The organism is Veillonella sp. S13053-19, assembly GCF_002959835.1.
Lineage (GTDB): Bacteria > Bacillota > Negativicutes > Veillonellales > Veillonellaceae > Veillonella > Veillonella rogosae.
Window position 1 is genome coordinate 2,501 of sequence record NZ_PPDA01000007.1, and the last position, 57,671, is coordinate 60,171.

The 57,671-nt window shown below is 40.5% G+C and carries 49 protein-coding genes, 2 rRNA genes and 1 other annotated feature (2 of these 52 running past the window's edge); of the genes, 45 read left to right on the forward strand and 6 right to left on the reverse strand.

Annotated elements, in window-relative coordinates; all coding sequences use genetic code 11:
* The 3 genes from VEHSUH06_RS01895 to VEHSUH06_RS01905 all read left to right on the forward strand — a co-directional run.
* Positions 1-1,745 (forward strand): 23S ribosomal RNA (locus VEHSUH06_RS01895) (it extends 1,191 nt beyond the left edge of the window).
* 76 nt (positions 1,746-1,821) lie between these two features.
* A 5S ribosomal RNA gene (rrf, locus tag VEHSUH06_RS01900) occupies positions 1,822-1,938 on the forward strand.
* Between the two features lie 825 nt (positions 1,939-2,763).
* Complete coding sequence (locus tag VEHSUH06_RS01905; RefSeq protein WP_105097555.1) at positions 2,764-3,654, forward strand: pirin family protein; 891 nt, start codon at positions 2,764-2,766, stop codon at positions 3,652-3,654.
* A 74-nt stretch (positions 3,655-3,728) separates the two neighbouring features.
* Here VEHSUH06_RS01905 and VEHSUH06_RS01910 read toward each other — a convergent pair whose 3' ends face one another.
* Positions 3,729-4,004, reverse strand: coding sequence for a helix-turn-helix domain-containing protein (locus tag VEHSUH06_RS01910; protein WP_060924150.1), 276 nt, complete (start codon positions 4,002-4,004; stop codon positions 3,729-3,731).
* The gene (locus VEHSUH06_RS01915; RefSeq protein WP_105097556.1) at positions 3,982-4,200 is read right to left on the reverse strand and encodes a type II toxin-antitoxin system RelE/ParE family toxin; all 219 of its coding nucleotides are present in this window, start codon (positions 4,198-4,200) and stop codon (positions 3,982-3,984) included. Before VEHSUH06_RS01915 ends, VEHSUH06_RS01910 begins: the two co-directional genes overlap by 23 nt.
* 152 nt (positions 4,201-4,352) lie before the next feature.
* On the opposite strand from VEHSUH06_RS01915, the gene VEHSUH06_RS01920 reads away from it, so the two are divergent.
* The 18 genes from VEHSUH06_RS01920 to VEHSUH06_RS02005 all read left to right on the forward strand — a co-directional run bounded on the left by VEHSUH06_RS01920 (position 4,353) and on the right by VEHSUH06_RS02005 (position 27,543).
* Complete coding sequence (locus VEHSUH06_RS01920; protein ID WP_054748581.1) at positions 4,353-4,718, forward strand: CGGC domain-containing protein; 366 nt, start codon at positions 4,353-4,355, stop codon at positions 4,716-4,718.
* A gap of 316 nt (positions 4,719-5,034) precedes the next feature.
* Positions 5,035-6,219: a M48 family metallopeptidase gene (locus VEHSUH06_RS01925; RefSeq protein ID WP_105097557.1), complete on the forward strand. Its 1,185-nt coding sequence runs from the start codon at positions 5,035-5,037 to the stop codon at positions 6,217-6,219.
* Positions 6,220-6,459: 240 nt separating this feature from the next.
* Positions 6,460-7,542 (forward strand): ABC transporter substrate-binding protein, encoded by a 1,083-nt coding sequence (locus VEHSUH06_RS01930; RefSeq protein ID WP_105097558.1) that lies wholly within the window; start codon positions 6,460-6,462, stop codon positions 7,540-7,542.
* A 123-nt stretch (positions 7,543-7,665) separates the two neighbouring features.
* Positions 7,666-8,616 (forward strand): ABC transporter substrate-binding protein, encoded by a 951-nt coding sequence (locus tag VEHSUH06_RS01935; RefSeq protein WP_105097559.1) that lies wholly within the window; start codon positions 7,666-7,668, stop codon positions 8,614-8,616.
* Positions 8,617-9,197: 581 nt separating this feature from the next.
* Entirely contained in the window at positions 9,198-9,809 is a 612-nt protein-coding gene (locus tag VEHSUH06_RS01940; RefSeq protein WP_105097560.1) for a MotA/TolQ/ExbB proton channel family protein, read from the forward strand.
* Positions 9,806-10,210: a biopolymer transporter ExbD gene (locus VEHSUH06_RS01945; RefSeq protein WP_009351842.1), complete on the forward strand. Its 405-nt coding sequence runs from the start codon at positions 9,806-9,808 to the stop codon at positions 10,208-10,210. The genes VEHSUH06_RS01940 and VEHSUH06_RS01945 overlap by 4 nt, the downstream gene beginning before the upstream one ends.
* A 4-nt stretch (positions 10,211-10,214) precedes the next feature.
* Positions 10,215-10,967, forward strand: coding sequence for an energy transducer TonB (locus tag VEHSUH06_RS01950; RefSeq protein WP_199179713.1), 753 nt, complete (start codon positions 10,215-10,217; stop codon positions 10,965-10,967).
* Between the two features lie 196 nt (positions 10,968-11,163).
* Entirely contained in the window at positions 11,164-13,149 is a 1,986-nt protein-coding gene (locus VEHSUH06_RS01955) for a TonB-dependent siderophore receptor (protein WP_105097561.1), read from the forward strand.
* Positions 13,150-13,190: 41 nt separating this feature from the next.
* A complete protein-coding gene (locus tag VEHSUH06_RS01960) occupies positions 13,191-14,153 on the forward strand; it encodes an ABC transporter substrate-binding protein (protein ID WP_105097562.1) in 963 nt (320 codons plus the stop codon).
* A complete protein-coding gene (locus VEHSUH06_RS01965) occupies positions 14,146-15,183 on the forward strand; it encodes an iron ABC transporter permease (RefSeq protein ID WP_105097563.1) in 1,038 nt (345 codons plus the stop codon). The genes VEHSUH06_RS01960 and VEHSUH06_RS01965 overlap by 8 nt, the downstream gene beginning before the upstream one ends.
* Complete coding sequence (locus VEHSUH06_RS01970) at positions 15,183-16,028, forward strand: ABC transporter ATP-binding protein (RefSeq protein WP_105097564.1); 846 nt, start codon at positions 15,183-15,185, stop codon at positions 16,026-16,028. The genes VEHSUH06_RS01965 and VEHSUH06_RS01970 overlap by 1 nt, the downstream gene beginning before the upstream one ends.
* Positions 16,029-16,111: 83 nt before the next feature.
* Positions 16,112-17,041: an ATP-binding protein gene (locus VEHSUH06_RS01975; protein ID WP_105097565.1), complete on the forward strand. Its 930-nt coding sequence runs from the start codon at positions 16,112-16,114 to the stop codon at positions 17,039-17,041.
* 2 nt (positions 17,042-17,043) lie between these two features.
* Entirely contained in the window at positions 17,044-19,044 is a 2,001-nt protein-coding gene (locus tag VEHSUH06_RS01980; protein WP_105097566.1) for a VWA domain-containing protein, read from the forward strand.
* A 3-nt stretch (positions 19,045-19,047) separates the two neighbouring features.
* Positions 19,048-22,671 (forward strand): cobaltochelatase subunit CobN, encoded by a 3,624-nt coding sequence (gene cobN, locus VEHSUH06_RS01985; RefSeq protein ID WP_105097567.1) that lies wholly within the window; start codon positions 19,048-19,050, stop codon positions 22,669-22,671.
* Position 22,672: 1 nt separating this feature from the next.
* Positions 22,673-23,584, forward strand: coding sequence for an ABC transporter substrate-binding protein (locus VEHSUH06_RS01990; RefSeq protein ID WP_105097568.1), 912 nt, complete (start codon positions 22,673-22,675; stop codon positions 23,582-23,584).
* A 22-nt stretch (positions 23,585-23,606) separates the two neighbouring features.
* Positions 23,607-25,475 (forward strand): TonB-dependent siderophore receptor, encoded by a 1,869-nt coding sequence (locus VEHSUH06_RS01995; protein WP_105097569.1) that lies wholly within the window; start codon positions 23,607-23,609, stop codon positions 25,473-25,475.
* A 344-nt stretch (positions 25,476-25,819) separates the two neighbouring features.
* On the forward strand, positions 25,820-27,136 hold the full coding sequence (locus VEHSUH06_RS02000; RefSeq protein WP_054748577.1) for a pyridoxal phosphate-dependent aminotransferase: 1,317 nt from the start codon (positions 25,820-25,822) through the stop codon (positions 27,134-27,136).
* A 134-nt stretch (positions 27,137-27,270) separates the two neighbouring features.
* Positions 27,271-27,543 (forward strand): type II toxin-antitoxin system Phd/YefM family antitoxin, encoded by a 273-nt coding sequence (locus tag VEHSUH06_RS02005; RefSeq protein WP_054748576.1) that lies wholly within the window; start codon positions 27,271-27,273, stop codon positions 27,541-27,543.
* Positions 27,544-27,603: 60 nt separating this feature from the next.
* Here VEHSUH06_RS02005 and VEHSUH06_RS02010 read toward each other — a convergent pair whose 3' ends face one another.
* Entirely contained in the window at positions 27,604-28,065 is a 462-nt protein-coding gene (locus VEHSUH06_RS02010) for a helix-turn-helix transcriptional regulator (protein WP_054748574.1), read from the reverse strand.
* Between the two features lie 389 nt (positions 28,066-28,454).
* Between VEHSUH06_RS02010 and VEHSUH06_RS02015 the strand changes: the two genes are divergently transcribed.
* From VEHSUH06_RS02015 to VEHSUH06_RS02080, 14 genes are all read left to right on the forward strand, one after another.
* Positions 28,455-29,762 carry an FAD-dependent oxidoreductase gene (locus tag VEHSUH06_RS02015; protein ID WP_105081225.1) on the forward strand — a complete coding sequence of 436 codons (1,308 nt, stop codon included), beginning with the start codon at positions 28,455-28,457 and terminating at the stop codon, positions 29,760-29,762.
* Positions 29,759-30,037: a ferredoxin family protein gene (locus VEHSUH06_RS02020; RefSeq protein WP_105081226.1), complete on the forward strand. Its 279-nt coding sequence runs from the start codon at positions 29,759-29,761 to the stop codon at positions 30,035-30,037. Before VEHSUH06_RS02015 ends, VEHSUH06_RS02020 begins: the two co-directional genes overlap by 4 nt.
* A gap of 4 nt (positions 30,038-30,041) precedes the next feature.
* Complete coding sequence (locus VEHSUH06_RS02025) at positions 30,042-31,028, forward strand: electron transfer flavoprotein subunit beta/FixA family protein (protein ID WP_105097570.1); 987 nt, start codon at positions 30,042-30,044, stop codon at positions 31,026-31,028.
* Complete coding sequence (locus VEHSUH06_RS02030; protein ID WP_009352014.1) at positions 31,028-32,029, forward strand: electron transfer flavoprotein subunit alpha/FixB family protein; 1,002 nt, start codon at positions 31,028-31,030, stop codon at positions 32,027-32,029. Before VEHSUH06_RS02025 ends, VEHSUH06_RS02030 begins: the two co-directional genes overlap by 1 nt.
* Before the next feature lie 686 nt (positions 32,030-32,715).
* Positions 32,716-33,474 carry an SDR family NAD(P)-dependent oxidoreductase gene (locus VEHSUH06_RS02035; protein WP_105097571.1) on the forward strand — a complete coding sequence of 253 codons (759 nt, stop codon included), beginning with the start codon at positions 32,716-32,718 and terminating at the stop codon, positions 33,472-33,474.
* Positions 33,475-33,610: 136 nt separating this feature from the next.
* Entirely contained in the window at positions 33,611-34,213 is a 603-nt protein-coding gene (locus VEHSUH06_RS02040; protein WP_105097572.1) for a hypothetical protein, read from the forward strand.
* Positions 34,214-34,259: 46 nt separating this feature from the next.
* The gene (locus tag VEHSUH06_RS02045; RefSeq protein ID WP_105097573.1) at positions 34,260-34,844 is read left to right on the forward strand and encodes a hypothetical protein; all 585 of its coding nucleotides are present in this window, start codon (positions 34,260-34,262) and stop codon (positions 34,842-34,844) included.
* 230 nt (positions 34,845-35,074) lie between these two features.
* Positions 35,075-36,025, forward strand: coding sequence for an ABC transporter permease (locus VEHSUH06_RS02050; RefSeq protein ID WP_105097774.1), 951 nt, complete (start codon positions 35,075-35,077; stop codon positions 36,023-36,025).
* Positions 36,018-36,827: an ABC transporter permease gene (locus VEHSUH06_RS02055; RefSeq protein WP_105097574.1), complete on the forward strand. Its 810-nt coding sequence runs from the start codon at positions 36,018-36,020 to the stop codon at positions 36,825-36,827. The genes VEHSUH06_RS02050 and VEHSUH06_RS02055 overlap by 8 nt, the downstream gene beginning before the upstream one ends.
* 68 nt (positions 36,828-36,895) lie before the next feature.
* Positions 36,896-38,419: an ABC transporter substrate-binding protein gene (locus VEHSUH06_RS02060; RefSeq protein WP_105097575.1), complete on the forward strand. Its 1,524-nt coding sequence runs from the start codon at positions 36,896-36,898 to the stop codon at positions 38,417-38,419.
* Entirely contained in the window at positions 38,412-39,179 is a 768-nt protein-coding gene (locus tag VEHSUH06_RS02065; protein ID WP_105097576.1) for an ABC transporter ATP-binding protein, read from the forward strand. Before VEHSUH06_RS02060 ends, VEHSUH06_RS02065 begins: the two co-directional genes overlap by 8 nt.
* 1 nt (position 39,180) lies before the next feature.
* Positions 39,181-39,921 carry an ABC transporter ATP-binding protein gene (locus VEHSUH06_RS02070; RefSeq protein WP_105097577.1) on the forward strand — a complete coding sequence of 247 codons (741 nt, stop codon included), beginning with the start codon at positions 39,181-39,183 and terminating at the stop codon, positions 39,919-39,921.
* A gap of 210 nt (positions 39,922-40,131) precedes the next feature.
* Positions 40,132-41,331, forward strand: coding sequence for an NADH-dependent flavin oxidoreductase (locus tag VEHSUH06_RS02075; protein WP_105097578.1), 1,200 nt, complete (start codon positions 40,132-40,134; stop codon positions 41,329-41,331).
* A 944-nt stretch (positions 41,332-42,275) separates the two neighbouring features.
* A complete protein-coding gene (locus VEHSUH06_RS02080; RefSeq protein WP_105097579.1) occupies positions 42,276-45,401 on the forward strand; it encodes a helix-turn-helix domain-containing protein in 3,126 nt (1,041 codons plus the stop codon).
* Positions 45,402-45,478: 77 nt separating this feature from the next.
* On the opposite strand, the gene VEHSUH06_RS02085 is transcribed toward VEHSUH06_RS02080, so the two are convergent.
* From VEHSUH06_RS02085 to VEHSUH06_RS02095, 3 genes are all read right to left on the reverse strand, one after another.
* Positions 45,479-45,826: a hypothetical protein gene (locus VEHSUH06_RS02085; RefSeq protein WP_105097580.1), complete on the reverse strand. Its 348-nt coding sequence runs from the start codon at positions 45,824-45,826 to the stop codon at positions 45,479-45,481.
* A gap of 227 nt (positions 45,827-46,053) precedes the next feature.
* Positions 46,054-46,326 (reverse strand): type II toxin-antitoxin system YafQ family toxin, encoded by a 273-nt coding sequence (locus VEHSUH06_RS02090; RefSeq protein WP_008603303.1) that lies wholly within the window; start codon positions 46,324-46,326, stop codon positions 46,054-46,056.
* Positions 46,327-46,332: 6 nt separating this feature from the next.
* Positions 46,333-46,614, reverse strand: a complete 282-nt coding sequence (locus VEHSUH06_RS02095; protein WP_004697933.1) for a type II toxin-antitoxin system RelB/DinJ family antitoxin — start codon at positions 46,612-46,614, stop codon at positions 46,333-46,335.
* Positions 46,615-46,799: 185 nt separating this feature from the next.
* Between VEHSUH06_RS02095 and VEHSUH06_RS02100 the strand changes: the two genes are divergently transcribed.
* The 10 genes from VEHSUH06_RS02100 to VEHSUH06_RS02145 form a co-directional block, all read left to right on the forward strand.
* Positions 46,800-47,432, forward strand: coding sequence for a hypothetical protein (locus VEHSUH06_RS02100; RefSeq protein WP_105097581.1), 633 nt, complete (start codon positions 46,800-46,802; stop codon positions 47,430-47,432).
* A gap of 387 nt (positions 47,433-47,819) precedes the next feature.
* On the forward strand, positions 47,820-48,227 hold the full coding sequence (locus tag VEHSUH06_RS02105) for a hypothetical protein (RefSeq protein WP_105097582.1): 408 nt from the start codon (positions 47,820-47,822) through the stop codon (positions 48,225-48,227).
* 97 nt (positions 48,228-48,324) lie between these two features.
* Positions 48,325-48,528: a binding site (T-box leader), on the forward strand.
* Positions 48,529-48,708: 180 nt separating this feature from the next.
* The gene (locus tag VEHSUH06_RS02110; RefSeq protein WP_105097583.1) at positions 48,709-50,247 is read left to right on the forward strand and encodes a 2-isopropylmalate synthase; all 1,539 of its coding nucleotides are present in this window, start codon (positions 48,709-48,711) and stop codon (positions 50,245-50,247) included.
* Between the two features lies 1 nt (position 50,248).
* Positions 50,249-51,508: a 3-isopropylmalate dehydratase large subunit gene (gene leuC, locus VEHSUH06_RS02115; protein ID WP_105097584.1), complete on the forward strand. Its 1,260-nt coding sequence runs from the start codon at positions 50,249-50,251 to the stop codon at positions 51,506-51,508.
* Between the two features lies 1 nt (position 51,509).
* On the forward strand, positions 51,510-52,001 hold the full coding sequence (locus VEHSUH06_RS02120) for a 3-isopropylmalate dehydratase small subunit (RefSeq protein ID WP_009351898.1): 492 nt from the start codon (positions 51,510-51,512) through the stop codon (positions 51,999-52,001).
* Between the two features lie 212 nt (positions 52,002-52,213).
* A complete protein-coding gene (leuB, locus tag VEHSUH06_RS02125) occupies positions 52,214-53,284 on the forward strand; it encodes a 3-isopropylmalate dehydrogenase (protein ID WP_105097585.1) in 1,071 nt (356 codons plus the stop codon).
* Between the two features lie 142 nt (positions 53,285-53,426).
* Positions 53,427-53,756, forward strand: a complete 330-nt coding sequence (locus tag VEHSUH06_RS02130; RefSeq protein WP_105092465.1) for a multidrug efflux SMR transporter — start codon at positions 53,427-53,429, stop codon at positions 53,754-53,756.
* A gap of 100 nt (positions 53,757-53,856) precedes the next feature.
* Positions 53,857-54,396, forward strand: coding sequence for a hypothetical protein (locus VEHSUH06_RS02135; RefSeq protein WP_105081234.1), 540 nt, complete (start codon positions 53,857-53,859; stop codon positions 54,394-54,396).
* 347 nt (positions 54,397-54,743) lie between these two features.
* The gene (locus VEHSUH06_RS02140) at positions 54,744-55,931 is read left to right on the forward strand and encodes a flavodoxin domain-containing protein (RefSeq protein ID WP_105081235.1); all 1,188 of its coding nucleotides are present in this window, start codon (positions 54,744-54,746) and stop codon (positions 55,929-55,931) included.
* 699 nt (positions 55,932-56,630) lie between these two features.
* Positions 56,631-57,671: the 5' portion of an S-layer homology domain-containing protein gene (locus tag VEHSUH06_RS02145; RefSeq protein WP_105097586.1), read on the forward strand. Its footprint extends 915 nt past the window's final position; 1,041 of the gene's 1,956 nt are visible here — the first part of the coding sequence; its start codon is at positions 56,631-56,633; its stop codon lies beyond the right edge, outside the window.

Consider the following 57,671-nt stretch of genomic DNA (forward strand, 5'->3'; position numbering starts at 1 on the left):
CGTGTCATATGCAGCAATGTATATGGGTAGGGGAGCGTTCTCATCGGGCTGAAGCAGTACCGTAAGGAGTTGTGGACTGATGAGAAGTGAGAATGTCGGTATGAGTAGCGAAAAGAATGGTGAGAATCCATTCCACCGAAAGCCTAAGGGTTCCTGAGCAACGATCGTCGTCTCAGGGTAAGTCGGGACCTAAGCCGAGGCGGAAAAGCGTAGGCGATGGACAACAGGTTGAAATTCCTGTACCGGTGTGAATCGTTTGATCGATGGAGTGACACAGTAAGGTAGGTCAGCACGCGATTGGAAGTGCGTGTTTAAGCATGTAGGTTGAGCTATAGGCAAATCCGTAGCTCTAAAAGCTGAGATGTGATGACGAGTTACTAGCAATAGTAACGAAGTGATTGATCCTACACTGTCGAGAAAAGCTTCTAGGTAGAGACACATCGCCCGTACCAAAACCGACACAGGTAGGCGGGGAGAGAATCCTAAGGTGCGCGGGAAAACCCTCGTTAAGGAACTCGGCAAAATGCCTCCGTAACTTCGGGAAAAGGAGGACTCATGTAGTGTGAAGTGCAGCAACGCATGGAGCATGAATGAGTGGCACAAGAGAGGCGCAAGCGACTGTTTACCACAAACACAGGTGCCTGCTAAAGCGAAAGCTGACGTATAGGTGCTGACACCTGCCCGGTGCTGGAAGGTTAAGAGGAGGGGTTAGACTTCGGGTCGAAGCTCTGAATTGAAGCCCCAGTAAACGGCGGCCGTAACTATAACGGTCCTAAGGTAGCGAAATTCCTTGTCGGGTAAGTTCCGACCCGCACGAAAGGTGTAACGACTTGCGCACTGTCTCAACGAGGGACCCGGTGAAATTGAAGTACCTGTGAAGATGCAGGTTACCCGCGACTGGACAGAAAGACCCCATGGAGCTTTACTGCAACCTAAGATTGAACTTAGTTAATGAATGTACAGGATAGGTGGGAGACGTAGAATCTAGGACGCCAGTTTTAGAGGAGTCACTGTTGGGATACCACCCTTTCATTAATTGATTTCTAACGGGCCGAGTAACGACCGGCCGGACAGTCTTAGGCGGGCAGTTTGACTGGGGCGGTCGCCTCCTAAAGAGTAACGGAGGCGCCCAAAGGTTCCCTCAGAGCGGACGGAAATCGCTCGAAGAGTGTAAAGGCAGAAGGGAGCTTGACTGCGAGACGGACAGGTCGAGCAGGGACGAAAGTCGGGCTTAGTGATCCGGTGGTGCCGAGTGGAAGGGCCATCGCTCAACGGATAAAAGCTACCCTGGGGATAACAGGCTAATCTCTCCCAAGAGTCCATATCGACGGGGAGGTTTGGCACCTCGATGTCGGCTCATCACATCCTGGGGCTGAAGTAGGTCCCAAGGGTTCGGCTGTTCGCCGATTAAAGTGGTACGTGAGCTGGGTTCAGAACGTCGTGAGACAGTTCGGTCCCTATCCATCGCGGGCGCAAGAAACTTGAAGGGGGCTGCTCCTAGTACGAGAGGACCGGAGTGGACGAACCGCTGGTGTACCAATTATCCTGCCAAGGGTACAGTTGGGTAGCTACGTTCGGGACGGATAAACGCTGAAAGCATCTAAGCGTGAAACCAGCCTTGAGATGAGGTTTCTCATAGCATAAGCTAGTAAGATCCCATGTAGACGACATGGTTGATAGGCCAGGTGTGGAAGAGCCGTGAGGTTTGGAGCTGACTGGTACTAATAGATCGAGGGCTTTACTTAAACAAAACATTAAGCAGAAATGTGCAACAAATATATATAACTTCTATGTGGTTTTCAGAGTACAAACTCTGACAGATTCAGTGGCGATGGCTATGAGGATCCACCTGTTCCCATCTCGAACACAGTAGTTAAGCTCATAAACGCCGAAAGTACTTGGCTGGAGACGGCCTGGGAGGATAGGAAGCCGCTGATTGCTTAAAGGCACACCTGAGGGTGTGTCTTTTTTGTTGTATGGCTTCCTATCCTCCCAGGGTACCTGGTGAGCAGGGTAGTAGAATATGGAGGAGTGAAACGACGACAGATTCACTGCATCGCTTAGTTCGGAGCGTAAGATGGACATGTAGCGAAGCTACATAAGGCCATCCACAGCGACGAACACCCAGTATCCTGGAGGGAAGAATCGTACATAAGAACTCGCTGATTGACGAAATAGAGGGTCAACCCTAAAGGGTTGGCCCTCTATTTTTGTGCTCTAACGAGCACATTCTAATTCCTTCTAGAGCCGTCTCCAGCCAAGGTTGTACAAGTATTATCTATGGATAGTAATCTATGGGACGGCGTGGGAAGGGTAGGGTGTGAGGCCACAGAGGAGCGTAGCGACGCATGGGGCCCACACATCACCTTCGACGAAGCCCTAAAATGTATGCTGTACATTAAACTATTGTATTATATGTTGCCATGGGCGAGTGTGATAGGAAGCTGCGGCTGTTGGTAGGAGGCAAACTATATCCATATGGTAACGCGGCACAACGTGCCAATGTTACCGAACCGTAAACTAGTTGAGTAACTTTAAATTTATGTAAATTAACTATAGGTAATCAATTTCTCAGTACATATCACCAATGATATTATCAAATCGTAAATTAATTGAGTGGCTCGAAACTTATGTAAATTACTATTCTAATATCCCACTTCTTGACATATTGAAAAAATTAGATATAATGGAGTTAAGATATATGAGCAACTATTCATATATAATACAACTATTATGAATCCTGTTCGATTAAGAGGTGATAGAATGAATCCTGTAAGAACAATTGAAAGAATTATTAAAGCCCCTGATATTCATTGGGTAGGCACTGGATTTAGAGTACGTCAGTACTTCCCTAATGGCGATGAGTCACCTATGCTTGATCGTATGTCTCCATTTTTGTTACTCGACTATAACGAGCCATATTATTTTGAGGGCAGTCCTTTTGATACAGGTGACACTCCACATCCCCATAAAGGCTTTGAAACGGTAACATTTTCTTTTTCCGGCTCCATTGAACATAAAGATACAGCTGGTAATAGTGGTGTTATTCATTCTGGTGATGTGCAATGGATGACTGCAGCTAGTGGTGTTTTGCACAAAGAATTTCATGAAAGAGAATATGCAAAGCGGGGACGTTTGTTCCATGCTTTACAATTATGGATAAATCTACCTGAACGTCATAAAAACGATGTACCTGCATATCAATATATACCTGCTACCACAATGGGGCGGTATCAATCTCTTGATGAAACAATCGATGCTATCGTTTACACCGGTGCTTTCAGACATATAACAGGTCCTGCTAAATCCCATACACCGATGAATATTTACAAATTAAAACTTCAACCTAATTCATGGATCTCTATTTCTGAGAATATGACTTGGAATACAGGCTTCCTTGTGCTTAATGGTACTGGCAGTGCCAATGGTGAAAGCATAGAATCTGGTGACTTTGTACTTTTCAACAATGATGGAGAGCGCTTTGAGGTGGAGTCTGGTGATGAAGGTCTTGAAATCTTCGTTCTCGCTGGAGAACCACTCAATGAACCAGTGGTAAAACAAGGGCCATATGTTATGAGAAATAAAACAGAGCTTCTCCTCGCTTATGGGGAATACATAAACGGTAAATTTGGCCGTGAAGAAGATATTATGTAATACGTAAATCTTACTCTACAAAAGAAGATATAACCCCCCTATAAGCCACGTTAACTAGCTTATAGGGGGTCTTCTTATACTAAACTAATCTTCACTTGTTTATCTAAAGCAAATGCAATTTTACACATAGTACTTAGACTTGTATTGGCACCTTTCTCAATACGTGCAATTGTAGACTGCGGGACACCAGATTTCTTAGCTAAATCACGTTGTGTTAATCCTGCAGCCTCTCGTGCTTTTAAAACAGCCACTGCATTTTCTAATTTAGCTTTTTCTTCTAAATAAGCTTCTAAAAATTCTGGATTATTTCTGTCTTTTTCAAATATATTATCTAAGGTTTTTATTGGCATAATATTCCTCCTCAAATTCTGATTTTATTTGTTTAGCTCTTATTATTTCTTTTATTGGTGTTTTTTGAGTCTTTTTTGTAAATCCATGTGTAATAATATATTGATTGTTTTTTACATGAAAATATAAAGCTCTTTGAATATTTGAAGATACTTTTGATCGTATTTCGTATATTTCAGTATCTAATTTCTTTATCAATCCTAATCCTTCTTTCTTTTATGATAGCATATATGCGTTCAAACCTCAATTTACCTATCTATAATTATCATTAATGAACGTGCTTCAGGATACATCTTTTCTTTATAGCTATGTTATACTAAGGTTTATACTATATTTTCATAGGAGGTCTTATGACTAAGAAAATTGCAGTTCTCGTCAATGAGGATACAATGCAGCGCTGTTCTTGTGGCGGTTGCTTAAAAGCATTTATGAATAAAGCGGATTCCTTTGAGCGTTATGCAGATGAGGATATTGAGTTAGTAGGGTTCACGCACAGTGGTGGCGATCTAGCTAAGAAAATCGAGTCTTTCAAGAAAAAAGGGGTTACTACGGTTCATCTTTCTACCTGTACTCGTGGTAAAAATGAAAATTATGAAAGCATCGCAGAGCAGTGTGCTGAGGCAGGCTTTGATGTTGTAGGCTATACGCATGGTGCTGCTGTTTCTAAAGATGGTAAAGAAGCCGTTGTGCTTTCAGCAAAACCAGTAGAAGAATAGAACTATTAATCTGTTAGTATAGATAGTATCAATAGAACAATTATTATATATGGTAAAGGCATAGCATAATTATTAGATATAGTAAAAGTAATAGAATAATTATTATACAGTAAAAGTCTCGTGTGCGGGCTTTATACTAATAAATATATGATTAGTTGTTCCACTATTCATTTTGTATTTACGCTGAACATATAAGATAGGGTTAGTGTGCAAATACTGTGATTGAGAGTATGAAGATGCTGTTACAATACGTAACATACTATTGATAGTAGTATCTATATATTGAGAGAATTGAGTAATATGAGAGGTTAATATAATGAACAAGAAACTTACAGTGGCTACGTTATCTGTCGCTATGGCAGTAACTATGGCACCGGCAATCATGCAAACAGCGCCTGTACAAGCTGCATCTGCTGCAGTACAATCACTAGCTGGTGGTGCTATTGCTATGGCTTACGTATCTACTGCTTTAAATAAAATGGATAATTCTGAGCAAGGCCAAAAAGAAAGCTTGGCTCGTACAAAAGAAAAAACAGGTTACTTGAACGATAGTGCAGCTCAAGAACGTGTAAATCGCATTATGAAAACGTTAGAGGCTACGCCGAGCGTAAAACGTTCTTACGTTGTATATGCTAACCCTGATGAGGAGTTCAATGCCTTTGCAACGCTTGGCCGTGTTATGTCTATCAACAAAGGTGCCTTAGATACGCTAGATGATGATCAATTGGCGTATGTAATGGCCCATGAAATTGCACATGGTGAGCACAAAGATATTATCAATGGCGCTAAAAAACAAATTGGCTTATCTACTGCGGTAGGTATCGCTGCAGGCGGTAGCGAAGGGGCTGCCATTTTATCCAACGTAGCAGGTAACTATTTGTCTAACCAAGTATTTACAATGAGCCAAGAAAAAGCAGCCGATGAGTTGGGCTTCCAAATTTTAAGCGAATCTCCTTATAATGTGGGCGGTGCAGCCGGTTCTATGCTTGTACTTCGCAATAAAGTAGGGGAACACTATCGTGAAGGGCTTTCACAAGTAGTGGCACCTAATAACCATCCTAAGTTAACAGACCGTGTGAATAATAATATTGCTCGCATGTACACATATTCTGGAAACCACGTAAACGTGTCTAAAGGCGCTGTGTATGTAAATGGTGATAATATCTATACACCAGCTGCTAGTGGCCGCTATACAGGGGAAGAACGCGCTTTCTACATGGCCGGCAAATTAGCTCGCATGTACCACAACAATCAAGTGACACCAGGTTCTGCATCTTATAACGGTGGCACAGTAACTGTTGCGGGTCAAAACATCGTCACTACTCCAAATGCAGATGTAGCATTACAAGTGGCGACAAACCTTAATAATGCCTTCGTGAAACCTGCAGGCGCTGCTGTTAATGGTAAAAAGCCAGCTAAGGTTAAACAAGAAAAACCTAAAAAGGTAAAAGAAAATAAAAAAGCAAAAGACAATAAAAAAGCAGATAAAGCTAAAAAATAATAGTGTTTAAAGCTAAATTAATAATATTTAATGCTAAAAATAAGCAGGCATACAGCGTGACTGTGGGCTGTGTAGAAGGATAATCTAAATAAGACAGATTATCGTTCATATATTATAAATACAAGAGGACGGAGCTAAAGCTTGGTCCTCTTTCTTGTATAGACCGCATACAGTAGATACTGTATACTAAAGCTATAAATATTCGGTTAATCGTAAGTTGCAGATGAGAGAGGGACGCTTATGAATCAAAAGAGAAGCATTTTTGGAGCCTTAAAATGGATTATGTTCAATTATATATTTTTAGGCATTCTTATACTCATTGGCCTATTTATCGCTTTGGCTCCAGATTTGTTAGGTGATGTCATACCGCGACATGGCACTGTAGGTAAATTATTGACGTCTCTGAATGAACGGAAGATTGAGGATAGTCAACATACAGTCATGACTGTACCGGATTATGTACGTCGCGTCGTTACTATAGGTGAAAGTACGGTAGATATTATGGGCGCTATTGGTGGAGAGCCTTATATCGTGGCTACAGATGGATCTCCTTATTCCAGTTCTACTCATATTAATGGCCGTGTAGAGTTAACCGTGGATTCCATTAAGTCTTACGAGCCAGACGTGGTCGTAGCGCCAGATTCTACACCTCCAAGCCTTGTGTCGTCCTTGCGCGCTGCAGGCATACCTGTCTTTGTGTATACGAAAAAAGATAGCTTTAATGATATTATTTTAGCCACTAAAACAATAGGAAAGATTTTCAAGGATGAAGATTCCGAACGTGAGTTTATTGTATCTAGACGTAATGTTAAGAAACTTGTAGAGCCTCACGAAAAGGATAAGAAACCCGTTATTGCTTTATATAATAGCTCTCACGGCGTATATCGGTCGGGTATCGTTCGGGATATGATTGAACAGGTGCATGGTATTGATGGAGCAGGAAACCTTGTGATAACAGAAAGTGGTAAGGATATTAATATGTTATCTGATGTTTGGTGGTACCGAGATCATAAAACGACGGTAGATATGAACCAATCTATGGGGACAAAAGCCGATTTGATTCGCATTAATCCAGATGTTATTTTTGTGCCTACCCGTTTTATCGATAAACTACCAGATTACAAGCAAGATATTGATGCCATTATGAACGATCCAGACTTACAAAATGTAACGGCTGTTAAAAAAGGCTATGTCTATCCAGTTCAGGAACTATTTGTGATGAGCTATTCTTGGAAAGCTTTCATGGCTATGGAACAAATGGCAAAATGGCTCTATGGTCCTAGTACCTATGAGGGCATCGTTAAATATAAGAGTGAGCCGTGATGAACATTAGGCTATCTATATAGTTATATGATTTATGGTGAAAGTAGTTTGTTGAGTTAATGCATAGCAGAGTCTATATGTAATCGTGTTGCATATAGATCTGACAGTCTATGAGGAGAGAGTATGCAACTAAAGCGTTTATTAATAGTATTGGCCATCTTTTGTGGCGTTTTGGTCGTAGCCATTATGGGCATGTACAAGTCTTGGAATGCTTTCACAAGTGGCGGCATTTTTGGTATGTTGAGCTCAAAGGGCATTTATAAAATGGTGGACGGTACCAGTGAGACAGTCATACTCGATCACAAGGCGGAACGCATCGTAGCCGTTGGTCCCAATGCGGCGGACCTTGCGGCTGAACTAGCAGGTGACTCGGTGGTGGCTAGTACTGCGGCACCGTATCAATCATCTAATGGCGTAAAGCAACGAGTGGCCCTTGATGTGAAAGCTATCGCTGCATTAAAACCAGATATCGTGATTGTAGAGGACGATGATGGTACTACAGATCTCGTTAGGCCACTGCGTGAGGCAGGCGTAAAGGTAGCACTTCTTAGAGCGCCTAAGACGGTAAAAGAGGTAGAGGATCAAACGCGCAGTGTAGGGCAGTTGTTAGGTCGTGCTGATAAAGCTGAATCCCTCATTACGACGATGATGAACTACATCCGGGATACAGAGTCCTTGCGATTTGCTCGCCGTGATGACCCAAAAAAGACCGTTGCCGTTTATAATGAAAATGGCTTATATGGGGCGCCAGATACATTGATACAAGATATGCTCAAATATGTAAACGTAGACAATGCGGCGACTAAGGCAGGCGTAAAATGGTCCTACATGGGTAAAAAGGATGATCTTATCAAGGTCAATCCCGATGTGATTATTGTACCCGCAGATGTGAAAGCACCGGGCTTTAACCGTGATGCGGTACTTAATAGCTACTATAATGATCCGGCTCTTAAAAACGTTAAGGCCATTAAGAACAAAAAGGTCGTTATCATATCTAATGAATCTATGATGGCTAAGACATATCACATTGGCCGTGGCATATATAACATGGCGCAATTCGTATATGAACGATAGTAGGCTATAACGAATACATAATAAATATAATCATGAATAGAATCATAAATAAAAAGAAACGATAATAGAAAGGATAATATATAATATAAAAGAGAAAATAATAGATTATTATAAGAAAAACCTTATAAAATACACAAAATGAATTAATATTGGATAAAACATAAATAATATTCATTGATGTATAAATTTTATTCATGAAGTAATATAGTATTATAAAAATACAAAATATTAATATTGGGGACAAAGAGGATACTCTGTTACTTAATATGATTAAAATAACATAAAAGCAACCTATAAAAACTATTTTTACAGGTTGCTTTTTGTATTTTTTATTATCTTATCCGTATATTATTAATGTGAGAATATTTTTGTTTGTATTAAATGGACAAATGTATATATAAAATGGATGGAGTGTGTACTAATAATGGAATACTATAGAATTCCAGCAACCATAGGGGGTATAGGGTTATTGTACTAATATTTTCTTTATGAAATAATGACAATGTTAGTGGTTAATCGAATAATATAGATAATCACTTTTTGTTAGTTGATATGTAATTTTATACATCTTGGAGGCTATGATGGAGTATACAATTCACCTATTTCATGCAGGTGGTATCGTTATGTATCCACTTGTACTATTCATGCTAGCAGCATGTACTATTTTATTTGAACGTATTCGTATGTATAGAAATATCGATCGTGAGTTACAACAGCTATCTGACAACATTGATACAGGCCGAAATAGCAATAGTTGGGCGGCCCTTGAACAGGCTGTAAAAAATAGTGATGATGCATTGAGTAAGTTCGTATCTCCAATTGTTGATTCTGTATATAGTGTAGAAGGTTTAGAAAATCGTTTACATGATGTAGTAGGCTATATGGACGAACGTTTGAAACGCGGTCTTAATTGGCTTAGTATGATGGTAACTATGGCGCCATTGCTTGGTCTATTGGGCACCGTAGTTGGTATGATTCGTTCCTTCGCAGCTGTTGGTGGCGATATTGGTGCTCCTACTGTTATTACAGGCGGTGTATCCGAAGCGTTGATTGCTACAGCAACAGGGCTTTCAGTAGCCATCGTAGCATTAGCATTTCATAGCTGGTGCACCAGTAAAGTAAATTATGATATTGCAAAATTGGAACAAAAATTAGGTTCTATCATGGATTTATATATTAGGAGTCAACGATGAAACGTAGTTCAGTAGGCATTCAAAAAGAACCGGATATCATGATTATTCCTATGATTGATATCGTATTCTTCTTGCTTGTATTCTTCATGATGAGTACGTTGTACATGAATACAGAAGAGCAAATTCCGCTCAACTTACCGAAGGCGTCCTCGTCTTCTGCTAAGACGATTGAACCAATTACGATTTCATTAACGGCTACACATAAGATGTATTTGAATGATCGTGAAATTGTACCAGCTCAATTGGGGGCAGAAATTCAAGGTATTGTTGCAAAGGAACCACAACAAGCATTTATTGTACGTGCTTCTGAAGATATTGCATACAAGGAAGTAGTTAGCATTTTAGATAATCTTAAAATCAGTGGTGCTCGGTTTGTTAGCGTAGCTACAGAACGGAAGTGATCCTATGGTGAATAAACGATATGGAATCCCTTTTGTAGCTGCATTGGTTATCAATATTGCGTACTGGGGTTTTGTAGGGAATTGGTTCGGCCATTTAAAACCGCCAGAAACACCGCAGAAGGACTTGGTTATCACTCTTGATATGGCTCAAGTAGAGCCTCCTGAAGAGAAAAAAGAACAAGAAAAGCCAAAAGTCCGACCTGATGATAAGCCTGTAGCAGGTGGCGGCAAAGCAGGCAGCGTATTGCCTGACCTATCAGGGAAACCGACCGCGGGGTTACATAACCTTAATCCATTCTTAGGAGGTAATGAACCTGCACCTGTAAACCTAAATGGTAATAATAATGATCCTGTGGGCAATCCAGGTGGTGGCAATGAACCAGGCCTTAACAATGGACCAACTGGTAATAATGGAAATTCTGATGATGGTCCGGGATCTAATGCTGGTCCACCAGGTCCAGGTGTAGAAAATAGCCCTGGCGGTTCCTATGATAGCTCTGGCTATATTGGTCGTGTCAATGCGAATAAAGTAATGCCTCAACAAGCGGTACGCCGGGGACTTAGTGGTACGGTTTCCTTTGAAGTTACTTTTGATGCCGATGGCAACTATGCTGGTGCAGAAAAGATTGGTAGTAGTGGCTCTAGCATTCTCGATAATGCTGCTGCTAGCCTCGTAGCAAGCTCTGGTGGTATTGAAAATACAACAGGCGCACCAGTTACGATCGTGGTTAATGTAGATTATGGTTATCAAGAATGATGAGTATGGGGGTGTACTATTTAATTATGAATTGAGCTATACGCATAAATTTTAACATCTAGTTTTTATACATTACCCTATAAATGCAGTAGTGGTAGGGGGTATGGGTTTTGTGTGGCCTTCATAAATGTGTAATAATACAAATATGTAGTTTATGTAAATTCTGTGAAAGTATATGTGTTATGAGGTGTTTGTTATGAAACAACAGATTAAGCGACGTACTTCTATACTTATTGGTTTGGCATTGATGGGGTTGTCTGTGAATGGATATGCAGCAGATGTAACTACTGCTACAGATGTGCCTACTACAGCATTGTCTACTGAAACGAGTGGAGCTTCTGAAATCCATACTATTAATGTAACAGCAAATCGTATGGCTCTTTTAGATTTAGATACGCCGGCAGCGATGGATGTTATTACGGACAAAGATATCATGAATAGCGGTGCTAAAAATGCCTTTGATGCGGTGAACATGGTGCCTGGTATTACATCTTTCTCCTATGGTGCATCTGGTCTTGAATATGGGGCTATGGATAGCCGTGTGAATATCCGTGGCCTTGAACGGGGATCCTTGATTCTTATGAATGGGGTACCGATGAACCTCAATGGCAAGGGCGGTCTTAGTTCTATTCCGACTAGCTCTATTGAACGCATTGAAGTATTAAAAGGTGCAGCCTCTGCTTTATATGGCGCTGATGCTATGAGTGGTGTTATCAATGTAATTACTAAGACTCCAAGTAAAGAAGGGGGCTCTGCTACAGTAGGTTTTGGTAATATGGGGCGCCAAACTTATAAAATTAACTATGGCACGCCTCGCTTCTTAATTGGTGTGGAACGTAACTTCTTTGGTGCTCAAGATCCAGAAACCCCTATCCGCTCCGATATCGGTGCTTATGCTAGAGGCTATGAATATTATACAGCTCGTAACAAAGGGAATTCCTTAGGTGTATTTGTGAGCGGTAAATTAAATGATAAGTTGACTTTGAACTTTAGCCGTTTTGAAGGTAATTCTTCTTTTGGACAGTTGAGTACAGAAACGAATCCTATTAAGCAAAAGCTTCACTCTACAACATATGCTTATAAAGATACTAAAAATAATGCGTCTTTAGTTTATAAAGATGGCAATACTACAGGTACAATCTTCTACAATGATAGAGATTTGTATGGTAAAAGTCGCATACATAGCAAAAAGACATATACGTTGAGTGATAACAACTATATTGCTCGACAATATGGTTTCGATGTGCAACATGAATGGGACTTCCGCGGTGGCAAGGACTATTTCATTGCAGGTGTACTTGGTAAACGAGAAACATATCGCACTACATCTGGTCCATACTATGGAAATCCACATCGCAATAGTTATGCCATTTATGGTACATACTCCTATCAAATCAATCCTAAATGGACTAGTATTTTAGGCTTGCGTTATTCGGATATTAAAGACCCTGTGAAAAATCAACGCGTATTAATTCCTCAGTTCCAATTACAACATCGTATTAACAAGGAATCATCCATGTACATAAATGCTGGTAAAGCCTTTAGAATGCCGAACTTAAGCGATACTTTCAAGAAAATTAATAAAGGCTATGCCTCTGTTAGTGGACGTAATTTGAAACCTGAAGAAGGTTGGAATTACGAATTAGGCTATAAACACATTACTAACAAAGATAGCTGGAAAGTAGCGCTCTTCTATATGGACTTTAAAAACTTCTTCTCTTGGAAGCCAGATAGCAATGGTAAAAACACGATTCGCGTAAACGGTGGTCGCTATAGAAATGTCGGTATCGAAGCCCAATATGGTCGTAAATTAACAGATCACTTAAAAATGACTGTGGGTGCATCGTATTCTAATCCAAAACAAAGAGAAATCGATAAGACTTACTGGAAACAAGCAAATCCAAAATTACAATTTACTGGAGGCATCCATTATACAAGTCCAAAATGGATAGCTGGTTCTAGCCTCAACTTTGTAACAAAACGGATGAAGAACCGCGATGGTGGTACAAATCCAAATCTCGTAGCTTGGAATGCGTACGTAGGCTATCAATTCAATCAAGATTCTTCGTTACGACTTGATGCACGAAACTTGTTGAATCGTAACAATGTTATCTCCAACGGTGACTGGGAATATTGGGATGAGCCGTTCAACTATCAACTTAGCTATACTCAAAAATTCTAGTACTTATATATGTTAATTAGAACTATACAAGGAGTATCATCATGAATAAGACTATCGGCTTTCTCATAACTTTGATGATACTCCTTTGCGTTTGTCTAGCTGGCTGTGGTCTAATTAAGTCTCCTAATGAGGGGACTCAGACGCCTTATACGCGGTATGTGGAAAGCCATGATGGCGTTCAGGTAGGGGTGCCAGAGAATCCGAAGCGAATTTTAGCATTATCCTCTGCGTTTGATACGATTTTACTTGGTCTTATAGAGCCAGAGCGCTTGGTGGGCATCAATAAACTGTCTACCTATGAGGAGTATTCTTTAGAGGCAAAGCGCGCAAAGCTGGTAAAACCAGTGTTGAGTTCGTATCCTTTGGAGAAAATCATAGCCTTGAAACCGGATCTCGTTATAGCGCCAGATTATATATCGGCTGATGTTATCTATGGCTTACGGCACATGGGGATAGCTACTGTCGTAGTATCGTCAGGCTCTACCGTAGAGGATGTTATTAAGAATGTGACCGACGTAGCTCATATTATTGGAGAAGACGAGAAGGGGAGCTTTTACAAGCAAAAAATTCGTCGAGAGCTAGATGAATTGAAGCGATTAGGCGAATCTATTCCGCCTGAGCAGCGCAAGACGGTTCTCTTTGTATCATCTATGGACGGATATACGGGAACAGGAAGCCTTTTTGATGATATGTGTCACTATATGAGTATCTATAATGCACCTGATCGGATTGGCTTACCGCCGCGGATTCCCTTTGGGGAGGAACGGGTGCTAGCCATGAATCCAGACTATATTTTTATTCCTTCCTATAAGGGAATGGACAAGAATTTGGCGGATCGATATTTATTAAATCCAGCCTTTCAAAATTTGCCGGCTATACGTGAGAACCGTGTTAAGCCATTACCGGCAGCTTATTTATATACTATGAATCAGCATATTGGAGAAGCGATGCTCGCCATCATGCATACTGTATATCCTCAGTTAGAAAGGAATTCTCATGACTAAAGAGAAGCAACGAATCATGGCAATTATTCTGATTGGGGTATTGCTATGTATTGTGAGTCTACTGGCACTCCACGTAGGAACTATCATGATTCCTATCGGTGGCGGTGTACAAAGTATTTTAAATGGTATGGGCTTGCCTGTGAATTTTACGGAGCCTATTACAGCTGAACAAGAGGCAGTATTATGGTTTATCCGCATGCCGCGCCTCATTATAGGCCTACTCGTAGGCGGTGCCTTGGCGCTAGCTGGGGCTGTTATGCAAGGTGTTTTCTCCAATCCACTGGCGGACCCAGGTATTATGGGCGTTTCCGCAGGGGCCTCCCTAGGAGCCGTTATCGCCATCGCTCTTGGTGTAACGTCTCTCGGTATGTTTTACATGCCTGCCTTTGCCTTCGTAGGTGCCTTTGTGTCCGTAGGGATTACCATCCTATTAACATGGCGTAACAACAAGCTCGATACGACGACCTTACTATTAGCCGGTGTCGCCGTTAGTATGCTCCTTGGTGCTTTTACATCGGGCATTTTGACGATGATCAATGAATACCGCTTACGGGAATTCTTATTCTGGATGGTGGGGGGCCTCGACTTCCGTCGTTGGGACCATGTTCTATTGGCGGTAGGTCCTATCATGACGGGCAGTGTCATTTTAATGATGCTCGGTCGTCACCTCAACGTACTCGTCCTCGGTGATACAGAGGCTCGTGCCTTAGGTTTACCTGTTATGGTGTATCGCATGCTATTCCTGTTCTTATCCTCTGTAGTTACTGCTACTGCGGTATGCGTCAGCGGTTCCATTGGCTTTGTAGGCCTTGTAGTACCGCATATTGTGCGTCTCTTGGTGGGACCTGATCATCGCCTATTATTGCCTATGGCAGCTGTGGGTGGGGCGCTTTTCCTCGTGTTCTGTGATACCTTAGGTCGCGTTATAGCACAACCAGTGGAGATTCGCGTAGGTATTATGACAGCAATCTTAGGGGCACCGTATTTCTTATATTTACTTCATCGCTTGCGTAGTAAAGGAGGGGCCTAATGAAACTAGATGTTCAATCTCTATCCGTTACGCTAGGGGAAAACGCTATTCTAAAGGATGCATCCTTCTCTATTGATAGTGGTGAGTTCGTTGGTATTATCGGACCTAATGGTTCTGGTAAAACGACATTACTAAAAACCTTGCGTGGTCTCTATCCTATCTCTGGGGGCCAAGTTTTGTGGGACGGTAAAAGTATCGCTTCTTTGAGCGACAAGGAAATCGCTCATCATGTAGCGTATATGCAACAGTCCGTCAATGTTTCCTTTGATTATGAAGCTATCGATATTGTGATGACCGCTCGTTATCCTTACTTAAAATGGTGGCAACAAGAAGGACCAGAAGATAAGGTCATTGTAGAAGAAGCCATGAAAGACGTAGGCGTATATCACTTGCGACATCGGTCCGTGCAAAACCTTAGTGGCGGCGAGCGACAACGGGTATTCTTGGCTAAGGCTTTGGCACAACAAACAGAGGTGCTATTGCTCGATGAACCAACGGCGGCGCTCGATTTAGTGTACGCCGATGATATTTTCCACGAAGGTCGTCGATTATGCGATGAAGGAAAAACTATTTTAATCGTCGTTCATGATTTAGAACTAGCTGCTAAATACTGTACTAAGCTCGTCCTAGTTAGCGATGGTCATATCATCGATGTAGGCACGCCGAGAGAAGTTTTGACTGCGGATAACTTACGAGCCGCATTTCATCTATCTGCGGCGGTCTATGACGATCCGTACTTTAAACAACAACGTATCTTTATATTCCCTAAGGGAACTACGGATATTGAGGCATATAAACAAACAGAGGCTAGTGGAGAGATGTCCATTGATCCTCAGCTGAAATAGACGTATGGATATCTATTGATAGCTTCGTAGATTTCCTGTCTAGCTCACAGATTTGTATTGCTACTCCGAATGAGGTTAGGCTTATGTTATATCCATTTACTGCTATTGTTGGTCAAGAAGAAATGAAATTGGCCCTTTTACTGAATGCCATCAATCCATCCATCGGTGGTGTCTTAATCGAAGGTGAAAAGGGTACAGCAAAGTCCACGGCTGTACGTGCACTGGCGAGCCTTTTACCTCCTATGGAAGAAAGTGCTTCGGCCATGACCGTTGTAGAGCTACCAATCAATGCTACTGAAGACCGCGTTGTAGGGTCTATTAACTTAGAAAAGGCCTTACAAGAGGGTGTGAAAGCCTTTGAACCAGGCATTTTACAAGCGGCACATCAAAATATTCTCTATGTAGATGAGGTTAATCTCTTGGATGACCATATTGTAGATATCTTGCTAGATGTAGCAGCAATGGGCGTGAATACGGTGGAACGGGAAGGGGTAAGCCATTCCCATCCATCTCGATTCATTCTCGTAGGAACTATGAACCCTGAAGAGGGGGATCTTAGACCACAGCTATTAGACCGTTTTGGTCTATCTGTTATGGTTTGTGGTGAGCAAGATCCAGCACAGCGTATGAATGTTATCAAGCGACGTCTAACCTTTGGGGACAATCCCACAGAATTCGTGGACACCTATAAGGAATCTGAACGAGCTTTGCATGAGCGCTTGTTAGAGTCTCGTAAGCTATTACCAACTATTATCCCCTCTGATGAGATTCTCCTTAAGATAGCAAGCATTAGTATCAGTGTTGGCGTTGATGGGCATCGCCCAGATATTACGATGATGCATACGGCTCGCGCTCACGCTGCCTTTCACGGTCGCTCACACATCATAGATGACGATATTAAGGTGGCTGCAAGATTGACGTTAAAACATCGTATGCGAAGATTACCTTTTGAGGAGCAAGGTCACGATGTAGACCGCATCGATACAGTAGTATCTGCGGTACTTGAGGGATAGCTATGGATACATCTGTACAAGAGGCCCTCAAAATAGGCCTCGTAAATGACCAGATTCATAGTGTTGTTATTTCTGGTGGTACTGGTGTTGGTAAAAGCTTTTTAGTTCGTCAGTGCCTCGAGAAATGGCATATTCCCTATCGGCTTATTCCTGTGTATATAGATAGTTCACAACTACAAGCGACTATCGACTTTGAAGCGTCTCTGCAACAAGGTCAGATGGTGATGAACGCAGGTTTATTAGATGATCCGCACACGCGATGTTGGCTCCTAGATGATGGTCAAGTTCTATCCCCAGAAGTGCGTCATGCCTTGTTAGTGGAGGCAAAACGACGTCATATCTTGTTAATCATGACGATAAACCATGAGGATAGAACCTTAACTGACGCGGAATGGGAACTCGTCGATGTACATGTAGCTATGGAACGAGCATCCTTGGAATCAAGGTTAGCGGTATTACAACAAATTCGAGATGAAATTTCTTGCGTAGAGACTGTCTTACCTTTAACAGAAGCGGACGCATCTGACGTTGTAGTCAGCTTAATCGACAATAAGCGGATTTCAGCGATTGCTACACCTGATGCGATGATGTCTCTTGCCGTATCCTATGCACTTAAAGCGCATACCGTAGGTCATGGTGCAGAATATGTGTTGTTACAAGTTATGAAGTCCTTAGCTCTTCTAGAAGGCGGTTCCTATTGTAAGCCTCATCATGCAGAATTAGCGGCGCTATATGTACTGCCACATCGTATGAAAAAGGCTGAAATGCGAGAATCACAGCCATCACCAGGTGAAAATTCCAGTAGTACCAGTGAGAAAGATTGTAGTCAAAGTAATGATACCTCTGACTCAATGGATTCCGATGTATCAAATGACTGTGAACAGGATGATAGTAATCGAGATGAGCTACATCCTAATGAATCAAATTCTAACGAATCAAACGCTAATGATGCAGATGATACTGATATAGATTCTGCTGAAGGTGATGATGCTGATTCAAGTGAAGCTGATGGCAGTAGTAATTCCTCAGAGTCTAAAGACCAACTAAGAGATAATGCTACTAATGATATGGGCGATATATATGACAAGCTATCTTCTTTATGCTTACCCGATACTGTTGCCCGTATAGCTAACCAATTATTCCAATGGAAACTAGAATCTTCTAAAACAGTAGACCGTCAGTATCGAAAGGGCTCAGGTCGTCGCCTCATGACCAAAACAAAGGACACGAGAGGGCGTATGATTCGAGCTTACCAAGATGAACAGGCTCTAGAGGACTTGGCGCTAGTAGACACGTTGCGAGCAGCGGCACCGTATCAACGGTTGCGAGCTGCTACTAAAATGGAACAAGAAAAGCTATCTACTCAGTCCCAGCAATTAAAGCAACAAGGAGGCAAGGGATTATCTTTAGTGATAAAACCTCAGGATTACCGCCGAAAAGCCCGTGAAAAGCGCATTGGTGCATACCAGCTTTTCGTAGTAGATGCCAGCGGTTCTATGGCGGCACGTCATCGCATGGAGGCTACAAAGGCGGCTATCTTGAGCCTTTTACGAGATTCTTATGTTCATCGTGATTCGGTAGGGCTCATTGCATTTCGCAAGGAGTCAGCAGAGGTGTTATTACCTTTCACGCGCAGCGTAGAGCGAGCCGAGCGACTGTTAGCCTCTATGCCTACAGGCGGTAAAACGCCATTAGCTCACGGTTTACGGATAGCCTATACCATGTGCGATAGATTGTTGCGTGCCCATCGGGCGGAACGAATTCAGATTATATGTATCACCGATGGTCGAGCTACGTCGGGGGATTCTAAGGACCCTGTAGCGGAGTCCAAGCAATGGGCTCGCATTCTTGGGACCTTGCCTGTAGATTGTATTGTTATCGATACGGAAACGGGCTTTATCAAGCTGGGGTTGGCTAAGGAATTATGTAAATTGATGAATGGCAGTTATTATGCCATGGATACTATTACGGCAGATCGTATTTTGCGCGTATCGCGGAGGTAAATCATGAGTCGGCTCATGTATATTTCTAACTTAGGAAAACAAATCCAATATATAGAAAAGGCCGTTGCCACTTACCCTGAATTGGTACAGGGCGAGGTGGATATTTGCAATATGAAAAAGCCTCCTCTCTGGGACGGTGATTTTGAAAGTCGCCTTCGTGCTGCCGATGTAGTGCTTGTAACCAACATGGGGGTTGGCTTAGACTCGCCATTCTTAGAACGCCTTGAACGATGGCTGTATGCTCATCACCCCAAGTACTGGATCGATGTAGTAGAACCTAAGAAAACAGATATCCTCTATCGCAATATAGACGAAAATCAACGGATTCGCCTTGAAAGCTATCGCCGCACTAGTGGTGTCATGAACTATGTGCGCCTTATTAACGGTGCTTTCAGTACAAAACCAATCTCCGAATGGGAGGAACCTGACCACATTCCGTGGCAAGCCATTATGGGACGCGATGGAAATATCTACGAAACCTATGATGAGTTCATGGATGCCGAAGGTAATCGAGATTGGCCCTCTATAGCGGTGTATTTCTATCGCGATGAATGGATTATGGGGGATATTTACTATCAGCAGGCCTTGTTTGAAGAGATTTATAAACATGGTTACAACCCTATTATCTTTTATGGGCAATATGGGTCTAATCCTCGCGTAGGCATTCCGAATATGAAATTGTCCATGAACCATCTTTTTGGGAAAGATGTATTCCCCTTTGACGTGCTTATCAACACATGTAAATTCTCCTTCCAGTCCTTAGGGGCTCAAACCTTGGAGGAGTTAAAATTACAGGACGTACCTATCGTTCAAGGGTATACCATATACATGGATGAGAAATCTTGGGCTCAGGACCCGCAAGGAGTTACGCCATTAGATGTGAATTTATCTATATCACAACCTGAGCTGGATGGGGTTATTCAAGGTGGCGTTGTGGCTTGTCAAACCTATGATGAGCGTGGTCACTATGTGTATTTACCTGTGAAAGAGCGCATTGCTGCCGTCGTACAGCGTGCTATTAAATGGTCTAAGTTGCGCCATACTCCTGTATCAGAGCGAAAGATAGCCATTATTTTACACAACTATCCGCCTAAGAATTCTAATATTGGTTCTGCCGCAGGCCTTGATACACCTGAATCGGTGCTACGCTTATTGGCACAGATGAAGGAAGAAGGCTACCTTGTCGATACGGTGCCAGACACCAGTGCAGAATTGATGGATATGGTAACGTCCCACATGACCAATGACCGATCCATGCTTACCGATGAGTTGTTATCCTCTGCAGAAGGTCGCTTGAGCAGTGATGACTATAAAGCATACTTTGAAACACTGCCAGCAGATACGCAACAAGCTATGGTTACATCTTGGGGGGAGGCCCCAGGAGATGTATTTGTGTACGATGATGAAGTCATCATTCCAGGTTTTTCAAATGGCAATCTGTGGATTACGGTGCAACCACCGCGCGGCTTCGGAGAGAATGTATCTGCCATCTATCACGATCCATGTTTGCCACCACCTCATCAATACTTGGCGTTCTACCACTGGGTTCGGAATGTCTTTGAAGCGGATGCAGTCATTCATGTAGGGACTCATGGCTCCTTAGAATGGTTACCAGGTAAGGGGGCTGGTCTCAGTGCTAGCTGTTATCCTGAAATCGGCATCTCTAGTTTGCCAAATATTTACCCGTACTGGATAACTATCATTGGAGAAGGCATACAGGCTAAGCGGCGTAGCTCCGCTTGCTTAGTAGGGCACCTGTCGCCACCGATGACGACGGCCGGGCTCTACGATGAGTTTGAAGAACTAGAAGCCTTACTCGATGAGCATAGCCACTTTGAACAGGAACATCCTGAAAGTGTGTCTGAAATTGGAGAGGTCATTCGAGAAAAAGCCTTAGCCTGCCATCTTATCGATGAAGAACAAGGACCTACGATAGAGCTAGATGCTGTTATTACGGAAGTCCACGAAAAACTGACTGATTTGAAACATATGCAGATGCGCAATGGCTTACATATTTTGGGGCAAGGACCTGAGGGGACGGATTTAGAAGAATTTATTACTGCCATCATACGAACCCCTCAAGGAGATATTGCATCGGCCTTAGAAACATTAGCTGCGGAGATGGGCTATGATTGGACGCATTTAGAGCAGCACAGTGGTGAACTCTCTGATGAGGGCACTCGTAATAGCGTAATCATTGACCGTATTTGGAATGAATTACGTACCTTTGTATCTAATGTCATGCATAACCCAGATTATGAGATCGTTCCTAGTTTACAACCTTTGGCTGAGGCTATCCTTTGTGAATACATTCCTAAATTAGATGAAACCAAGAATGAGCTCATTTCCATATCTAAAGCCTTACAAGGGACCTACGTTGAGCCAGGCCCTGGGGGTGCTCCATCGAGTGGTCAAGTAGATGTACTTCCTACAGGACGAAACTTCTATGGCTTAGATGAGCGCGCCTTACCGACGAAGATAGCGTACCAACTAGGCATAGACTTGGCAGATCAAGTCATTGCCGATTATATTTTAAATGAACAGCGCTATCCGGAGACGGTTGGCATTATCCTTTGGGCTAGTAGCAATTCTAGAAGTCACGGTCAGTGTTTAGGTGAGTTCCTCTATTTGCTAGGGGTTCGCCCTAAGTGGCAATCCAATGGCCGCATTTCTGGGTTAGAGGTTATCCCATTAGAGGAATTACAACGACCTCGTATCGACGTAATGGGCCGTATCAGTGGTCTCATTCGAGATATGATGCCTACTGCTATCAGCTGGCTCGACAAGGCGGTTGAATTAGTAGCCGATCTCGATGAGTCGTTAGAAGATAACTATGTGAAAAAGCATATTCACGACGATGTAGACTGGCTTGTGGAACAAGGTGAAGATTCTTTGTTAGCCACTAAGAAGGCACGCCTTCGTATCTTCGGTGACCCGCCACAAGCCTATGGCACCGGGGTAGGTGCCTTGATAGAAGGTAAAAACTGGGAGTCCTTAAGCGATATTGCGCAAGTATATAGCAAGTGGAGTAGCTTTCACCTGCATAAGGATGTGCCACAAGATATGCGATTATTCCAACGTCGCCTCACGACTATGGATGTGACCATCAAGAATGAAGATAATCGGGAGACACATATTTTGAGTGCTGACGATTATTATAGCTATCATGGTGGCCTTATTGCGGCGGTGCGAACTGCAAAAGGCAGCGCCCCTCGCGCGTATGTAGGGGATAGCACAGATCGTAGTCGCGTCGTGATGCGGTCCTTGTCGGATGAGTTCCGCCGCGTTGTGCAAGGGGAAACACAGAACCCAAAATTCATTCAAGCCATGATGAAACATGGATACAAAGGAGCCTCGGACATGTCTAATGTAGTGTCTCATAGCTTTGGCTGGGATGCGACGAGCGATATAGTTCCCGATTGGGTCTACGAAGGCTATGCGAACAAGTATGCCTTAGACAAAACGGTACAAGACTGGATGCACGACGTAAACCCTTGGGCCTTGCAGCGCATTGCAGAAATCTTGTTAGAAGCCGCTCAACGTGGCTATTGGGATGCAGAACCAGAGACGTTACAAGACTTGCAGTCTTTATATCTTTCCATAGAAGGTGTTATAGAAGGGCGTTAGTATGAAACAAAGAATATCGATTATATGCACCATACTCATGATGGTACTGCTGGTGGTCGGTTGTGGACCTACACAAACGGGGACGACTGGCGCTACACGTCAGGTGACAGATGGCACCGGCGTAGCCGTTACGGTGCCTAGCGAGCCTAAGCGCATCGTTCCTATCGCGGCGAGTACAGAGGATATCGTCTTATCTTTAGTTGATCCGAGCCGAGTGGCTGCTGTGGGCACTGTGGTAAACAATGTGCCTGAGGCGTCAGCTAAGGTAGAGAAACATGTGAAAGCAACTGCTGAGTCCATACTCTCTGTACAGCCTGATTTAGTATTAGTTCCAAACTGGATGTCTCCTGATGCAATTGGGGAAATGCGGAACATGCAAATACCAGTGTATGTGTATAAGACGCCGACTACGGTAGAAGAAGCAAAAGCAGTTATTCATGAAATTGCTGGTCTTTTACATGCCTCTGATGAAGCAATGATTGCTAGTATGGATGCAGATTTGAAAACTGTAGAAGACATAGCAAATAAGCATAGCGGTGAGCGTCCTTTAGTGGCGTTTTACACGCAATTTGGTCTAACAGGTGGCAAAGGGTCAACCTTTGATGACATGACTAAATATCTGAAGGTGAACAATGCGGCCGCTCAATTAGGCTTAGGGCCTTTTGATAACGGGACGCGAGAGGATTTAATTAAAGCCAATCCAGATATTATTATCATTCCGTCCGTGGACTATACTTCTGATGGCATTACGCCAGCAGCGGCAGAACAGCTCTATTCTGATCCTGCGTTGCAAGGTGTTAAGGCCATCGCCAATCGTCGTGTGTATCTCGTAGACTCCTCGCAGGTCATGAGCTATTCCCAATTCATGACTCGTGCAATGGTTTCTATGGCACAAAATATATATAGCAAGTGATTTAGTGTGTGTGGAGGTTTTTATGAAAGTATCAAGAATGAAACGATTATCCCTCTATGTAGGGTTAGCCCTAGTATTTGGTAGCACTTTGAGTGTGCCTAATGTATTAGCTGCTAACGCAGGTGACGCAAAAGAAGCGCATACCATTGTTGTTACTGCTACACGTAGTGAGCAACAACTTTCAGAGGTACCAGCTAGTGTAGGCGTAGTAACAGGTGACGATATTCGTGAGCGCCATGCTACGAATATGAACGAAGCCTTGAACATCGTACCAGGCGTAGATATTAATACGTACGGTGGCGGTGTAGGTTATACGAACTCTAACGCATTCCGTATCAATGGTTCTGAACAAGTATTGTACTTGGTAGATGGCATCAATATGGGCGCAGCTGGTGTAAATCCGCCGATGACTATTTTAAAAGATATGTCTAGCATTGATCGCATTGAAGTACAACGTGGTGCAGGTTCTACCTTGTATGGTTCCGGTGCAATCGGTGGTGTAGTTAACGTAATCACTGCAAAACCTGAGCAAGGTGTGCAAACTAAACTCCGCGTTATGGGCGGCAGCAACGACTTAGAGCAATACGCTATTACTAACGAAGGTAGCAAAAACGATTGGTACTGGCGTGTAGGCTTACAAAAAGATATCATCGGTTCCTATAAAGATGGTCATGGCGTGCGCATTCCTCAACACGGTAACAGCCATACTGCATCCTTCATGGTAGGCAATAAAATTAATGATAAGAACGATGTAAAAATATCTTACGACACATATCGTGGTGATGTAATGTACTCTGACCATTTAGGTGCCCTCAATCACATTCGTTATGGTAATGAAGCAAATGACTCCTTGCGTGCGATTTGGAATAATAAAATTAGCAACCGTTGGAGCCATCAATTATACTTGATGAATAATCACTACAAAACAACGTACGATGGGTACTTAACAGATGTGAAAACTCGTGGTATCGGCGATCAAGTAACATATAAAGCTAAAGATCATACTGTAGTAGGTGGTTTTGATTGGCGTCAAGATAAAGTGGTTAACATGGGTGGTGTGAAACTGACAAATGCATCCTATTTCATCCAAGACGAATGGAAATTTGCTCCTAAGTGGACTGTAACACCTGGTATCCGCGTTGACCATCATTCCTCCTTCGGTACGCATACATCTCCATCCATCAGCCTAGGCTATGATGTAAATGCAAAAACAAATGTATATGCTGCATATAAAGAGTACTTCTTGGCACCTACACCATACCAATTATTTGATGGTTTCAATGGCAACCGCAATTTGAAACCGGAAACAGGTCATGAATTTGATTTAGGTGTACACCACAAATTCGGTAAAACATGGAATAGTAATCTTAGCTTCTTCAGCCGTAGTACGAAAGATAAAATCGGTTGGGTTATGACAAACCCTGCCGCTTTCACAGGTCAATATCGCAATTTCGATACTGAAAAAGCTCATGGCATCAACGCAGATGTGCGTAAACAATTGACTAAGCACTTGTCCGCACGTCTTGGCTATACTTATACTCATATCGATGCAACACCAACTCGCAAAGCAAACCGTGATGGATATGTACCAAAACATGCTGTTAACGCAGGTCTTGATTACAACGATGCTAAATGGGATGCTCATTTGGATATTCGCGGTATCATCAACCGTCCTGGTACAGCGGATAATGTATTCCCGCGCAAAACTTACTGGTTAGCTGACATCAGCGCAAACTACCGAGTACGCGAAAACGTAACTGTATTTGGTCGTATCAACAATATCTTTGATACTTACTATGCAGAACAATCTAGCGTTCGTTGGGGCAACCCTGGTGACTGGTGGCCAGGTCAAGGTCGCAACTATCGTCTCGGCGTAGAAGTGACAATTTAAAACATAGAGCGTTATAATCGCTGTATACATGAAAGAGAAAGAGCCTTTCGTTAGGCTCTTTCATTTTTACTATAATTTTTAGTGGTATATTAGTACAGCACTATGAGAGTTATTTTCAATAGCCAATAAATTAGGCATATGTACATAAGTATGTGTTATAAAACTATAGATTTTCTATAGTAAAAGCTCTATAATATTATGTATCTATATATATCTATGTAATTGTTTTTAATTTTGCTTTGTGATGTATCAGGTATTTACTTGTATAGTAGGTGTTTTGTTACTTTCACAGTTATCAAAACCTCCTTGTTGAGGAGGTTTATTTTTAGAGGAGTTGGATCGAAATGAAACAACCAGAATTGTCGCCGTATATGATGGCTCGCAAGCCGTCTGGCATTCGCTTAGGACAAATTAAATTCTTGGAACGTAAGAACCCGCCTATCTTGGTGAATGGTTCTATTGGTAATGTAATGCGTCCTATGCATCCCGCCATGCAGCGTAGGTTGTTCAATTTGGGCGGTGTGAATAGCCCGTTCCATAATGGCATCGTGCCATACGTACCAACTACGGGGACTGATGAATGTCGCGAAGCATTCCTTCACATTTTACGTAGCCAAGGTTTTGATACAACTGGTCTTGATGTACTCGTAACAGACGGTGCATCCATGGCGATGGAAATCATCATGCTTGGCGTATGTGGTGGTGCAGGCGAAGAGGAACGCCCTCTTTTGATGTTCAACCCATCTTATACAAACTATGATGCGGTAGGCCTTCGCATTGGCCGTAAAACAGTTACTGTTGAGCGTGAGCTTAATGAAGATGGCGAGTTTGAATTACCATCCGTTGAAACTGTAGAGCAACGCATTATCGATACAAAACCGGGCGCATTGCTCATCATTCCTTACGATAACCCAACTGGTCAATTATTCAGTAAGGAAACATTGATTGAATATACTAAACTATGTGTTAAACATAATTTGTGGATTATCTCTGACGAAGCATACCGTGAATTGGCTTATGAAAAAGGGAAAGAAACATCTAGTATCTGGGCTTTAACCGATAAAGATGTGCCTGGTATCGAAGGTCGCCGTATCAGTCTTGAAACGGCAAGTAAGGTTTGGAATGCCTGTGGCCTACGCATTGGTGCCATCATTACCGATAATAAATTGTGCTACGAAAAATCTGTTGCTGAATATACAGCAAACCTTAGTGCTAACACATTGGGCCAATATATCTTTGGCGCGTTGAAGCACGAGTCCTACGCACAATTACACAACTGGTATGAGCAACAACGCGATTACTACCGTCAAATGATCTTTGAACTTCACCAAGGTTTCAAAGAGGTAGAGCCGGACTTTATCGTATCTCGTCCTGAAGCGTCTATCTACTTTGTCATCGACGTACGCAAGGTGGCTAAACCTGGCTTTGATGGTGTAGAGTTTGCCTCTTGGTGTGCCGAACACGGAGCAGTCAGCCTCGATGATGGCCAAGAATACACACTTCTCATGGCACCGCTCAATGGTTTCTACAGCGGTAAAAAAGGCGATGATAACCCAGGTAAGACACAATTGCGCATATCCTTCTGTGAAAATCCAGACTTATTACGCTTGGCGCCTGAATTGTTATCTAAACTATTTAGAGCTTACGAAGCACAACGCTAACAATCAGAAATATAATCATAATATAAAGAGCCCTCCAGTTGGAGGGCTTTATTACTTGAATTGTTAATTAATATAATACTATTAGTAAATTCAATAAAATAATGATAGAATTATGATATAAGGAGGTGTATATATTGATTAATATTAGACCTGTATCAGACTTGCGTAATAAATTTCCGGAAGTTGAAGAAATCGTTATTACCACAAATTCTCCTGTATTTTTAACTAAGAATGGATATGGAACTATGGTGTTAATGAGTATTGAACAATATTCAGCATTAACAGATCCTATTGAGTACGCCTTGGATGAAGCTGATTCTGCAGCAAAAGAAAGCAAAATTCGATACTCTGGTGCCGATGTATTTCGTCGCATAAGGGAGCGGGTTAAAATAAAAAAGAAGCTATAAGACTAGATGTTATAGCTTCTTTTTGTTTTATCCCTAGGTAGGATACGTAGGGAAGGAGAATTATTTTCCTTTTTCTTCATGATGTGGTCCCTTAGTATGCAATTCGGCTGCGAGCTGCTCGCTAGGCATAGAGCTTTCCTCTGTTGTTGGATACGAAGTGTCTTCTAAGATAACCGTTTCTAACAGTCTGTCAACCTGATCAGACTGAATCGATACTTCTTTATTGTACCATTCACCAAAATCGCGAATTACCTTTTCGTTACGACGGAAGTAGGTATATTGGTCGATTTTACGAGATTCTACAAGTTCCGCATTTTCTAAGATGCTCATAAATGTAGAAATAGACGATTGAGATACACCGCAGCGTTTTTGGATACTCTTAACGCTTACACTGTTAGGAAAATCGATAAGAGTTTTAGAGTGTACTTGTACACCAAATTCTTGCTCTGGGCGTTTTAGCCACAATATAATATCTAACCGATGCGGATTGGATAATGCTTTCAAGATTCTTAACGGGTCCATAGGGCCTCCTCTTACTAAAAAAATAACGAGTTCCTAACCTTGACCGTGGACTTGCATTATGCGGTCGTATTATACGCGTCTTGCTCCGTATAGGGTTTTTCCTACTTTTATCATACGCTACTTTCACTGTGAAAGCTAGAAAAAACTTATATATTTCACGAATTGATGAATTTTATTGCACTTAATTAAAAATCTTAGTGTGCAATACTATGAGCTTATAATGATTATATATACATCCTATAGAGTGTTATATAGCATAATTTCGTAAAATATAGAATATATTTCTTTTTTTGTCGATTTTTTTAAAGGTGTTTTACCTCTTCGTAGAGAATATATATATACTGTATGAACTTATGTAAGTTAAGCTTTCATTTAAAGGAGCTGAGTATATGGCAATTGATCGTAATGAAACATTTGATGTCATCGTCGTTGGTGCAGGTCCAGCGGGCTCTGCGGCGGCATTGCGCCTCGCAGAACAACGGGCGAAAGTACTACTTATCGAACGTGGCACCGCACCAGGCGCTAAAAATATGATGGGTGGACGTATCTACACACATTCTTTAGAACGTCTTGTACCGGACTTTAGAGAACGTGCACCATTGGAACGTAAAGTGACAAAAGAACGTATTTCTATTGGCACTGGCAATGAAATGACTACTATTGAGTATAGTAATCAAGATGGGAAGCCTAATGAGGAATCCTACGTAGTATTGCGTGCTAAATTTGATAAATGGCTCGCAGGTGAGGCTGAGAAAAAAGGTGCTCTCCTCGTATCTAACGTACAAGTTACAGACCTTATCACTGAAGGTGAAGGCAAGAACCGTCGCGTTGTAGGCGTTCGCTGTCATGATGATGAAGTGTATGCAAAACTAGTTGTTATCGCAGAAGGTTCCAATACATTGTTATTGGAAAAAGCTGGTTTAACAGGCCCTACAGATCCAAGTACTATGGCTGTAGGCGTTAAAGAAGTATATAAACTTAAGAAAGATGATCTTGAAAATCGCCTCATGCTATCTGGTGATGAAGGTATGGCATGGCTTACATTGGGAGATATGACTGACGGCTTATTAGGCGGTGGCTTTATTTATACTAATAAAGAAAGCCTTTCCGTAGGTATGGTTGTAGGTCTTGAAGATATCGGCAAAGCTAATAAATCTGTAGACGAAATGCTTTCAGCTTTCACAAGTCATCCAAGAATTGCACCATTGTTGAAAAATGGTCAATTGAAAGAACATAGTGCTCATCTAGTACCAGAAGGTGGTTATAAAGCAATGCCACAATTGGGCGGCAATGGTTATATTATCGTTGGCGATGCAGCGCGTATGTGTATGAACCTTGGTTACACGATTCGTGGGATGGACCTTGCCATCGAATCCGGCATGTGTGCCGCAGCTGCTGCTAACGTGGCATTGCGCGACGAAAATATGGAACGCATTGCTAGTCTATATGAACGTGAAATCAAAAATTCTTGGTTGCATAAAGACTTGAAATTGTATAAAAACATGCCTGACTTCCTTGCATCCAATCCTCGTATATTCAAGGAATATCCAGCTCTCGTGAATAATGTGATGCGCGATGTATTCACTGTAAACGGTGACGGTGCTGTTCCGATGTTGAAAAAATTAATGGGTCGCGTTGGTGACGTTGGCCTTGTAACCTTGATTCGTGATGCATTGAAAGGGGTGCGTTCCCTATGAAATTAGAAGAGCGCTTGGGCGCCAATAAATATTATGTAGATGAAACGTCTCCTCATATCCTTGTGGATGGCGCTGGCTTCAGCCGCGAAGAGAAAATGAAACTCGTCAATGGCTGCCCTGCTGGTCTATATACATTACAAGAAAATGGCGATTTGGCCTTTGACTTCGCTGGTTGTTTAGAGTGCGGTACTTGCCGTGTTCTCTGTGGCGAAACTATCGTAAAAACTTGGAAATATCCGCGTAACGCTAAGGGCGTAGAATTTAGACAGGGGTGAGTGTATGGAGTTATTAGTATGTGTCAAACAGGTTCCAGATACATCTGAGATTAAACTGGATCCGGAAACGAATAATCTCATCCGCACAGGCTTGCCTAGTATTGTAAACCCTGACGATATGCATGCGTTAGAGGCAGCTCTTGCGGTAAAAGACGAAAATGAAGGTAGCCGTGTAACAGTATTGGCGATGGGTCCTCCTCAAGCTGAGGATGCTCTTCGCGAATGTTTATCTCTCGGCGCTGATGATGCGGTACTTGTTACAGACCGCGCTTTCGGTGGCGCTGATACATTGGCTACAAGTTATACCATTGCATCTGCTATCCGTCATATTCAAAAGACAATGAATCGTCAATTTGAAATCATTTTCTGCGGTAAGCAGGCTATCGATGGCGATACTGCACAAGTAGGCCCTCAAATTGCAGAAGAACTCGGTATGGCGCAAGCAACGTATGCTTGTAAATTTGCTGTAGATACAGCGGCTCAAAAAGCAACTGTAACACGGGAGCATGAAAATGGTTACGAAATCGTAGAAGTGCCATTACCAGTATTAGTAACGGCTACAGCTGAGCTTAATGAGCCACGTCAACCAGGTCTCTGGAGCTCTATTTACGCGAAACGTTATGAAATTTCCCATATTACATTACGTGATATGCCTAATATTGATGAAAGCCGTATCGGCCTTAACGGTTCCCCTACGCGCGTTCGTAAGGTATACCAACCACCTCTTCGCGGTAAAGTTGAAATGCTTCCAAATGTTGAGGAAGGTTCTAAAAAGGTTCTCGAATTGGCGTACAATATTAAGCCAGAAAAATTTGCTCATCTATTAGTTCCAAGCGACGCACCTGTTGCGGCTGAGGAACCTAATGATGAAGGTGTTGATGTTAAAGATCCTGCGCAACGGGCTGCCACTGTTGAAAGTGTGTCCGCCAGCGATTTTAAAGCGGTAGCTGCCGCTCAAGGTGATGAAGGTTCCAAAGGAGGTGACCGGTAATGGGTGTGACAAATTTTGATGATTATAAAGACGTCTTTGTCGTAGCCGATACCATCGATGATGTGGTGCATCCGGTTACTTATGAATTGATTGGCCAAGCTCGCCGTATCGCTAAGGAATTGGGCCAACTTGTTCAAGTTATGTTACTTGGCGAACATGTTCAATCCGAAGCAGAAGAACTCGTAGCACATGGTGCTGATATTGTTCACGTTTTTGAAAGTCCTCTTTTGAAATACTATACAACTGATGGCTACACAAAAGTATTAACTGACTTCTTCAAAGATCATAAGCCTAATGTAATTTTAATCGGCGCTACTAACAACGGTCGTGACTTGGCACCTCGTATGTCTGGTCGCATGCAAAACGGCGTAGTAGCAGACTGTACAATCTTGACTGTAGATACGGCAGAAGGCCTTGTAGAATGGACTCGTCCTGCCTTGGGCGGCAACATCTTGGCGGAAATTATTTCTCCAAACCATCGTCCACAAATGGGCTCCGTACGTCCTAACGTATTCAAGAGACCAGAGCGCATTGCAGATAGCTGGGGCCGTATTCAAGTTGAACAATTCGACCTTAAACCTGAAGACATTCGCATGAAGCGTCTTGACTTCATTCCATTCGGCAAAGATGGTTACAATATCCAAGAAGCAGATATCATTGTAGCTGGTGGTCGCGGCATGGGTTCTAAAGAAAACTTTGATAAACTTTACGAACTTGCTGAAGCTATTGGCGGCGTAGTAGGCGCTACACGTCCACTCGTTGAAAAAGGCTGGATTGAATTGCCGTACCAAGTAGGCCAAACTGGTAAAACTGTAAGCCCTAAACTATACTTGGCATTCGGTATTTCCGGCGCTATCCAACACGTGAGCGGTATCTCCGGTGCTGACACAATCGTGGCTATCAACAACGATCCAAACGCAGAAATCTTCCAACACGCCAACTATGGCATCGTAGGGGATTGCATGGAAGTGTTAAATGATATGTTGGCGCATCTGAAATAAAAGCTAGCGTATTTGAGCTCTACTAATCAAATTAAATAAAACAATAGGGATACCTATCCTCAGCCTTCATGGGTACGCGTAGCGCCCAAGACGGCATCGAATAGGTATCCCTATTTATTTTCTAGCTGCGATAGAGCTCAAATATTAGCGTATTAAATACAGATACGCCTACATATCATTTTAGAGAAAGTGGAAGGGACAAAGGTGAGCTAAGTCGTTTTCAGAAAGGGTATCCTCTTTTTATTATCATATCTCTAGATCCATAAGCCACTTTATGTATTCTTTTAAATCCTATCTGCGCCGACATATCATTTAGGGGAGAAGGAGAGAATGCTACGTGTAGCGCCCAAGGCGGCTTCGAATAGGTATCCCTATTTGCTTTCTAGCTGTGGTAGAGGTCAAATATCTTTGCTTTACATATAGATGTGCCAACATATCATTCTAGGAAATAGCAGAAGGCTCTAAAGCGAGCTAAGTCGCTTCCGGAACGGTAATCCTTTTTCATCTCTATACGATTTCCTTTCAGATGCGTCAATATGTCATTTGGGGAAGGGCGGAATGGTACGCGTAGCGTCCATGTATACAATATTTCCGTCGTTTATAGGTGGTAGGGTAGAGTTTTTTGATTTTCATAATGGTATAATGAACTTGATAGAATAAAATGGATTGATAGTGAGGAGGCTTTTATGGGTCGTAATGTTTTTGTCACTGGTGCAACGTCTGGTATTGGTCTTTGTATTGCTGAGGCTTATGCAAAGCATGGCGATAATGTGTTAATTTCTGGTCGTCGTGCTGAGTTATTGGGCGAGGTACAGGCTCGTTTGTCTAAGGAGCATGGCGTGCGTGTTGAGACGTTAGTTCTTGATGTGCGTAGTCGCGAGGATGTTGAAAGCAAGGTTCCTGCTGCTATTGAGGCTTTTGGTGGCGTCGATGTGCTCGTTAATAATGCTGGTCTTGCACAAGGGCTTGATCCTTTTCAAGATAGTGCTGTTGATGATGCGGTGACTATGATTGATACCAATGTGAAAGGTCTTTTATATGTAACAAAAGCAGTACTACCTTTTATGATTGATAAAAATGAAGGTCATATTGTAAATATGGGTTCTACTGCAGGTATTTATGCATATCCTAATGGTGCAGTATACTGCGCTACAAAGGCAGCGGTAAAGACATTAAGCGATGGCATTCGTATGGATACTATAGCTACAGATATTAAGGTTACCACCATTCAACCAGGCATCGTAGAAACTCCATTCAGTGAAGTACGCTTCCACGGTGATGCGGAGCGAGCTAAATCTGTCTATGCTGGTATTGAGGCTGTTCAACCAGAAGACGTAGCCGATGTTGTACTATATGTAACGAACCAACCTAAACGCTTGCAAATCTCTGATGTAACCATCATGGCGAACCAACAAGCGGCAGGCTTTATGGTACATAAGAAATAACAGGCTAAGTATCTAGCTTGTTAAAATGATATAGGTAGCATTTATTACTTGAAATCCTATATCATTTAGGATATACTTATTAAGCGTATTTTAATAAATATAATTTTACAAAATGTATTTTGTGGAGTATATTATTATGACCTTACTACTAAAGAAATCTTTTTTGATGGCTTTAGCTTGCATCTGTATAGGTACCTATGGAGTTGTTAAGGGTCAAGATGCTATGGATGCACAAACTAAAGTTTCTGGCCCCTTAGAAATGTCTGTTGAAGCAGCTGTTCCTGGCGTTGTTATGCCAAGTCCTGTACATGTGTTTACCACTGTAGAAGCAGCGTCTGAATATATAGGGTTTAGACCTCAGATGCCAAAGCTATTGCCTGTAGGATTTAATATTCAATCTGTCATTACTATTGAGAAAGATATTTTACAAGTTGTGTACGTGTATGAACCCGGTATAGATCCGTACGTAAATAAAGCCGGTGGTGCTCTTATTTTTTATCGTACATCTACTAAATTAAAAGGTGATATCAGCGATGACCATAAGATTCATAAGGTTATAGAAACTGAAAGTGTAGATGGTACAAAGGTTACTTTCAAAGGTGGTAAGAAAATGGTTTATCTTGCATCGTGGATGAAAGATGGACAAAATCACTCTTTAGAATTTCAGCGTCCCGTTACACGAGATGTGGCGAAGGCTATTATCCGTAATATTGTTGAAGAAAAATCACATACAAAATAAATGTGTTTTTAATAATTTTTATGTTACGCGAAGGGAGATTATACCCATGGTCAAAAAATTTGTATTACTAGCAGTTGCGTGTGCTTGTGTAGGTTCTTACACTGTTGCTGATGCACAAGGTACTTTAGATGTAAAACCAGATCCAGCTAAACCTGTAGTTGCAGAACAGGCAGCTCCAATGGTTGGCATGTCAAGCCCAATTCATGAATTCGCTACTATTGATGAAGCTGCTAAATACATGAATATTATGCCTCAATTGCCTAAAGTGTTACCTGTAGGCTATAATATTGAGTCTGTAAGCACAATCAATAAAGATGTTTTGCAAGTTGTGTATGTTTACCAAGCTGGTGAGGATGCAACGCGGAACCAAGTGGCAGGCAAACGTATCATTTATCGCGTAGCTAATGCAACAGGTGATATCAGTGGTAATTATAACGATTATCGCGTTACAGCTACAGAAAAAGTAAACGGTACAAAGGTTACTTTCAAAGGTGGCGAAAAAATGGTATACCTCGCTGGTTGGACAAAAGATGGTCAAACCCATGCGATGTACTTTGAGCGCCCTGTAACTCGCGACATGGCGAAGGCTATTATTGCTAACACTGTAGCACCTAAAGCACATACAAAATAATATAACAGTCCAGCCTAGTGGGATAGGCATGCGAGCTGCGGTGAAGCACTCGCATGGACACTGTAAGGGTTATATAAGAAGCGGCTCCTCTTATGAGGGGCCGTTTTTGTATATATAACTAAATTTCATAATGAAAATCATTATGATATAGCTATACGGATATATAGAAATGAGAATAAATGTTATAATATAAACAGGGCTATTTTGTGATAAAGAAGGCAGGTGATGTGTTGTATCGATTGATATTACAACGTTTAGCAAGTATTGTAGGTATTTTATTGGTGGTTACTATCGGTACATTTGTATTGATAAAATTATCTCCTATCGACCCTGTGTCGATGAAGTATAATCTTTTAGGGGCTACTCCTGATCCAGTTGTGGTCGCGCAGATACGAGAGCAGTTAGGGCTCAATGATCCTTGGTGGCAGCAATACTTACGTTGGTTAGGTCAAATTGTACAAGGAGACTTTGGTGAGTCTATTCTGTATGCTTTGCCAGTGGCTACGATTTTAGGTGGTGCCTTACCGAATACATTAGGTCTTGTATCATTAGCACTTGTTATAGGTATCGTTGTAACTGTCCCTCTTGGTATATTAGCTGCAAAATATCAGGATTCTTGGGTGGATCACGGTATCCGTTTAGTTACGTTTTTAGCTTTAGCTATCCCGGGTTTTTGGGTAGGCCTACTGCTATTGTATCTATTCGGTGTCAAATTGCAGCTCGTATCTGTGACGAATACAAAGGGCTTTGCTGCCTATATATTGCCAGCTGTAACCCTAGCCTTATGGATATGCGGCTTGTATATTCGTCGTTTGCGTAATGCCATTTTAGAAGTATCTCGTCAGCCTTTTGTGCAAGGGGCTCGCGCTTTGGGGCTACCTGAGTGGCTGGTGTATACCCGTTATATCTTCCCCCATGTAGGTCTTATGTTATTGCCCATGATGGGGGTAACAATGGGTGCCATGTTAGGTGGGTCTGCCGTTATTGAAATGGTATTCGCCATAAAAGGCTTTGGTTACATGATGGTGCAAGGCATTATGGCTCGCGATTATGTTTTGATGCAAGGCTACATTATTTGGATTACTATGGTGTTCATCGTGATTAATATTATTATCGATGTTTTGAGCATTTGGCTAAATCCAAAACGAAGAGCCGCTATAAAAGGAGGCTCCTATGAATAGACGAAAGCCTTACACTTTATATGCTATGTTGCTATTAGCAGCTCTATGGATTGTATTTTTCCTATGTGCTCCTTATATAGCACCATTCGATCCGGAGACGACTAGTGTGGCAGACCGCTTACAAGACATAAGCAGTACTCACTTATTAGGTACTGATCAGTTAGGGCGAGATGTTTGGTCTCGCATTCTCTATGGCGGTAAAGCTTCGTTAGGCATTGCTTTCACCATTATCGGTATCAGCGGTGCTATCGGTATCGTTATTGGCGGATTGGCAGGATTCTCTACACCGCGTATCGACCGTTGGTTATCTCGCTTAATTGATTTGGTACTAGGGTTCCCGAATATGGTTATTGCCATTGCTTTCATCGGTATTATGGGGCCAAGCATTACGAATGTCATCCTGTCCCTGTGCATTACTAAATGGGCGGAATATGCGCGTATCACGAGAGGCCTCGTACAGATTGAACGCCATGCGGAGTATATTACCTTTGCTCGCATGTCGGGTGCTTCGAACCTACGAATCCTGAGTCGATATATTTTGCCGAATGTATTGCCGCCGTTGTTGATTGTTATTATTCAACATCTAGGGGAGACTATCATCTTGGTAGCCAGTTTCTCACTCATCGGCATCGGTGTACAACCGCCGGATCCGGAGTGGGGCGCTATCTTGTTGAGCTCCCGAGATTTTCTACAAACTGCGCCATGGCTGTTAATTTACCCAGGGTTCGCAATTTTTATTACTGTTGTTTTATTTAACTATATTGGCGATGCGTTGCGCGATGCTCTCGATGTATCTCGCTAACCGCGCTGTGTATAGATGTTTATGTTGAAAGCCTCTTTCACAGAGGTGATGTTCAAAAAGGAGAAGTTATGAAACGTTGGTTATTAGCGTGTCTAACTATGCTGTGCATGGTAGCTCTCTTGGTTGGTTGCGGTAGCGATACGGCTAAACAAGGCAAACAAGGGAAGCATATGAATGTTGGTTTATATTGGTTTGGTGAAACATTAGACCCAACTCACGAGTGGGATGCGTGGACCTTGACGCGTATCGGCGCTGGTGAAAACTTGGCTGTTGTTACACCAGACATGAAATTTGCCCCTCAATTGGCAGATTCTTGGGAAAATGTGGACCCTACAACTTGGAAATTCCACATCCGTGAAAATGTAAAATTCCATAATGGTACGCCTATGACTCCACAAAAGGTTAAAGAGTCTATCGAGTACACAATGAAACAAAGTGCTCGTTCCGCGAAAGCTGTTAAAATCGAGTCCATCACAGTAGATGGTCAAAACTTGATTATTAAAACAACAGAACCTAATGGTTCCTTGTTGTCTAGCTTAACTGAACCAGCGTTCGTTATCATGGACACTGCAGATCTTAAGGATGTAGCATCTAAACCAGTTCTTACAGGTCCTTATAAAATCACTGCTTTCACAAAAGGTGAAACAATCGAACTCGCTGCCTTCGCAGATTACTGGGGTGGCAAACCAGGTCTTGATACTGTAACAGTAAAAGACATCGAAGATAACAACAAACGCGCTATGGCGTTGCAATCTAAAGACGTTGATATAATCCAAAAAGTGGACTCTGCTAACCGCAGCTTGTTCAAAGATGGCTTCAACATTCAAGACGTTGCAGGCGTTCGTGTGCTCATGTTGAAATTGAACCATACTGAATTATCTCCATTACATGATAAAGCTGTACGTTCCGCTATTGCTCATATTATTAACTACGATTCTATGGCGAAAATCATTGGTAACAGTTCTACACCAGGTGCGGCTCCATTCCCACCATCTGCTAATTTAGGTTTTGATTCTATCGCTAATAAACCGATGACAGATGTAGCTAAAGCTGACCAACTCTTGACTCAAGCTGGCTATGCTAAAAATGTAAACGGCATCTATGCTAAAGATGGTAAAGAATTGGCTCTAACTCTTGCTATTTGGGGTAAAGACACAAGCTTGTACGAAGAAATTCAACAAGAATTGAAACAAGCTGGCATTGCAGTAACTCTTAAAAAATTACAAGGCCCTGGCGAAGTAGATACACTTGGTACAGATGGCTTTGATATGGTAGAACGTGCTGTGGTTACTATGTCTACAAATGACCCGTACTGGTACCTCAGCTTGTTCTACAAAACTGGTGCGAAAGCAAACGTTGGTGCTTACTCCAACCCTCAAGTAGACGCATTAATCGATCAATTGTCCGTAACATTTGACCAAAATGAACGAGCTAACGAAGCTAAACAAGCGCAACAATTGTTAGTTGATGACGTAGCAGATATCTACTTGATGTATCCAAGTGCAACTGTTGTATCCACTACAAAGGTTAAAAATGTACCAGTACATCCAATCGATTACTACTTATTAACAAAGGATTCTACTATTGAATAAATCTGATTGTATCGTATTTGATAAGGTTACAATTTCATATGGTACGGAGCAAGCGGTACGCGATGTATCCTTCTCCGTGCCCAATGGTGAGGTCTTTGCCATCGTTGGTGAAAGTGGATCTGGTAAATCTACCTTGGTCCGTGCCGCCTTTGGCATGTTGAAACAAGCTAGTATTAGCGGCCAAATTTTGCTAAACGGCATCGATGTTTCTCCTTTGAGTGATAGTGATTGGCGACAATTGCGGGGCACCAAGATTTCTATGATCTTTCAAAATCCTAGCGCCTATCTAAATCCAAATCGCACCGTAGAAAATCACTTCAAAGATTTGTTCCGTGCTCATGGTGAAAGCTATGAAATGGCTCGCGTCATCGACATGTTGAAGTTAGTTCATCTTAATGATGGTGAGCGGATTTTACAGTCTTATCCGTTTCAATTGAGCGGTGGTATGCAACAGCGACTAGCAATAGCTTTGAGCCTTATCTTGAGGCCTAGCATCGTGTTTGCTGATGAACCAACTAGTGCTTTAGATATGCTCGTGCAAGCCTCTGTATTAGACCTTATGAAAGAGGTAACACAAGCTCTTGGAGCAACGGTGATTATCGTAACTCATAATATCAAGTCGGCCGCACAAATTGCCAATAGCATTGGCGTTATGAATAAGGGACAGCTCGTTGAAGTAGGTTCCACCGAAGAGGTTATGGCATGCCCAAAAGATGAGTATACTCGTATTTTGTTAGATTCTGTAATGAAAGTGGTGTAGCATGATTCAACTCGAGAATATATGTAAACAATATACAAACCACAATCATACGGTTCGTGCTGTTGATGATGTATCTTTTTCTGTAGCGGAGAATGAACGGGTAGGTATTGCTGGTGGTAGTGGTTCTGGTAAAAGTACATTGCTTAGAATGATTGCCATGCTAGAAAAACCTACATCTGGCACCTTGCGACTCTTTGGTGAGGACATCCATTCCATTCAAAATCATACAGAAATATATCGTTCTATGCAGATGATGTTCCAAAATCCCTTGGCGGTGATTCCACCGCGGATGAACTTAGAAGTATTTCTCTTAGAGCCGTATATTAACTATGGGCTTATGGATATAGCCGCTGCAAAGGAAGATATCCGCCAATGGATTAAACATGTAGATCTACCTGAAACTATTGTTCAGAAATATCCTCATGAAGTAAGTGGTGGTCAGCTGCAACGGTTAGTACTGGCAAGGATTATGTTGATGCATCCAAAACTAGTACTTTTTGATGAACCTACATCAGCCCTTGATGCGGTGAATCAAAAGCTGGTACTAGATTTATTACAAAAACTTCACAGGGAACAACCCTTCGGCTACGTATTCGTCAGCCATGACATAGGCCTGTTACAAGCCGTAACAGACCGAATCATCGTTATGAAAGATGGGCAAATCGTAGAGACTATCGAATCAAAACGACTTAAAGAAGCGGTACACCCATATACAAAAGCACTTGTGGAAGCAAGTTTATAAAGAAATGCCCCTGTTTGGATATGCTATTTTTACTGGAGAACCAGTAAAGGTGGTACATATCAATCAGGGGCTTTTATTTATAAAATATATGATATAATAATAAATTGACACATCGGTAATTCGCAATATGTGAATGTGAAAATATAATTCAGTCATCATCTAGATGTATATCGTATAAAATTCCTATAGTAATAGGAGAAAGAGGCTATAATGGCACAACATAACTTAACAGATACAATTACATTCCGTCGTGGCTTAACGATTCCTAACCGCATTGCCTTGGCTCCGATGCAAAGTCTATCTGCATTAGAGGGTGGCTATGCAAGTAATGATACAATCCGTTATTACAATCATCGTTCTAAGGCCGCAGGCCTATTGATTACTGAGTTCCATTATGTTAGTGAAAGTGGTGGCCCAGCGTACATGCCTGGCTATCCATCTCAAATGGGCATTTACTCTGATGTTCACTTAGAGGGAGCAAAGAAAATTGCACAAGCTTTAAAGAAAGACGGCAATAAAGCTGTTATGCAAATCCATCACGGTGGACGCATGGCGATTGGTCGTTTTATTAATCATCAAGACGTAGTAGCGCCTAGCGACTTGCAACGTAAATTCCCTGTTCGTGCTCTCACTGAAAGTGAAATTGAAGAGATCATCGCTGATTTTGGTCACGCTACAAAACGAGCTACTGAAGCAGGCTTTGATGGTGTAGAAATCCATGGTGCAAACCACTATTTATTACAACAATTCTTCTCTGTATTGACGAACCACCGTACAGATACATGGGGCGGCTCTTTAGAAAATCGCATGCGCTTCCCATTAGCCGTTGTGCGTGAAGTAAAACGCGTGGTAGCAGAAGCAGGCGTACAAAACTTTATCATTGGCTATCGCTTGAGCCCAGAAGAAATCCACGGTACAGATATTGGTTATACCTATAAAGAATCCCTTCAACTCGTAGAGGCTATTGTAAAAGAAGAGCTAGATTACATCCACTTATCCTTGTGGGGTGGCTATGACTCCAAACCAGAAGGTGCTGATCAATCCTTTGGCTCTTTATTTAAAGCAGCTCTTGATGATGAAACAAAGCTTATTATTGTAGGCAATATCTTCAGCGAAGAAGCAGCTCGTGATGCAGTAGAAAACTACACAGATATTATCGCAGTAGGCCGTGGTACTTTGGTAGATCCTGAATTTGGTCATAAAATCATGAACGGTAAAGGCGATACCATCGTTCACGAAGTAACTCCGGAACATGTTCCAAATATGCACTTAACACCAGGCCTATTTGAAGCCTTCACACGTACTGACTCCTTAGGTTTGCCACCATTACCAGGTGCAGAAACCATCTATGACCAACATAGAGGCACCTACGATAACCATCCACTAGCAATTCCATATGCGGAACAATAGAACAAAATATTAGCTAAATTAGTAAATAATTTTAGCCAATAACTTCGTAAAATAAATATAGATTACTAAGTATATTTTTTAGTTAAATAAGCGAATCATAAAACATAAAACTATATACCCATATACGACTTGTGAAAGCAAGTTTGTAAAATAAAAGGCTGTTACAAAACAGCCCCTTATATTTAAAAAGTTATGAATTGATTATATGAAAATGAATTGCACCCCAAAAATTGGACATAATTTTTGGAGGTGCAGTTTTTTATGTCAAAATACTCAAAAGAAGTTAAAGAAAAAGTTATTAGCCTTTTTGAAAAAATTTTGTCTCTTTAAAAATTAATAAGGAGCTTGAAGTTTTAGAAAGCAATGTAAAAGGCTGTATCTTGCATTCAGATCAAGGATTGCAGTATCAGCATAACACTTGTCAAGAAACATTAAAAATCACGCTATCCTCAAAAGTATGTCTCGAAAAGAAAGCTATTTGGATAATAGCGTGATGGAAAATTTCTTTGGCTTATAAAAATTAGATTTGTTATATGTAGAGGAATTTACTTCCTATGGAGATTTTATCAACAAATTAAGAGATTATATCTGTCCAAGAAAATGGGAGCAGATCATTTTGGAAGCGCGGATTTCTTTTTAGTATTTATTAAAGCAGAATATTTACTATAAAGGGTTCTTTTGGTATTTTTTCAGTTCCGTGACATTGATAAAATAGCTCTTTTAAAACGATATTATTATAATCTAGGACGTGTAATATAATAAGGATTATAATTTTAAAATTTATCAAAGGTATAAAATAAATTAACCATACTTATATATAGGAATTTTTAATAATATGTAGAAATATAATAGTATGAGATAAAGTATATTTTTATAAAGCACTAATATTGTAATTAGTTGAGAGGTTGAAGCCATATTTAAAGATATAAAGGATGTGAATTATTATGTATACAGAAGATGAACTTATAGAGCTATTAAAATCATTGCCTCCAGAGTGTGAGTTTATCGATTATAAACAAACTGGTTATAAAAAAGATAAACAAGGATATTTTATAAAAGATGTTCTATCTATGCTTAATGCTTATACTGCATATGGACGAAACCGTTTTATTATTATTGGCGTAGATGATAATAGGGAATTAGTAGGTATTTCAGCAGAAGAGATGCGAGATGATAATGAGTACCAAAATTGGATAAATAAAATTAGTCCAAAACCAATTGTTAATACGGGGCAAATTAAATATGATAATAAAGTTTTTGAGATAATATGTATTAATAAAGAAAATGATGGGCAGATATATGAACTGGTACAAGGTGTTAATATTCAACCAATTCATGAAGGACAGACTTTTTATAGACAGGGAAGCCAAAATGCAGTATTAACAGAAGAAGTTAGAAGAAAGATTAGATCATCTTATTTTGATGAATCAAAATATAGAGAGAAATTAGTAGAGTTAATTGATTCGTATCAAGGTAATGGGATACCTCCAATTATGGTTGCTTTAATGATTGGGGCTTGGGATTTTATATATGCTGGAGATATAGAATTTATTGTTAACACGACTGGGTGTTCTTTGGAGCAGTTTAAAAGAGATATTCAGAGTTTTCATTGGAATGAAAAAGGTTTTATTAAAATTAAAGGTGATCAAGGAAAATTTAATAATAGAAATAGTTTATTAGAATTTTTAGCATCTAAGTTTTATGATTCGTATTGGAGTGGTATTAAGGATAATATTAAAATGGTTCTTAATAGCATTGGTGCAAATTTATCTAAACCTAAAGATCAAAGATGGTGTATTACACGGGGAGAAGATGGAAAATATTCAAAAGATTTCCTTATGGGAATATATGATTTTATTGCATATTTAGCAACACATAAAAATGATTTTAGTTCTTGTAATTTACAAAAAATAGATAGCTTAATTTATGAATGGATTGAAACAATTTTTACACAATCTGATTGGAGAGCATGGGGGACCTTAGAAAGTTATATTGATTCAATTATTGAATGGAATCCAGATGTTTTTTTATCGTTATTTGATAGAAACTTACGAACTAATAATCAAGTATTTATACAATTATTTCATGAAGAATCTACGGGATTTATGCCTATTTCCTATGGTGATAGATTGTGTCAAGGGTTACAAAAAATAGCATATTTAAAAGAATATTTTAATATTTCTATGATTATTTTATTTCAATTATCTAAAATACGAAATAATGTTAAGCAATATATTATTATGTCATTACTACCATGGAAGCCTTTAACACAGGCTAGTTGTTCTGCACGTATTAATATTATTAATACTTTTTTTTCGGATGATATTGAACTAGCTTGGGATATAGTAGAACAATTACTACCAAACAAGATACAGATAGGCCATGATATTGATGGGTTAAAATACCGAGGGCCAATTGAGCCTATTACGGTATTACAAACAGAGTATCTTGATATCAGTTGGCAATATTTTAAGTTGCTTTTAGGTTATGCGATTATTAATGAAAATAAGTTGATCCTTTTGTTAAAGAGTTTTTGGCTTTTGTTTCCTGAGATGCAAATGGATTTACTTAAAGAAGTTGAGAATAGAATAAATCAAAAAGAGGGAATATCTTTTGATTTATATTTAAGTTTAATGAAGATTTATGAGGAATATTATTTGCGTCAAAGACACAATGAAAGTAGGCAATATGAAAACACAGTAGAAAAAATTAAGAGTTGTATTAATTTAATAGAATTAAAACATTTAGATTATAATAGCAAGCTTTTATTCTTAAAAGATCGATTATTTTTGTTTAGTAAGATTGAACGCTGGGAAGACAGGGAGAAAGCAGTAGAAAAGGTACAAACAAAAATATTAAGAGAAAAAGTTGCAGAGAATCAACTCTTCGAATTTATATCAAGTGTTGAAGATAAAATTATTATAGGGTTTCTTATTTCTAGAGAATTAAATGGTGTAAGTGAATTTACAAATTATCTTACTAGATTTAAGAAATACTCTTCAGATTTAGTTAAAGGGTTTTTAAATGGTGTGTGTATAAATTATCCTGAGTTTATTTATCATCATATTTTAGAAAATTCTTTTGATGTAGATTTTTTAAAGGCCATAGTAATTAATGATAATATTTTTGATGTTTTATTAAAGGCTGGGTGGTTAAATTATAAGGAGCAAGTTAAGGAAATTGATATATATCAATTGAGTTTAAAAGAAGAGAATAATATAAATCGATATATAAAGTTGTTAATGAATTTTAATTTATATAGTCTTGCATTGCTAGCAATTTATCATTATCACTATCATATGGATATTAATATCGATTATCTTGTAGAAAGTTTGGAGGCAATTGAAAAGGATAGTGACAAAAGAATTAACGGGAATATAATTAAAACTTTAATTATATATTGTGAAAACCATGAGATGGATAGTGCAAATTTAGAAAAATTAGCCCATATTGAATGCCAGTTTATAGATTTATTTTTATATGATGATGATTGTGATCTAAAGGCGTTAAATAATCTTTTATATTACAATATATGTCTATTTATAGAAATTGTAGGTATTGTATATAGAACTGATGATAATGTTGATGATAATTTATCATTAAGTGGAAAAGAAAATCCTATTCTTGTGCGACACTGTAATGCAATATTAAATATGTGGCTTAAACTTGATAGTGTTATTGATTCAGAGATATCATTTAATAATTGGTTTGAAGCAGTGTGTTATCATGCAAAAAATGTTAATCGCTTAGATATAGTATTAAATCTTCTGGGTAGAAAGTTATTTCATGTTAAATCTGATGAAATTTGTGGATTTTTATCTAAAGTAGTGATAGATATTTTAGAAAAACCAGAGTTTGATACTTTAAGAAGGGGATATGCTGTTGAAGCTTATAATTCTAGAGGTGTTCATTGGGCATCTTCAGAAGGAGATAAAGCATTATATAATAATTATTATGGAAAATCTTTAAGTTTATCTGAACAGGGATATACTTATACTGCTACTATATATAAAAGATTAGCAGAAAAATTTGGGGTGGATAATCAGTGGTGGAGTATAGATTTTAGTTAGTAAAATTTTGTATATGGAAAAGTGGTTATCTACAATGTGTAGATAACCACTCAATAGGTAATATTCTGTTTATAGTATTATAGAATTTCTGCTTTCAAATCAATAATATTTTTAGCAGCTACACAGCCAGGGCAGTCGCAGAATTCTGCGCCTTCTGCTTTGATGTCTTTAGCGTGTTGTAATAGGTTAGCTGCGCCTTCTGAGCCAAGGATTTGTGTAGCGAGTTCAGAGCCTGCAAAGCCGATTGTTTCGTCGATAAGCGCAATATTTTCTTCTGCTACGGATACGAGTTGTTTCGTGAGTTCTTCTTGTTTAGGTGTACCTTCTGCATTAATCCAAGATTGAGCGAATTCCTTTACTGTTTCATTGCTTGTAGGTGCATCTAATAATGCTTGTACGAGTTGTGTTAATTGTGTATGTGTCATGATAATCTCCTTGATATAACTAGTAAATATGAGTTTGGAAAGATGCACTTACTATCATATGAGCACCTGTTCGTTTTTATAAGTTCATTATAGCACCTACAATAATTTTGAATAGTAGAATGATTTGCGATAGATACTATCAAATAGAATAGATTTATGATAATAACTGGTATAAATTTTTTGGGGAATAGAAAAGAGGAATGCTTTCACATTCCTCTTAAGCTTAGTTAGAATAAATCTGAATGGCTACCCGTGCGAGTTAAAGATAATACTAATATGTCATCTTTAATTGCATAAATTAGAAGCCAATCTGGCTCGATATGTAACTCTCTAAAGCCTTCGTAGTTTCCTGTTAATGGATGATCTTTATAACCAGGATCTAATAGCGTTTGATTCTGTAATTTATTGATGATTGAATAGAGTTTATTGAGATCTTTACCGCGTTTTTTTGAGCGCTTTAGGTCCTTTTTGAACTTACTGCTAAGCACTAATCTCAACATAACTGATTACTCCAATCCTAAATCCTCAATCATTTCTTTTACATTAGCATATGATTTTGCTTTTACTTTTCCTGCCAATATATCTTTCGTTTCTTGAATAGCAGCTTCTGTTTCTGCATTATAACGAGGTTGTTTAGGTTGAAATGGAAATCCGCCTTCCATTAGTGATGTGTGGAGAAAAATATTAATTGCATCAGTTACGGATATGCCAAAGCTAGCATATAGTGCTTCTAATTGTGCTTTTACAGCTGGCTCGATACGCAAACTGATAGAGGCTGTTTTAGCCATAGTATCACCTCCTGTTACTTCTATTGTAATGCACATGCTATATAATTGCAATCTTATAACTGCGAATTGCAAGCATAATATATATCTTTTCCTGGACGAAAAATACTTATGAATATAAAAAATATTAGCTTTTTAGGTGATATAATTAACTTACTATATATAGTTTGTTTGCAGGGGATTGTATCATGAAAAAGGTTGTATGTATGTTAGCTACGCTAGCTTTTATAGGTTCCATCAATGTTGTGTCCGCAGATGAGTTGATGAGATTCCGTCTTAATGGTAATTCTATTTATGATCAGCCTTATGGTGATCGAAATGAGTTCCCATGTCCCAATGGACTTGGTAGTTGTACTATAACTGATGGCGATTATAAAGGTATTCGTAAAGGTCAATCGCTAGAGGTGTTTGATACTGTATATGAGGCTAAGCAACATTTGAATTTTAAACCACAGTTACCAAGTGGTTTAGAGGGATTACGCCCTGTACATGTATCCATTGTGGATCACGATGTATTACAAGTTGTGTATGCCTATCATGAGCTTTTAAAAGGAACATATTTTGACCGTGTAGATGATATACCAAAGTATATTAAGTATCGCGTATCTACAGTATCAGGTAATATTGCAGGTGATTATAAGGATTACTTACCTCAGAAAACCGATGTTATAAATGGGATGACGATAACCTATCGAATGGTAGATGACGCCCTTTACTTAGCATCTTGGGAACATGCGGGGCAGAGCCATGTGTTCTTATTTAATGAGCCAGTTTCTGTGGAGCGGGCTAGAGAAATGATTAATAGTGTAGGTACTAATTGAGTTTATTACTGTACTATCTTTTTAAGCCTGATTAGCTTATAATATACATATAAAGAGAGCCCATTAACGTGATTAGGGCGTTAGGCTCATCTAAAACTGAACAAAATTATGATGGCGCCTAACGTGTTAGAGGACTGCACTCCTCTATACGTTAGGCGTTTATCGTTGTACTACTTAACTAGTGCAATGATAGTGACTACTGATAACAGAACTATGATGATTACATAGGTAACTTCATGATTTGTCATAGTATCACCTCCTCGCGGAGATGAACCTAACTCACGTCAACGGACTCTCTTCGTAATAAGTATAGCAAAATACTCTTTACGCAAATAGCGATATACAGTTCTCTTTGGTGTGATTTATATTAAAAATAACGGAGCTTATATGAACACAGATAATTATAAGATTTCAACATTGCCATATATAGAAAATGCTAGCAATGAGATAATGGAACAGTACAATATAAAAGCGCAATATGAAACGGAACCCCCTCATGGAGATGCTATATATTCCATTACTATAAAGGGAAAAGCATTGCCATTTTGGATTTATGGTAGGGATGTTACTTTCATAGGTAATAGTATGGTTATGGTCGAGTCTGTAAGATGCAAAACCTGGAATCCCATTGAAACCATCATTATTGATTTAGAGAATGAATTGTACGCGGGTTTAAAGGAATGGTATACAGATATTTCATTTGTTAATAATCGAATAGAGCTTACTAATCAAGTGGTAAAAATGGATAAAAGAATTCTAAATAATTTTGAGAATTTAGAGTGGATAAGCTTTTAAGATAGATTCTGCTAGTTATTAACAAGAATGCATAATATTCATTTTATTTTAATTGACATCAGTCTATAGAATACAGTACAATACCCTTATATCTTAAAAACAAGCTATGAATGGGTATAAAGGTTTACAGATCCTGCTTTCAGAGAGTTGCCGGTTGGTGCGAGGCAATAGAGGTTGTACGCTGACACTCTCCCGTGAGCTTTGGTGGCGAATGCAGCAGTAGTCATCGACGGTGGTTCCGTTATACCCGCAACGAGTCCCAATTAGGGTGGTACCGTGTTATGAATATAACGCCCCTTTGAGCAACGATAGTTGTTCTGAGGGGCTTTTTTTATTGTAAAAGTCTAGTAAAATTACTGATTTGATGTATCTACGTTGGCTTCAGTCGAAATAGCATTGAAATCGGCCATTTTACTAAACTTTCACAATAGATAGATATAATACAGCGTTATGTTTTATTAGTATAGAAAAGGTGAAGATTATGGATCAAAATCGCGTATATTTCTTCGATACAACCCTTCGTGATGGGGAACAAACACCAGGTGTGTCTTTACAAACTCCTGAAAAAATTGAAATTGCGAAAGGCCTAGTACGCCTCGGCATCGATGTAATCGAGGCTGGTTTCCCAGCAGCATCCCCTGGAGATTTTGAAGCAGTACAAACGATTGCACGCGAAGTGAAAGGCGCAACAATTTGTGCGTTGGCACGTGCTAATGAAAAGGACGTACAAAAAGCGATTGATGCATTGAAAGATGCGGAACGTAGCCGTTTGCATGTATTCATTGCTATTTCTGAACTTCATATGGAATATAAATTAAAAATGACTCGCCAAGAGGTATTGGATAAGGTTAAATCCGTATTGGCATATGCAAAAGGTAAGGTTGATGAAATCGAGTTCTCTGGTGAAGATGCGGCACGCTCTGATTTAGATTTCGCATGCCAAGTATTTGGTGTTGCCATTGCTGGTGGTGCAACAATTATTAATGTACCAGATACAGTAGGTTACATGAACCCTAATGAGTTCGGTGATAAAATCCGCTATATTAAAGAACATACACCAGGCATTGAAAATGCAATTATCTCTGTTCACTGTCATGATGACTTAGGTCTTGCCAATGCAAATACGTTAGCTGCTATTAAAGCAGGTGCACGCCAAGTAGAAGGCACAATTAATGGCCTAGGCGAACGGGCTGGTAACGTAGCGATTGAAGAAGTTGTAATGGCTCTTAAAACACGCCATGATTACTTCGGCGACCTTGAAGTGAACATCGATACAAAACAATTTACGAAAGTATCTAAACTTGTGAGCCGTTTAACAGGTGTTGTAGTTCCTCCAAATAAACCAATCATTGGCTCTAATGCCTTTGCTCATGAGTCTGGTATTCACCAACATGGTATGATGAGCAACCCTGAAACCTATGAAATCATGACTCCTGAGTCCGTAGGTGCTGAAAAAACAGACCTCGTATTGGGCAAGCACTCTGGCCGTCATGCCTTCGCTGATCATTTAGCAAAACTTGGTTTCCAATCTTTCACAGAAGAGAAAATCAACGACCTCTTTGCTAAATTCAAAGAATTGGCGGACCGTAAAAAACAAGTATACGACGATGACATCGTAGCTCTTGTAGTCGATAATATGCACCATAAAAAAGCATTCGAGCTTGTGGCTCAATATTATAAATTAGGTGAAAAAGGTTATGCTTATGCTGACGTTCGCCTCATGACACCAGAAGGTGAAAAAGCCGATGCTGCCGTAGGTGATGGTCCAGTAGACGCATCCCTTAAAGCGGTTGAACGTGTTGTTGGCTTGCCAATCAGCTTAAAAGACTACCAAATCCGTGCTATCACAGCCGGTAAAGATGCCCTTGGGGAAGCAACCCTTAAGGTAGAATACAACGGTCGCTTGTACCATGGTCGTGGTATTAGTACCGATATCGTTAAATCAAGTGTGAACGCATATATTAATGCAGTTAACTCAGTATTCCTAGCTATGGAGCTAGAACAACAGGAGGAAGAATAATATGGGTATGACCATTACTGAAAAGAATATGGCTCGCCACGCGGGTCTTGATGTTGTAAAGCCAGGCCAAATCATCGAATGTCATTTGGATGCTGTATTGATGAACGACATCACATTCCCACCAGCGCGTAAAGAGTTCTTGAAAATCGGCAAACCTGTATTTGACCGTCATAAAATCTACTTGGTGCCGGATCATTTCACACCAAATAAAGATATTCAATCCGCTACACAAGCGAAAGTCATGCGCGATTTCGTACGCGAACATGGCATTACAAACTACTTTGAAGTAGGTAGAATGGGTATCGAGCACGTTATTTTGCCAGAAAAAGGCCTTATCGGTCCTGGAGAAATGATGATTGGTGCTGACTCCCACACTTGTACATATGGTGCGGTAAATGCATTCTCCACAGGCGTAGGCTCCACTGATGCGGGCGTTGCTATGGCAGAAGGCAAAACTTGGTTCAAAGTGCCTGAAACTATTAAGGTTGAACTTATCGGCAAACCTAACAAATGGGTAACTGGTAAAGACGTAATTCTTGATTTAATCGGCCAAATCGGCGTAGACGGCGCTCGTTACATGGCTCTTGAATTCGCTGGCGAAGGCGTACAACATATGACTATGGCTGACCGCCTTACAATCTGTAACATGGCTATCGAAGCGGGCGGTAAATGTGGCGTATTCCCATATGATGAAATTACTGAAGCATACATTAAAGGTCGCGTAAATCGTCCTGTAGAACCAATTAATCCAGACCCTGATGCAGTATATGCTCAAACTGTGACTATCGATTTGTCCAAATTGCAACCAGTTGTAGCATTCCCTCATTTGCCATCTAACACACATTACATCAACGAAATTGACAAAGATATTAAAATCGATCAAGTTATCATCGGTTCCTGTACAAATGGCCGTTACGAAGACTTGGTGGCAGCTGCGGAAATCTTCAAAGGTCGCAAGGTGGCTCCATTCGTTCGTTGTATCGTAATTCCTGGTTCTCAAGATGTATATGACCAAGCGTTGAAAGATGGTTTACTAGATATCTTCATTCAAGCTGACTGTGCTGTGTCCACGCCAACATGTGGTCCTTGCCTAGGCGGTTACATGGGTATCATGGCTGAAGGGGAACGCACCGTTTCCACAACAAACCGTAACTTCCGTGGTCGTATGGGTCACGTTGATTCTGAAGTATATTTGGCAAGCCCTTACGTGGCGGCAGCGAGTGCTGTATTAGGCCGCATTGCAGGCCCTGAGGAGGTTTAATATGGATTTTGAAAGCAAAAAAATCTGGCGCTACGGCGACGATGTAGATACAGACGTAATCATTCCAGCTCGTTACTTGGCGATTGCTGACTGGAACGAATTAGCTGAACATGCGATGGAAGATATTGATACTACTTTCGCTCCTAATGTGAAAGCTGGCGAAATCATGGTAGCTGGTAAAAACTTTGGCTGTGGTTCCTCCCGTGAACACGCACCAGGCGTTATCAAAGCAAAAGGAGTGCCTGTTATCGTAGCACACTCCTTTGCCCGTATCTTCTTCCGTAATGCTATCAACATTGGTTTACCAGTAGTTGAAATCGGCGAACAAGTCGATCGTATCGACGCTGGCGATGCAATCGGCGTAGATTTGTCTAAAGGTATCGTGTACAACTTGACTAAAAACGAACAATACCAAGGGACTGAGTTGCCACAATTCATTCAAGATATTGCGGCAGCTGGTGGTCTTGTGAACTTTGCGAAAAACCGCAAGTAATACTACGTGGCCGAGCCTCGGTGATGCGCTGCCGCTCCAGCTAGCTTAACGGTCTGCGGCGTAGCCTTGACCTACTAAAGTCGCGTTAGCGCATGCACCTCGGCTCTACGTATTTATCTTTTACGGTTTTGAGCAAAATTAAAATCCCTATAGCTAGCAATATGTTGAATGAATTTGTGGCGGAGGGACATTACATATATTGGAGAGGTAAGATGAGCGAAAAGAATATCGTATTGATTTCTGGTGATGGTATCGGTACTGAGATTATTGCTGCAGCGAAGGCTGTGTGTGATGTGGCTTTTGAGAAAGCTAATGTAAAGGTTAATTGGATTGATAAAAAAGCGGGCGGTGCGTCTATTGATGCATACGGCGTGCCTTTGACTGAGGATACAATCGAGGCTTGTAAAGCTGCTGATGCTGTATTGCTTGGTGCTGTAGGCGGTCCTAAATGGGATAATGTAGATCCTGCTATCCGTCCTGAGAAAGCAATCCTCGGTCTTCGTAAGGAGCTTGGTTTGTTCTGTAACTTGCGTCCTGTAAAAATCTATCCATCTTTGCAAGAGTATTCTCCTCTTAAAAAGGAACTCGTTCAAGATGTAGATTTCGTTATTGTTCGTGAGTTGACTGGCGGTATTTATTTCGGTGAACGCGAAGAGGCACAAGGTGAAGGTGCTAACGAGTTTGCATGGGATAAAGAAACTTACAGCCGTTATGAAGTAGAGCGCATCATGGACATCGCTATGGAAACAGCTCGCAAACGTAATAAAAAGGTTGTATCCGTAGATAAAGCAAATGTACTGGCTTCTTCTCGTTTGTGGCGTAAAATCGCACAAGAGAAAGCGGCAGCTAATCCAGATATCGCAACAGATTACTTCTACGTAGATAATACAGCGATGCAACTCGTTGTAAATCCTGCACAGTTCGACGTTATCGTTACAACAAACTTGTTCGGCGATATCTTGTCTGACGAAGGTGCTGTTATCTCCGGTTCCATCGGGCTTTTACCATCTGCATCCATGGGTACTGGCACAGCATTGTACGAGCCAATCCACGGTTCTGCACCAGACATTATGGGCCAAAACTTGGCGAACCCATTGGGTACAATCTTGTCCGCAGCTATGATGTGCCGTCACTCCCTTGATTTGCCTCAAGTGGCTGACGCTATTGAAAAAGCTGTTGAACAAGTGCTCGTGGATGGTTACCGCACAGGCGATATCTACCGCGAAGGCTTGAAACGCGTAGGTACCACAGAAATGGCGCAAGCTGTTATTGAACGTCTATAATCGTAGGAAACAAGATTTTGAAAGCTCATCAAGTGAGCTAAATCATTTCAAAATCGTATCATATACTTTATAATGCAGAAATATTATATATAGGTTATTATATAAGAGAGGGCTAGTCCCTCTCTTTTTTGCGGGAGGTGTTATGTTATCTTATTTTTTGCTTGCCTTATCTATAGGGCTTGAGCTATTTGCTACGACCATGTTGAAAGCCTCTGATGGCTTTACGCGACCGTTACAGACCGTTGCTTGTGTGCTTGGCTATGTAGGATCTTTCTATACATTGACGCATGTACTGAAATATATTCCACTCAGTGTTACCTATGCTACCTGGTCTGGCGTAGGTCTCGTGGTGACAGCACTCATTTCAGTCTTTATCTTTAGTGAGGGCTATAATATGTACACTATTTTGGGGATAGGTCTTATTGTGGTTGGTGTTGTTATCCTTAACTTGTGGGGGAACGTAGGTCACTAATCTATAAGACTGTTAATGTAGCCATTAATTAGATTGGTCTTATATCATAATTATCATAATCATATTGTTAGATGAGAGAAGAGCTAATAAGGAGGGCTTTATGAATTCTTCCATGTATCGAAATTTAACCATTACTGCGTTATTGATGGCATTAGCCATTATGATTCCTATTATGATGCCGTTGAAAGTCGTCATACCGCCGGCATCGTATACGCTGGCGAGTCACGTGCCTATATTCCTGGCGATGTTCTTGTCCCGTAAGATGGCGGCTTGTGTCGTAATAGGTTCTACGCTAGGTTTCTTCGTGGCAGGGTTCCCTATTGTTATCGTTATGCGCGCTGCCTCTCATATTATCTTTGCTTTGATGGGGGCTTATTATATTAAACATCATCCAGGTGTATTAACAGGGGCGTTATCTTTTGCTGCATTTAACTTTGTCTGTGCTATTATTCATGCCATTGGAGAAGTACTAGCCTGCCTCTTGTTCTACACAACAACTACGATACCTAATATTGATCTTATCTACGTTGTGTTCGTACTTGTTGGTGCTGGTACTATTGTTCATAGTTTAGTTGATGGATATATTGCACTATATATCTATAAAGCTATTCCAGGATTGTCTCAACCAGATAATAAATAATCTGGCGTTATTCTGAATTATCTAGCAGAGTCATAAATAATCCGCCATCAAACTGCATATAGTCGTAACCACTCATGGCGTATCAATATATACTAATGTATAGTATTTGAATACCTATGAGTGGTTTTTTATATTAATTCTTAAATCTGTACCTGCAGATACGGACTATTTCTTCTGAATTCGATATAATAAAACTATAGTTAATGACCGATTCGTGTTATGTCATTTGATATAACATTTGGGCCATAGATTTGGTTGTACTGGTGAAAGTTCCACATATTCCTTGATTCTAAAATATATTAGGAGTGAGGTAAGTACCTATACTTTCACAGAAAACGGAGGTTATTATGAGAAAGCACATTAAAAATAACGTATCTTGGGTGGGGAAAATCGACTGGGAATTGAATGAGTTCCACGGTTCTGATTACAGTATTAACAATGGTTCCAGCCAAAATGCGTACTTGATTGAAGAGGAGAAAACCGTCCTCATCGATACGGTGTGGAAACCTCATTCCTCAGAGTTTATCGATAATTTGGAAGCTGAAATCGATTTAAATAAGATTGATTTCATCGTATGTAACCACGGCGAAGTGGATCACAGCGGTTCCTTACCTGCATTGATGGAAAAAATTCCTAATACTCCAATTTACTGTACGGAAAATGCCGTTAAGTCCTTGGTGGGTCAATATCATCATCCGGAATGGAATTTTCAAGTTGTTAAAACAGGTGATTCCGTAGATATCGGCAATGGTAAATCCTTGGTATTCGTAGAAATGCGCATGCTTCATTGGCCTGATTCCATGGCAACCTATATGACTGGCGACAATATTTTGTTCTCTAACGATGCGTTCGGTCAACATTACGCGGTAGAAGAATTGTGGGCCGATAAGGCTGATCAATGTCGTTTATGGGCAGAGGCGATGAAATATTACGCTAATATTTTGAATCCATTCTCTCCATTGGTAAAAGCTAAAATTGAAGAAATTCAAAAGCTCAACTTGCCAATTGATATCATCGCTACCAGCCATGGTGCTATTTGGCGTGAAAACCCAATGCAAATTGTAGAAAAATACTATGAATGGTCTCAAGCGTATCAAGAAGACCAAATCACAGTGGTGTACGATACAATGTGGGATGGCACAAAGAAATTAGCCCATAAGATTGCTGAAGAAATTTCTAAGCAAGCTCCAGATACGCGTGTTAAAATCTACAACATTAGTAAAACCAATAAAAATGACATCATGACAGAAGTATTTAAGTCTAAAGCAATCGCAGTAGGCTCTCCAACAACAGGGAATAGCGTACTGTCCAGTGTAGCTGGTTGGCTCGACTTCTTACGTGAATTGAAATTTAAAAATAAAAAGGCCGCTGTATTCGGTACCTATGGTTGGTCTGGTGAATCTACGAAAGTCCTTCGTGAAGAGTTAACTAAATATGGTTTTGCTGTAGTAGAACCAGAAATTAAATGTAACTGGAATCCAGACGCTTCTGATCTTAATAAAGCGGAAGAACTAGTAAGTGCATTATTAGCATAATTTAATATAAAAATTTGAGTAAGCCTCTTGTTTTCTTTAGAAAAGCTAGGAGGCTTACTTTTGTTTTAGTTGTGTATACATAAAACATTGGATATTCAAAGGAAAAATTGTATACTTTATTCCTTTAAAGCTTTAGCTGTGATATGTATATATGTTGATATGTATAGTTGTATAGTGACTAAATATAAATTATAAAATAAATATAAATTAAAAGAATGGAGATTAAATATGCGTAAAAGCCACTTTCACCAAATATTCATGAATGAAGAGTGAATATGGGTTGTTGGGGGTTTATGCTATATTCTAAATACTTATAGAATGATTAATTATTTATAAGTTATTCAGTTTAGTACTTGAAAAATACTTGAAAAGTTGTGATTTTTTTCACTCATTATAAAAAATGATGAATATATTAACTTGATACAAAACACTAGTAATCAAGCTATTTTTAGGATATATGAAGACTTATTAATGAAGTTTATGTGGTAAAAAGGCTTGTATATATCGTAAAACTTTGATATGCTATGCGGGTAATGAACAATATAAATTTTTCTTAAACTGACATGGACTTATTTCTTGAGAGAGTAATTAGAGATATTTCCTGCTCAGCCCGAGGAGAGAGGCGGAACACTTAGAGAGGTTGAAAAATTGTATTGTATTGTAATTTGGTTAAGTTTTTTAATTTAGTGAGGGTGTAAGATGAGAGAAATGAAACATTCCAAAAAATTAGCGTTTGCTGTATTAGCTGCAGTTGCAGCAGTAGGTTCTGCTGTTGCGCCTGTAAGTGCAGCTCCTGTGACAACTGCAGATGGTTTCATCTTTGCAGCAGGTAATGCAACGGCATCTCCTGATGCACATAATAATGTGTCTTATGGTACTGTTGCCATTGGTACAGCTACAAGCATCGCTGTAGGCCAAGGTAATACAATTACAAGCGCTAATGGCTCTAGCAGTGCTTTTGGTAACCAAAACACTATTAATGGTAACCAAGCTAATGCCTTCGGTGACGGCAATACTGTAACAGGTGCATATGCACAAGCTTTTGGTGATGCTAACATTGCTAATGGTACAAATGCGATTGCTTATGGTTATAACAATACTGTAGCTGGTACTACTACAAACTACCGCGATCGTGCTTTCGATAATGAGTCTGATGCTGCTACACTTTTAAATGGTTCTTGGAATAGCAACTCCGTCGCTATTGGTTCTAAAAATACTGCATTAGGTAGCTCTGCATTGGCAGTAGGTAATGAAGCTCAAGCTAAAATGAGCGAATCTATTGCTATCGGTCATGGTGCACAAGCTGATAAAACTTGGGGCATTGCAGTTGGTACACGCGCAGCTGCTTCTGATGTACGTTCCTTAGCATTTGGTCATGAAGCTAAATCTACTGGTTATAAAGCAAATGCTATCGGTGCTGATGCACAAGCTAAAGGTAACCATGCTAATGCTATTGGTTCCTCTGCATATGCAAATGGCGATCACGCTCAAGCATTTGGTGCTGGTGCCCATGCTGATGGTGTACGTACTAATGTATTTGGTTCTGATGCTTCTGCAAGCGCAGATTACAGCATTGCAATCGGTAACAAAGCTAATGCATCCACTGCAAACTCCATTGCATTAGGTGCTAATGCAACTACTCGTTCTGCTACTAATGTAACTAGCGCAACTGTAGCTGGTCATACATTTGGTGGTTTTGCAGGTACCAGCCCTGTAGGCTCTGTATCCGTTGGCAAAGCT

Excerpts from the sequence above, each read along its gene's own strand:
- VEHSUH06_RS01970 (WP_105097564.1), top strand. The coding sequence starts at position 15,183 with ATGAAACTAGATGTTCAATCTCTATCCGTTACGCTAGGGGAAAACGCT.
- VEHSUH06_RS02110 (WP_105097583.1), top strand. The coding sequence starts at position 48,709 with ATGGATCAAAATCGCGTATATTTCTTCGATACAACCCTTCGTGATGGG.
- VEHSUH06_RS02020 (WP_105081226.1), top strand. The coding sequence starts at position 29,759 with ATGAAATTAGAAGAGCGCTTGGGCGCCAATAAATATTATGTAGATGAA.
- VEHSUH06_RS02095 (WP_004697933.1), bottom strand. The coding sequence starts at position 46,614 with ATGGCTAAAACAGCCTCTATCAGTTTGCGTATCGAGCCAGCTGTAAAA.
- VEHSUH06_RS01925 (WP_105097557.1), top strand. The coding sequence starts at position 5,035 with ATGAACAAGAAACTTACAGTGGCTACGTTATCTGTCGCTATGGCAGTA.
- VEHSUH06_RS02075 (WP_105097578.1), top strand. The coding sequence starts at position 40,132 with ATGGCACAACATAACTTAACAGATACAATTACATTCCGTCGTGGCTTA.
- VEHSUH06_RS02100 (WP_105097581.1), top strand. The coding sequence starts at position 46,800 with ATGAAAAAGGTTGTATGTATGTTAGCTACGCTAGCTTTTATAGGTTCC.
- VEHSUH06_RS02140 (WP_105081235.1), top strand. The coding sequence starts at position 54,744 with ATGAGAAAGCACATTAAAAATAACGTATCTTGGGTGGGGAAAATCGAC.
- VEHSUH06_RS01960 (WP_105097562.1), top strand. The coding sequence starts at position 13,191 with ATGAATAAGACTATCGGCTTTCTCATAACTTTGATGATACTCCTTTGC.
- VEHSUH06_RS01965 (WP_105097563.1), top strand. The coding sequence starts at position 14,146 with ATGACTAAAGAGAAGCAACGAATCATGGCAATTATTCTGATTGGGGTA.
- leuC (WP_105097584.1), top strand. The coding sequence starts at position 50,249 with ATGGGTATGACCATTACTGAAAAGAATATGGCTCGCCACGCGGGTCTT.
- VEHSUH06_RS02015 (WP_105081225.1), top strand. The coding sequence starts at position 28,455 with ATGGCAATTGATCGTAATGAAACATTTGATGTCATCGTCGTTGGTGCA.
- VEHSUH06_RS01995 (WP_105097569.1), top strand. The coding sequence starts at position 23,607 with ATGAAAGTATCAAGAATGAAACGATTATCCCTCTATGTAGGGTTAGCC.
- VEHSUH06_RS02045 (WP_105097573.1), top strand. The coding sequence starts at position 34,260 with ATGGTCAAAAAATTTGTATTACTAGCAGTTGCGTGTGCTTGTGTAGGT.
- VEHSUH06_RS02080 (WP_105097579.1), top strand. The coding sequence starts at position 42,276 with ATGTATACAGAAGATGAACTTATAGAGCTATTAAAATCATTGCCTCCA.
- VEHSUH06_RS02060 (WP_105097575.1), top strand. The coding sequence starts at position 36,896 with ATGAAACGTTGGTTATTAGCGTGTCTAACTATGCTGTGCATGGTAGCT.
- VEHSUH06_RS01920 (WP_054748581.1), top strand. The coding sequence starts at position 4,353 with ATGACTAAGAAAATTGCAGTTCTCGTCAATGAGGATACAATGCAGCGC.
- VEHSUH06_RS01955 (WP_105097561.1), top strand. The coding sequence starts at position 11,164 with ATGAAACAACAGATTAAGCGACGTACTTCTATACTTATTGGTTTGGCA.
- VEHSUH06_RS01910 (WP_060924150.1), bottom strand. The coding sequence starts at position 4,004 with ATGCCAATAAAAACCTTAGATAATATATTTGAAAAAGACAGAAATAAT.
- cobN (WP_105097567.1), top strand. The coding sequence starts at position 19,048 with ATGAGTCGGCTCATGTATATTTCTAACTTAGGAAAACAAATCCAATAT.
- VEHSUH06_RS02040 (WP_105097572.1), top strand. The coding sequence starts at position 33,611 with ATGACCTTACTACTAAAGAAATCTTTTTTGATGGCTTTAGCTTGCATC.
- VEHSUH06_RS02055 (WP_105097574.1), top strand. The coding sequence starts at position 36,018 with ATGAATAGACGAAAGCCTTACACTTTATATGCTATGTTGCTATTAGCA.
- VEHSUH06_RS02135 (WP_105081234.1), top strand. The coding sequence starts at position 53,857 with ATGAATTCTTCCATGTATCGAAATTTAACCATTACTGCGTTATTGATG.
- VEHSUH06_RS01935 (WP_105097559.1), top strand. The coding sequence starts at position 7,666 with ATGCAACTAAAGCGTTTATTAATAGTATTGGCCATCTTTTGTGGCGTT.
- leuB (WP_105097585.1), top strand. The coding sequence starts at position 52,214 with ATGAGCGAAAAGAATATCGTATTGATTTCTGGTGATGGTATCGGTACT.
- VEHSUH06_RS02120 (WP_009351898.1), top strand. The coding sequence starts at position 51,510 with ATGGATTTTGAAAGCAAAAAAATCTGGCGCTACGGCGACGATGTAGAT.
- VEHSUH06_RS01950 (WP_199179713.1), top strand. The coding sequence starts at position 10,215 with ATGGTGAATAAACGATATGGAATCCCTTTTGTAGCTGCATTGGTTATC.
- VEHSUH06_RS01980 (WP_105097566.1), top strand. The coding sequence starts at position 17,044 with ATGGATACATCTGTACAAGAGGCCCTCAAAATAGGCCTCGTAAATGAC.
- VEHSUH06_RS02030 (WP_009352014.1), top strand. The coding sequence starts at position 31,028 with ATGGGTGTGACAAATTTTGATGATTATAAAGACGTCTTTGTCGTAGCC.
- VEHSUH06_RS02010 (WP_054748574.1), bottom strand. The coding sequence starts at position 28,065 with ATGGACCCGTTAAGAATCTTGAAAGCATTATCCAATCCGCATCGGTTA.
- VEHSUH06_RS02025 (WP_105097570.1), top strand. The coding sequence starts at position 30,042 with ATGGAGTTATTAGTATGTGTCAAACAGGTTCCAGATACATCTGAGATT.
- VEHSUH06_RS01945 (WP_009351842.1), top strand. The coding sequence starts at position 9,806 with ATGAAACGTAGTTCAGTAGGCATTCAAAAAGAACCGGATATCATGATT.
- VEHSUH06_RS02130 (WP_105092465.1), top strand. The coding sequence starts at position 53,427 with ATGTTATCTTATTTTTTGCTTGCCTTATCTATAGGGCTTGAGCTATTT.
- VEHSUH06_RS02035 (WP_105097571.1), top strand. The coding sequence starts at position 32,716 with ATGGGTCGTAATGTTTTTGTCACTGGTGCAACGTCTGGTATTGGTCTT.
- VEHSUH06_RS01930 (WP_105097558.1), top strand. The coding sequence starts at position 6,460 with ATGAATCAAAAGAGAAGCATTTTTGGAGCCTTAAAATGGATTATGTTC.
- VEHSUH06_RS01940 (WP_105097560.1), top strand. The coding sequence starts at position 9,198 with ATGGAGTATACAATTCACCTATTTCATGCAGGTGGTATCGTTATGTAT.
- VEHSUH06_RS02000 (WP_054748577.1), top strand. The coding sequence starts at position 25,820 with ATGAAACAACCAGAATTGTCGCCGTATATGATGGCTCGCAAGCCGTCT.
- VEHSUH06_RS02090 (WP_008603303.1), bottom strand. The coding sequence starts at position 46,326 with ATGTTGAGATTAGTGCTTAGCAGTAAGTTCAAAAAGGACCTAAAGCGC.
- VEHSUH06_RS01990 (WP_105097568.1), top strand. The coding sequence starts at position 22,673 with ATGAAACAAAGAATATCGATTATATGCACCATACTCATGATGGTACTG.
- VEHSUH06_RS02105 (WP_105097582.1), top strand. The coding sequence starts at position 47,820 with ATGAACACAGATAATTATAAGATTTCAACATTGCCATATATAGAAAAT.
- VEHSUH06_RS02070 (WP_105097577.1), top strand. The coding sequence starts at position 39,181 with ATGATTCAACTCGAGAATATATGTAAACAATATACAAACCACAATCAT.
- VEHSUH06_RS01905 (WP_105097555.1), top strand. The coding sequence starts at position 2,764 with ATGAATCCTGTAAGAACAATTGAAAGAATTATTAAAGCCCCTGATATT.
- VEHSUH06_RS02085 (WP_105097580.1), bottom strand. The coding sequence starts at position 45,826 with ATGACACATACACAATTAACACAACTCGTACAAGCATTATTAGATGCA.
- VEHSUH06_RS01975 (WP_105097565.1), top strand. The coding sequence starts at position 16,112 with ATGTTATATCCATTTACTGCTATTGTTGGTCAAGAAGAAATGAAATTG.